54 protein-coding genes, 3 tRNA genes and 1 pseudogene (2 of these 58 running past the window's edge) are annotated in these 55,418 nt (G+C 62.9%); 25 read left to right on the top strand and 33 right to left on the bottom strand.

What is annotated here, in order from left to right; translation table 11 throughout:
• Both LMTR21_RS16635 and LMTR21_RS16630 read right to left on the bottom strand, forming a co-directional pair.
• Positions 1–40, bottom strand: the beginning of a protein-coding gene (locus LMTR21_RS16635) for a diacylglycerol kinase (protein ID WP_057839226.1). The gene continues 314 nt to the left of window position 1, outside the view; the window shows 40 of its 354 coding nt (coding positions 1–40); the start codon lies at positions 38–40; the stop codon falls past the left edge of the window.
• Position 41: 1 nt separating this feature from the next.
• A complete protein-coding gene (locus LMTR21_RS16630) occupies positions 42–1,430 on the bottom strand; it encodes a class II 3-deoxy-7-phosphoheptulonate synthase (protein ID WP_065753652.1) in 1,389 nt (462 codons plus the stop codon).
• 172 nt (positions 1,431–1,602) lie between these two features.
• Between LMTR21_RS16630 and LMTR21_RS16625 the strand changes: the two genes are divergently transcribed.
• The gene (locus tag LMTR21_RS16625) at positions 1,603–2,508 is read left to right on the top strand and encodes an alpha/beta hydrolase family protein (protein ID WP_065753688.1); all 906 of its coding nucleotides are present in this window, start codon (positions 1,603–1,605) and stop codon (positions 2,506–2,508) included.
• 136 nt (positions 2,509–2,644) lie between these two features.
• Positions 2,645–2,971, top strand: coding sequence for an antibiotic biosynthesis monooxygenase family protein (locus tag LMTR21_RS16620; protein ID WP_065753651.1), 327 nt, complete (start codon positions 2,645–2,647; stop codon positions 2,969–2,971).
• An 11-nt stretch (positions 2,972–2,982) separates the two neighbouring features.
• Here the strand turns inward: LMTR21_RS16620 and LMTR21_RS40880 are convergent.
• Both LMTR21_RS40880 and LMTR21_RS16610 read right to left on the bottom strand, forming a co-directional pair.
• Positions 2,983–3,090, bottom strand: a pseudogene (locus LMTR21_RS40880) (RidA family protein); the annotation flags it as partial.
• Positions 3,091–3,115: 25 nt separating this feature from the next.
• The gene (locus LMTR21_RS16610; RefSeq protein ID WP_246175645.1) at positions 3,116–4,021 is read right to left on the bottom strand and encodes a LysR family transcriptional regulator; all 906 of its coding nucleotides are present in this window, start codon (positions 4,019–4,021) and stop codon (positions 3,116–3,118) included.
• A gap of 180 nt (positions 4,022–4,201) precedes the next feature.
• On the opposite strand from LMTR21_RS16610, the gene LMTR21_RS16605 reads away from it, so the two are divergent.
• Positions 4,202–5,365 carry a mandelate racemase/muconate lactonizing enzyme family protein gene (locus LMTR21_RS16605; RefSeq protein ID WP_065753649.1) on the top strand — a complete coding sequence of 388 codons (1,164 nt, stop codon included), beginning with the start codon at positions 4,202–4,204 and terminating at the stop codon, positions 5,363–5,365.
• Positions 5,366–5,492: 127 nt separating this feature from the next.
• On the opposite strand, the gene LMTR21_RS16600 is transcribed toward LMTR21_RS16605, so the two are convergent.
• The 6 genes from LMTR21_RS16600 to LMTR21_RS16575 all read right to left on the bottom strand — a co-directional run bounded on the left by LMTR21_RS16600 (position 5,493) and on the right by LMTR21_RS16575 (position 13,426).
• Positions 5,493–6,719, bottom strand: coding sequence for a CaiB/BaiF CoA transferase family protein (locus LMTR21_RS16600; protein WP_065753648.1), 1,227 nt, complete (start codon positions 6,717–6,719; stop codon positions 5,493–5,495).
• Between the two features lie 262 nt (positions 6,720–6,981).
• Positions 6,982–9,255, bottom strand: coding sequence for an ABC transporter substrate-binding protein (locus LMTR21_RS16595; protein WP_347339177.1), 2,274 nt, complete (start codon positions 9,253–9,255; stop codon positions 6,982–6,984).
• 504 nt (positions 9,256–9,759) lie between these two features.
• On the bottom strand, positions 9,760–12,039 hold the full coding sequence (locus tag LMTR21_RS16590) for an ABC transporter substrate-binding protein (RefSeq protein WP_488225954.1): 2,280 nt from the start codon (positions 12,037–12,039) through the stop codon (positions 9,760–9,762).
• Between the two features lie 283 nt (positions 12,040–12,322).
• Complete coding sequence (locus tag LMTR21_RS16585) at positions 12,323–12,700, bottom strand: YbaN family protein (RefSeq protein WP_065753646.1); 378 nt, start codon at positions 12,698–12,700, stop codon at positions 12,323–12,325.
• Between the two features lie 150 nt (positions 12,701–12,850).
• Positions 12,851–12,924 (bottom strand) — tRNA-Gly (locus LMTR21_RS16580).
• Positions 12,925–13,228: 304 nt separating this feature from the next.
• The gene (locus tag LMTR21_RS16575; protein ID WP_065753645.1) at positions 13,229–13,426 is read right to left on the bottom strand and encodes a hypothetical protein; all 198 of its coding nucleotides are present in this window, start codon (positions 13,424–13,426) and stop codon (positions 13,229–13,231) included.
• 205 nt (positions 13,427–13,631) lie between these two features.
• Here LMTR21_RS16575 and LMTR21_RS16570 point away from each other — a divergent pair, with 205 nt between their 5' ends.
• Positions 13,632–14,027, top strand: a complete 396-nt coding sequence (locus tag LMTR21_RS16570) for a YciI family protein (RefSeq protein ID WP_065753686.1) — start codon at positions 13,632–13,634, stop codon at positions 14,025–14,027.
• A gap of 70 nt (positions 14,028–14,097) precedes the next feature.
• Here LMTR21_RS16570 and LMTR21_RS16565 read toward each other — a convergent pair whose 3' ends face one another.
• Entirely contained in the window at positions 14,098–14,490 is a 393-nt protein-coding gene (locus LMTR21_RS16565; RefSeq protein WP_065753644.1) for a hypothetical protein, read from the bottom strand.
• A 328-nt stretch (positions 14,491–14,818) separates the two neighbouring features.
• Positions 14,819–14,904: transfer RNA gene (locus LMTR21_RS16560), tRNA-Tyr, on the bottom strand.
• A 204-nt stretch (positions 14,905–15,108) separates the two neighbouring features.
• Here LMTR21_RS16560 and rlmB point away from each other — a divergent pair.
• Positions 15,109–15,936, top strand: coding sequence for a 23S rRNA (guanosine(2251)-2'-O)-methyltransferase RlmB (gene rlmB, locus LMTR21_RS16555; RefSeq protein ID WP_065753642.1), 828 nt, complete (start codon positions 15,109–15,111; stop codon positions 15,934–15,936).
• 55 nt (positions 15,937–15,991) lie between these two features.
• Here rlmB and LMTR21_RS16550 read toward each other — a convergent pair whose 3' ends face one another.
• Both LMTR21_RS16550 and LMTR21_RS16545 read right to left on the bottom strand, forming a co-directional pair.
• Positions 15,992–16,354 carry a hypothetical protein gene (locus LMTR21_RS16550; RefSeq protein ID WP_065753641.1) on the bottom strand — a complete coding sequence of 121 codons (363 nt, stop codon included), beginning with the start codon at positions 16,352–16,354 and terminating at the stop codon, positions 15,992–15,994.
• 30 nt (positions 16,355–16,384) lie between these two features.
• Positions 16,385–16,831, bottom strand: coding sequence for a hypothetical protein (locus LMTR21_RS16545; protein ID WP_065753640.1), 447 nt, complete (start codon positions 16,829–16,831; stop codon positions 16,385–16,387).
• Between the two features lie 269 nt (positions 16,832–17,100).
• Between LMTR21_RS16545 and LMTR21_RS16540 the strand changes: the two genes are divergently transcribed.
• The 3 genes from LMTR21_RS16540 to LMTR21_RS16530 all read left to right on the top strand — a co-directional run bounded on the left by LMTR21_RS16540 (position 17,101) and on the right by LMTR21_RS16530 (position 20,756).
• Positions 17,101–18,738, top strand: coding sequence for an alkaline phosphatase family protein (locus LMTR21_RS16540; RefSeq protein WP_065753639.1), 1,638 nt, complete (start codon positions 17,101–17,103; stop codon positions 18,736–18,738).
• 178 nt (positions 18,739–18,916) lie between these two features.
• The gene (locus LMTR21_RS16535; RefSeq protein ID WP_246175635.1) at positions 18,917–19,672 is read left to right on the top strand and encodes a hypothetical protein; all 756 of its coding nucleotides are present in this window, start codon (positions 18,917–18,919) and stop codon (positions 19,670–19,672) included.
• 145 nt (positions 19,673–19,817) lie between these two features.
• The gene (locus LMTR21_RS16530) at positions 19,818–20,756 is read left to right on the top strand and encodes a LysM peptidoglycan-binding domain-containing protein (protein WP_246175632.1); all 939 of its coding nucleotides are present in this window, start codon (positions 19,818–19,820) and stop codon (positions 20,754–20,756) included.
• 9 nt (positions 20,757–20,765) lie between these two features.
• Here LMTR21_RS16530 and LMTR21_RS16525 read toward each other — a convergent pair whose 3' ends face one another.
• The 3 genes from LMTR21_RS16525 to LMTR21_RS16515 are packed head-to-tail and all read right to left on the bottom strand — an operon-like array spanning position 20,766 to position 23,000.
• The gene (locus tag LMTR21_RS16525; RefSeq protein WP_065753638.1) at positions 20,766–21,377 is read right to left on the bottom strand and encodes an isoprenylcysteine carboxylmethyltransferase family protein; all 612 of its coding nucleotides are present in this window, start codon (positions 21,375–21,377) and stop codon (positions 20,766–20,768) included.
• Positions 21,378–21,404: 27 nt separating this feature from the next.
• Positions 21,405–22,454, bottom strand: a complete 1,050-nt coding sequence (locus LMTR21_RS16520) for an NAD-dependent epimerase/dehydratase family protein (protein ID WP_084030659.1) — start codon at positions 22,452–22,454, stop codon at positions 21,405–21,407.
• Between the two features lie 33 nt (positions 22,455–22,487).
• On the bottom strand, positions 22,488–23,000 hold the full coding sequence (locus LMTR21_RS16515; RefSeq protein ID WP_065753636.1) for an Mpo1 family 2-hydroxy fatty acid dioxygenase: 513 nt from the start codon (positions 22,998–23,000) through the stop codon (positions 22,488–22,490).
• 538 nt (positions 23,001–23,538) lie between these two features.
• Here LMTR21_RS16515 and LMTR21_RS16510 point away from each other — a divergent pair.
• Positions 23,539–23,784 carry a hypothetical protein gene (locus tag LMTR21_RS16510; RefSeq protein ID WP_065753635.1) on the top strand — a complete coding sequence of 82 codons (246 nt, stop codon included), beginning with the start codon at positions 23,539–23,541 and terminating at the stop codon, positions 23,782–23,784.
• Between the two features lie 73 nt (positions 23,785–23,857).
• Here the strand turns inward: LMTR21_RS16510 and LMTR21_RS16505 are convergent, their stop codons facing one another.
• Both LMTR21_RS16505 and LMTR21_RS16500 read right to left on the bottom strand, forming a co-directional pair.
• The gene (locus LMTR21_RS16505; protein WP_065753634.1) at positions 23,858–24,832 is read right to left on the bottom strand and encodes a Bug family tripartite tricarboxylate transporter substrate binding protein; all 975 of its coding nucleotides are present in this window, start codon (positions 24,830–24,832) and stop codon (positions 23,858–23,860) included.
• A gap of 60 nt (positions 24,833–24,892) precedes the next feature.
• Positions 24,893–25,588: a sulfite exporter TauE/SafE family protein gene (locus LMTR21_RS16500; RefSeq protein ID WP_065753633.1), complete on the bottom strand. Its 696-nt coding sequence runs from the start codon at positions 25,586–25,588 to the stop codon at positions 24,893–24,895.
• A 470-nt stretch (positions 25,589–26,058) separates the two neighbouring features.
• Here LMTR21_RS16500 and LMTR21_RS16495 point away from each other — a divergent pair.
• Positions 26,059–26,133 (top strand) — tRNA-Thr (locus tag LMTR21_RS16495).
• Between the two features lie 490 nt (positions 26,134–26,623).
• On the opposite strand, the gene LMTR21_RS16490 is transcribed toward LMTR21_RS16495, so the two are convergent.
• The gene (locus LMTR21_RS16490; protein ID WP_065753632.1) at positions 26,624–28,204 is read right to left on the bottom strand and encodes a porin; all 1,581 of its coding nucleotides are present in this window, start codon (positions 28,202–28,204) and stop codon (positions 26,624–26,626) included.
• Positions 28,205–28,581: 377 nt separating this feature from the next.
• Here LMTR21_RS16490 and LMTR21_RS16485 point away from each other — a divergent pair, with 377 nt between their 5' ends.
• The gene (locus tag LMTR21_RS16485) at positions 28,582–29,121 is read left to right on the top strand and encodes a MarR family winged helix-turn-helix transcriptional regulator (protein WP_084030664.1); all 540 of its coding nucleotides are present in this window, start codon (positions 28,582–28,584) and stop codon (positions 29,119–29,121) included.
• 158 nt (positions 29,122–29,279) lie between these two features.
• Here the strand turns inward: LMTR21_RS16485 and LMTR21_RS16480 are convergent, their stop codons facing one another.
• Positions 29,280–30,200 (bottom strand): alpha/beta hydrolase family protein, encoded by a 921-nt coding sequence (locus LMTR21_RS16480; protein ID WP_488225956.1) that lies wholly within the window; start codon positions 30,198–30,200, stop codon positions 29,280–29,282.
• A gap of 514 nt (positions 30,201–30,714) precedes the next feature.
• Here LMTR21_RS16480 and LMTR21_RS16475 point away from each other — a divergent pair.
• From LMTR21_RS16475 to LMTR21_RS16465, 3 genes are all read left to right on the top strand, one after another.
• On the top strand, positions 30,715–30,933 hold the full coding sequence (locus LMTR21_RS16475) for a hypothetical protein (protein WP_246175616.1): 219 nt from the start codon (positions 30,715–30,717) through the stop codon (positions 30,931–30,933).
• Between the two features lie 197 nt (positions 30,934–31,130).
• Positions 31,131–31,607 (top strand): hypothetical protein, encoded by a 477-nt coding sequence (locus LMTR21_RS16470; protein ID WP_065753629.1) that lies wholly within the window; start codon positions 31,131–31,133, stop codon positions 31,605–31,607.
• A 366-nt stretch (positions 31,608–31,973) separates the two neighbouring features.
• Positions 31,974–32,228, top strand: coding sequence for a hypothetical protein (locus tag LMTR21_RS16465; protein WP_065753628.1), 255 nt, complete (start codon positions 31,974–31,976; stop codon positions 32,226–32,228).
• Positions 32,229–32,325: 97 nt separating this feature from the next.
• Here the strand turns inward: LMTR21_RS16465 and LMTR21_RS16460 are convergent, their stop codons facing one another.
• The 4 genes from LMTR21_RS16460 to LMTR21_RS16445 all read right to left on the bottom strand — a co-directional run bounded on the left by LMTR21_RS16460 (position 32,326) and on the right by LMTR21_RS16445 (position 35,472).
• Positions 32,326–32,565 (bottom strand): hypothetical protein, encoded by a 240-nt coding sequence (locus LMTR21_RS16460; protein WP_057857169.1) that lies wholly within the window; start codon positions 32,563–32,565, stop codon positions 32,326–32,328.
• Between the two features lie 213 nt (positions 32,566–32,778).
• Positions 32,779–33,492, bottom strand: coding sequence for an outer membrane protein (locus LMTR21_RS16455; RefSeq protein WP_065753627.1), 714 nt, complete (start codon positions 33,490–33,492; stop codon positions 32,779–32,781).
• A gap of 303 nt (positions 33,493–33,795) precedes the next feature.
• Positions 33,796–34,851, bottom strand: a complete 1,056-nt coding sequence (locus tag LMTR21_RS16450) for an alpha/beta fold hydrolase (RefSeq protein ID WP_065753626.1) — start codon at positions 34,849–34,851, stop codon at positions 33,796–33,798.
• A gap of 198 nt (positions 34,852–35,049) precedes the next feature.
• Positions 35,050–35,472: a hypothetical protein gene (locus LMTR21_RS16445; RefSeq protein WP_141688356.1), complete on the bottom strand. Its 423-nt coding sequence runs from the start codon at positions 35,470–35,472 to the stop codon at positions 35,050–35,052.
• A 470-nt stretch (positions 35,473–35,942) separates the two neighbouring features.
• Here LMTR21_RS16445 and LMTR21_RS16440 point away from each other — a divergent pair, with 470 nt between their 5' ends.
• Positions 35,943–36,476, top strand: coding sequence for a tetratricopeptide repeat protein (locus LMTR21_RS16440; RefSeq protein WP_065753625.1), 534 nt, complete (start codon positions 35,943–35,945; stop codon positions 36,474–36,476).
• 173 nt (positions 36,477–36,649) lie between these two features.
• Here the strand turns inward: LMTR21_RS16440 and LMTR21_RS16435 are convergent, their stop codons facing one another.
• Positions 36,650–38,236, bottom strand: coding sequence for a S10 family peptidase (locus tag LMTR21_RS16435; protein WP_084030658.1), 1,587 nt, complete (start codon positions 38,234–38,236; stop codon positions 36,650–36,652).
• A gap of 295 nt (positions 38,237–38,531) precedes the next feature.
• Between LMTR21_RS16435 and LMTR21_RS16430 the strand changes: the two genes are divergently transcribed.
• The 5 genes from LMTR21_RS16430 (at position 38,532) to LMTR21_RS16410 (ending at position 43,570) form a co-directional block, all read left to right on the top strand.
• Entirely contained in the window at positions 38,532–39,200 is a 669-nt protein-coding gene (locus LMTR21_RS16430; protein ID WP_065753680.1) for a hypothetical protein, read from the top strand.
• A 49-nt stretch (positions 39,201–39,249) separates the two neighbouring features.
• On the top strand, positions 39,250–41,379 hold the full coding sequence (locus tag LMTR21_RS16425; RefSeq protein WP_065753624.1) for an adenylate/guanylate cyclase domain-containing protein: 2,130 nt from the start codon (positions 39,250–39,252) through the stop codon (positions 41,377–41,379).
• A 124-nt stretch (positions 41,380–41,503) separates the two neighbouring features.
• Positions 41,504–42,283: an NAD kinase gene (locus tag LMTR21_RS16420; protein ID WP_065753623.1), complete on the top strand. Its 780-nt coding sequence runs from the start codon at positions 41,504–41,506 to the stop codon at positions 42,281–42,283.
• A 141-nt stretch (positions 42,284–42,424) separates the two neighbouring features.
• Positions 42,425–42,970 (top strand): response regulator, encoded by a 546-nt coding sequence (locus LMTR21_RS16415; RefSeq protein ID WP_057837246.1) that lies wholly within the window; start codon positions 42,425–42,427, stop codon positions 42,968–42,970.
• A 21-nt stretch (positions 42,971–42,991) separates the two neighbouring features.
• Positions 42,992–43,570 carry an Hpt domain-containing protein gene (locus LMTR21_RS16410; RefSeq protein ID WP_065753622.1) on the top strand — a complete coding sequence of 193 codons (579 nt, stop codon included), beginning with the start codon at positions 42,992–42,994 and terminating at the stop codon, positions 43,568–43,570.
• 242 nt (positions 43,571–43,812) lie between these two features.
• Here the strand turns inward: LMTR21_RS16410 and LMTR21_RS16405 are convergent, their stop codons facing one another.
• From LMTR21_RS16405 to LMTR21_RS16395, 3 genes are all read right to left on the bottom strand, one after another.
• A complete protein-coding gene (locus LMTR21_RS16405) occupies positions 43,813–44,793 on the bottom strand; it encodes an IS110 family RNA-guided transposase (RefSeq protein WP_065750579.1) in 981 nt (326 codons plus the stop codon).
• 405 nt (positions 44,794–45,198) lie between these two features.
• Positions 45,199–46,374, bottom strand: a complete 1,176-nt coding sequence (locus LMTR21_RS16400; RefSeq protein WP_065755585.1) for a DUF2336 domain-containing protein — start codon at positions 46,372–46,374, stop codon at positions 45,199–45,201.
• 363 nt (positions 46,375–46,737) lie between these two features.
• Positions 46,738–47,754: a transglycosylase SLT domain-containing protein gene (locus LMTR21_RS16395; RefSeq protein WP_065755584.1), complete on the bottom strand. Its 1,017-nt coding sequence runs from the start codon at positions 47,752–47,754 to the stop codon at positions 46,738–46,740.
• 276 nt (positions 47,755–48,030) lie between these two features.
• Here LMTR21_RS16395 and mddA point away from each other — a divergent pair, with 276 nt between their 5' ends.
• The 3 genes from mddA to LMTR21_RS16380 all read left to right on the top strand — a co-directional run bounded on the left by mddA (position 48,031) and on the right by LMTR21_RS16380 (position 51,677).
• Positions 48,031–48,816 (top strand): methanethiol S-methyltransferase, encoded by a 786-nt coding sequence (gene mddA / locus LMTR21_RS16390; protein ID WP_141688557.1) that lies wholly within the window; start codon positions 48,031–48,033, stop codon positions 48,814–48,816.
• A gap of 123 nt (positions 48,817–48,939) precedes the next feature.
• On the top strand, positions 48,940–49,557 hold the full coding sequence (locus tag LMTR21_RS16385; protein WP_065755583.1) for a TetR/AcrR family transcriptional regulator: 618 nt from the start codon (positions 48,940–48,942) through the stop codon (positions 49,555–49,557).
• A 2-nt stretch (positions 49,558–49,559) separates the two neighbouring features.
• Positions 49,560–51,677: an alpha/beta hydrolase gene (locus LMTR21_RS16380; protein ID WP_065755582.1), complete on the top strand. Its 2,118-nt coding sequence runs from the start codon at positions 49,560–49,562 to the stop codon at positions 51,675–51,677.
• A gap of 21 nt (positions 51,678–51,698) precedes the next feature.
• Here LMTR21_RS16380 and hisI read toward each other — a convergent pair whose 3' ends face one another.
• Both hisI and folE read right to left on the bottom strand, forming a co-directional pair.
• Positions 51,699–52,148 carry a phosphoribosyl-AMP cyclohydrolase gene (gene hisI, locus LMTR21_RS16375; protein WP_065755581.1) on the bottom strand — a complete coding sequence of 150 codons (450 nt, stop codon included), beginning with the start codon at positions 52,146–52,148 and terminating at the stop codon, positions 51,699–51,701.
• A 68-nt stretch (positions 52,149–52,216) separates the two neighbouring features.
• Complete coding sequence (gene folE / locus LMTR21_RS16370; protein WP_065755580.1) at positions 52,217–52,954, bottom strand: GTP cyclohydrolase I FolE; 738 nt, start codon at positions 52,952–52,954, stop codon at positions 52,217–52,219.
• Positions 52,955–53,185: 231 nt separating this feature from the next.
• On the opposite strand from folE, the gene LMTR21_RS16365 reads away from it, so the two are divergent.
• Complete coding sequence (locus tag LMTR21_RS16365; protein WP_065755579.1) at positions 53,186–53,635, top strand: iron-sulfur cluster assembly scaffold protein; 450 nt, start codon at positions 53,186–53,188, stop codon at positions 53,633–53,635.
• A gap of 105 nt (positions 53,636–53,740) precedes the next feature.
• On the opposite strand, the gene LMTR21_RS16360 is transcribed toward LMTR21_RS16365, so the two are convergent.
• A complete protein-coding gene (locus tag LMTR21_RS16360; RefSeq protein ID WP_065755590.1) occupies positions 53,741–54,673 on the bottom strand; it encodes a COG3904 family protein in 933 nt (310 codons plus the stop codon).
• 237 nt (positions 54,674–54,910) lie between these two features.
• Between LMTR21_RS16360 and yidD the strand changes: the two genes are divergently transcribed.
• Positions 54,911–55,264, top strand: a complete 354-nt coding sequence (yidD, locus tag LMTR21_RS16355; RefSeq protein WP_065755578.1) for a membrane protein insertion efficiency factor YidD — start codon at positions 54,911–54,913, stop codon at positions 55,262–55,264.
• 11 nt (positions 55,265–55,275) lie between these two features.
• Here the strand turns inward: yidD and LMTR21_RS16350 are convergent, their stop codons facing one another.
• Positions 55,276–55,418, bottom strand: partial view of a hypothetical protein gene (locus tag LMTR21_RS16350; protein ID WP_141688556.1) — the end only. 1,099 nt of this gene lie beyond the right edge of the window; 143 of the gene's 1,242 nt are visible here — the last part of the coding sequence; the start codon falls outside the window, past its right edge — the gene reads right to left on this strand; it ends in the stop codon at positions 55,276–55,278.

Below are 55,418 nucleotides of genomic sequence, written 5' to 3'. Positions count from 1 at the left end.
CGTTACGCGTGTTGATGGTGGCCCGCCAGAGTCGCAGCAAGTCAGAGACCCGCTGCGGCCGGCATCGGCTTTTCCTTGCCCGCCCGCTCCTGCTTGAGCAGTTCGGCGATCAGGAAGGCCATATCGATCGATTGTTCGGCATTGAGACGGGGATCGCAGACCGTGTGATAGCGGTCGTTGAGGTCCTCGTCGGTGATGGCGCGGGCGCCGCCGATGCATTCGGTGACGTCCTGCCCGGTCATCTCCAGGTGCACGCCGCCGGCATGCGTGCCTTCGGCCGCGTGGATGGCGAAGAACGACTTCACCTCCGACAGCACCCGGTCGAACGGCCGGGTCTTGTAGCCTGTCGTCGAGGTGATGGTGTTGCCGTGCATCGGATCGCACGACCAGACCACGACCCGCCCTTCCCGCTGCACCGCGCGGATCAGCGGCGCGAGATGATCGCCGACCTTGTCGGAGCCGAAGCGGTTGATCAGCGTCAGCCGTCCCGGCTCGTTGTCGGGATTGAGGATGTCGATCAGCTTCAACAGCTCGTCCGGCTTCAGCGACGGACCGCATTTCAGGCCGATCGGGTTCTTGATGCCGCGGAAATATTCTACATGGCCGTGGTCGAGCTGGCGGGTGCGGTCGCCGATCCAGATCATGTGGCCTGATGTCGCGTACCAGTCGCCGGTGGTGGAATCGACCCTCGTCATCGCCTGCTCGTAGCCGAGCAGCAGCGCCTCATGGCTGGTATAGAAATCGGTGGCGCGCAGTTCGGGATGGCTTTCCAGATCGAGGCCGCAGGCGCGCATGAAATTCAGCGCGTCCGAGATGCGGTCGGCCAGTTCCTTGTAGCGCCGCGACTGCGGGGAATCCTTGAGGAAGCCGAGCATCCACTGATGCACGCTGCCGAGATTGGCAAAGCCGCCGGTGGCGAACGCGCGCAGCAGGTTCAGCGTCGCCGCCGATTGCCGATAGGCCATCAACTGGCGCTGCGGATCGGGGATGCGCGCTTCCGGGGTGAACGCGATGTCGTTGATGATGTCGCCGCGATAGCTCGGCAGCTCGACGCCGCCGACCTTCTCGGTGTTCGACGAGCGCGGCTTGGCGAACTGTCCGGCGATGCGGCCGACCTTCACCACCGGCAGCGCGCCGGCATAGGTCAGGACCACGGCCATCTGCAGCAGCACGCGGAAGAAGTCGCGAATGTTGTTGGCGCCATGCTCGGCAAAACTCTCGGCGCAATCGCCGCCCTGCAGCAGGAACGCCTCGCCGGCTGCGACGCGCGCCAGCGCCTTTTTCAGGTTGCGCGCTTCGCCGGCGAACACCAGCGGGGGAAACGTGGCGAGCTGCGCCTCGACATCGGCCAATGCCTTGGCATCGGGATATTCCGGGACCTGCAGCACCGGCCTGGTGCGCCAGCTATCGGGCGTCCACCGCTCGGACATGACCTTAACTCCTGAGCAAAAACCGCTACTTATCAAAGGTTACGAAGGCCGGTTTATACACAGGCCGCGGGCGGACCGCCAGTTAGATTTCCGGTAGTCCTGACAAGCTCTTGCGGCGAAATCCGAATTCGCATTTGCTGTGGCCCGCTCGCAAAGCTGGCAGGAGAACACGGTGGCCGAGCCGGGGCTGGACGACGTATTTAGCGACGACATCACGGTGCCCGCGACGGACGGATACCCCCTCGCCGCGACGCTGTTTCTGCCTCGCGGGGCCAAGCGTCAGGCCGTCCTGATCAATTCCGCGACCGCGGTCCCCCGCAAACTCTACCGGGGCTTTGCCAGCTACCTCGCCAACCGCGGTTGCGCGGTTCTGACCTACGACTACCGCGGCACCGGCGATAGCTGGCAGAAGGCGATGACCGGCACCGTCAGGCCGAAATCGCTGGTCGGCTTCAAGGCCTCGATGTCGGACTGGGCGGCGCAGGACATCACTGCGGCGGTCGCCTGGATGCGCCAGCGTTACAAGGCGCTGCCGTTTGCCTATGTCGGGCATTCGTTCGGCGGCCAGGCGCTCGGCCTGTTGCCGAACAATTCGGAGATTTCGCGCGCGCTGTTCGTCGCGGCACAGGCCGGCTACTGGAAACTGATGGCATCACCCGAGCGCTACCGCGTCTACGCCATGCTGAATTTTGTAGGCTCGCCCCTCACCCGCGTGCTCGGCTACATGCCGGGCAAGGCCGGCCTCGGCATGGACCTGCCCAAGGATGCCTTCCTGCAATGGGTCGGCTGGGTGATGAGCCCGCGCTATCTGTTCGACGATGCCAGGCTCGAAGCCCGGCAGAACTTTCCGAACTACAAAGGCGCGTTGCGCGCGCTCTGCATCTCCGACGATCCCTGGGCGACGCGGCCCGCGGTGGAGCTGTTGTGCTCCGGATTTACCTCGATCAAGCCCGAGATCATCACGGTGAGACCGGCGGATGCCGGCACTGGGAAGATCGGGCATCTCGGCTTTTTCCGGCCGCAGCATCGCTACACGCTGTGGCGCGAGGCAGCGGAATGGATTGAGGCGGGCGAATAGCTGCCATCGCGTGAGGCCGGTTGTTGTCGACATGCTCAACCGTAGGATGAGCTGGCGGGAACACGGCGCCAGCCCCACCGTTGTCGCGCCGGGATCTCCGTCTCAACACCCCTGGACTTTTGGGAAGGAACTGCCGATGCCTACCCAGCCGACCATCGCGCGCATCTGGCGCGGCCGGACGCGGCCCGACGTTGCGGACAGCTATGAAGCCTATATCAAGGCCGAAGGCATGCCCCCGCTGGAGAAGACCGCGCTCGGCGTGCAGCTATTCCGGGAAGATCGCGAGCAGGAAAGCTGGTTCACGACCATTTCCTATTGGCCGGACCTCAAGTCGATGACCGCCTTCACCAAGGGCGAGCCGACCAAGGTTCATCATCTCGCGCGCGATGCGGAGTTCCTGATCGAGTTGCCGGAGTTCATCCAGATCCACCGGATCCTCGTCGACCGCCAGGGCCTGCGCTGAATTGGAAGGCCCTACGTCAGCGCGACGCAGTCGATCTCGATATCGAATGGCGCGAACCATTCGGACACGCAGACGAAGATGCGCGCCGGCGGATCTTCCGGAAAGTAGCGCGCATAGATCAGGGAGCCGCTGAATGGAAGAACGTCAGGTCCGCTCGAAGGCCGACCAGATCGCTTCCACCGCCTGGCTCTGACGCGCCACAGGGCGAAACAGGCGGATTTCGATCGGTATCTGGAATTCAGCATTGCCGGCTGCGACCAGCAGCCCGGCCGAGATGTCCTCTTCCGCCAACGTCCGGGGCAGCCATGCCACGCCATCCCCCGCACGGGCCATCGACAGCAGCGTCGCGGCAAGGTGCGACGTAAAGACCGTCTCTAGCGCGAAGGGACGATCTTTCGCGCCCCATTGGGCTGCGACGATCCGGCCCAACCCCGATTGCGCGCTATAGGCAAGGTATTTCACCGGTTCGCCGCGCCGAAGCCGCCACCGCGCAACGCCGTTTGCAGCAGGCGCGCTCAGCGGAAGCAGCGTGTCGGCGCCGACCACGATGCTCTTGAATTGGCCGGAAGAGATCCGGCTGCTCATGTTCCTGTGGTGATGGCAAAGCAGAAACTGCGCGTCTCCCCGCAACATCATCTGCTCGCATGCCTGCATGCTGTCGGAGATCAAATTGAGATTTCCGAGCGCCAGAACCCTGTCGTTGCGACGGACCCATTTCGGGAAAAACGTGAACGAAAGCGCGTGCGTCGCCGCGATCGACAACGGCCTGACGCGACTGTCGGAAACCTCGAGCGTGTCGCGGCGCAGTTGATGCAGGGCCCGGCTCAGGACCTCCGCCTGATCGTGGAAATGCTCGCCCGCCGGCGTGAGCGCGACACCGTGCGTCGTGCGGGTAAACAGAGCTGCGCCGACCCAGCTCTCAAGCGCGCGAATCCTGCGGCTGAAGGCTGGCTGGGTGACGTGGCGCAGTTCCGCCGCCCTGGAAAAATTCAGGGTTTCCGCGAGCGCCAGATAGTCTTCGAACCAGATCAGCTCCATTGGTAATGCCATATCAACATAACCAATTGCGGGAATAGCATTGGCTTCGGGTGAAATCCATCGCTATTGCAAGCACAAGCCAATGCCCCGTTGTCAGAGCCGCCGCCGACGAGAGTGCCTCGGTATATTCGTTTCCGGCATAAGCTTGACGAGGCGGACCGAACGATCTCAGAGCTACCGGAAGGAAATGCCATGCGTATTGTCGACGTCGTCGAGATCACCAAGCCGATCGCCTCTCCGATCCGAAATGCCTACATCGACTTTTCGAAGATGACGGCGAGCCTCGTTGCCGTCGTGACGGATGTCGTCCGCGACGGCCGCCGCGTGGTCGGATACGGCTTCAATTCGAACGGCCGCTATGGTCAGGGCGGTCTGATCCGGGAACGCTTCCGCAATCGGATCGTCGAAGCCGACCCCAAAAGCCTTCTCGACGACAGCGGCACCAATCTCGATCCACATCGCATCTGGGCGGCGATGATGGTGAACGAGAAGCCCGGTGGGCACGGTGAGCGGTCCGTCGCGGTCGGCACGCTCGACATGGCTATCTGGGACGCCGTCGCGAAGATCGCGGGCAAGCCGCTGTTTCGCCTTCTCGCCGAAAGGAAAGGCCGCGAGGCCAATCCACGCGTCTTCGTGTATGCGGCAGGCGGCTACTACTACCCCGGCAAGGACAATTCCGCACTACGCGCGGAAATGCGCGGCTATCTCAACCGCGGCTACAACGTGGTGAAGATGAAGATCGGCGGAGCTTCGATCGACGAAGATCGTGGACGGATCGAGGCCGTGCTGGCGGAAATCGGTTCGCAAGCGCGGCTCGCCGTCGATGCCAACGGACGTTTCAATCTGGAGACCGCCATCGCCTACGCGAAGATGCTGCGTGACTACCCGCTGTTCTGGTATGAGGAGGCCGGCGATCCCCTCGACTACGCGCTGCAGGCCGCGCTCTCGGAATTCTATCCGGGCCCGATGGCGACAGGCGAGAATCTGTTCTCGCACCAGGATGCGCACAACCTGCTACGCTATGGCGGCATGCGGCCAGACCGCGACTGGCTGCAGTTCGATTGCGCGCTGTCGTACGGGCTTGTCGAATATCTCCGGACGCTCGATGTCCTGGCGCAGCACGGCTGGTCGCCGTCCCGTTGCATCCCCCATGGCGGGCACCAGATGTCGCTGAACATCGCAGCAGGCCTCGGCCTGGGCGGCAACGAGAGCTACCCGGACCTCTTTCAGCCCTACGGCGGCTTCCCCGACGCCGTTCGCGTCGAGGACGGCCACATCGTCATGCCGGATCTGCCGGGCATCGGCTTCGAAGGCAAATCCGATCTGATCAAGGTCATGCGCGAACTGGCCGAGTAAGGGCAGCGTCGCGGCTAGAGCATGATCCGGAAAAGTGTGTAGCGGTTTTCCGAAAAGATCATGCTCAAACAAAAAGGTAAAGCGTGATGACGATTCGAAGAATCGTCATCACGCTTTAGCGCGCAGTCTATACGATCTTCTGCGCCTTCAGCGCTTCCACCTTGGCCGCGTCATAGCCGATCGTCGCCAGCACGTCCTTCGTATCGGCGCCGAGCAGCGGTGGCGCGCGATATTCCTTCACCGGGGTGCCGGAGAAGGTGATGGCATTGCGGATCAGCGACAGGTCGGGCTCGAAGGGGTGGTCGACCTTGACCTGCATGCCGCGCGAGCGGACATGCTCATCGGAAAACACCTGCGAGAAATCGTTGATCGGGCCTGAGGGCACGCCGGCCTTCTCCAGCTCTTCCAGCCAATGAGCGACGGGCTTCTTCAGGAAGTGACCGGCGAAGATCGCCATGATCTCCTTGCCGTGGACGACACGGTCGTTGTTCTTGACGAAGCGCGGATCGGTCGCGAGCTCAGGCGCGCCCAGCACCGCGCAGGTGCGCTGGAACTGGCCGTCATTGCCGACCACCAGCATCAGTTCGCCGTCGGTGCAGCGGAACACGCCGGCCGGCATGCCGCCATTGCCCCAGGTGCCGCGACGCGGCGGGGTCTGGCCGTTGACGAGGAAGATCTGCGCGTAATGCGACAGCGCGGCGATCACGGTGTCGAACAGGCAGACGTCGACATGCTGCCCCTCCCCGCCATTGGCCTTGCGGTGATAGAGCGCGGCCAGAATGCCGATCGAGGAGTTCATGCCGGTCATGTAGTCGACGATGGAGGGGCCGACCTTCATCGGGCCGGCGCCCGGCTCGCCGTCGATATGGCCGGTGACGCTCATCAGCCCGCCCATCGCCTGCAGGATGGCGTCGTAGCCGGCGCGCGGCGCGTAAGGCCCGGTCTGGCCGAAGCCGGTCACCGAGCAATAGATGATGCCGGGATTGATCGCCTTGATCGTTTCATAGTCGAGCTTGTAGCGCTTGAGATCGCCGACCTTGTAGTTCTCCATCATCACGTCGCAGCTCTTGGCGAGCTCGCGGATGATCTCCTGCCCTTCCGGGCTCGCGATATTGACGGTGACGGATTTCTTGTTGCGGTTGGCGCAGAGGTAGAACGAGTTGTTGTTGTTCTGCTTGCCCTCGGGATCCCTGAGGTACGGCGGTCCGAAGGCGCGCGCGTCGTCACCGCCGCCGGGACGCTCGATCTTGATCACCTCGGCGCCGAGATCGGCCAGCATCTGCGCCGACAAGGGCCCCGCGAGCACCCGCGTCAGGTCGAGAATTTTGATGCCCGAAAGTGGCAGAGCCGACATGAACTTCCTCCGAAGATTTTTGGCGTGGTGGCGCGGGACCATGTCCGGCGCTTTGATGCTTGCCGATACACTATTTTATACGGCTGAGCCCTGCGTTGTCAGCATGACGCCATCCGTTCGCCACACTCGCCGGCGCGCAAGGCAGCCGGACTGACCGCAGCGTCAATGCGGCATGACAGGCAAAGGAACAGCCTGGACGTTGCTGAAAACAGAACGGCCCGCCAAGGCGAGCCGTTCCATTGTCAAACCGTGATTACCGTAATTACCGGTTGCTGCTGGCCTTGGCGCGGTTCGCGCGCCACTCTAGGAATTCGCGGTACAGCGGATCGCGATCCTGCGGGGCAAGTGCCGTGGGGGCAGCCACCGGGGCCGGCGCCGGAACGGCGCCCGATGCCGCCGACACAGCCGAGCCCGGAGGCAGCGGCATGTTGCGGTCGAGCCATTCCTGCGCCGCCTTGAAGCGCGTCCATCCCGATACCGTCGCGCGTGGCGCCATTTCCTTCCACTTCGGATGGAACGGCGGACGCTGCAACTGCGACACCTTGTCGAACATGGTGTCGACCAGCAGCGCCAGGCGGCGGTAGCGGTCGCTGTTCGGCGCCCAGTTATACGAGGCCAGCACCGCCTCGGCCGCGATCGTCTCGACGAAGCCGCCTTCCGGCACAAGGCCCGGGTAGTCCGCCGACGAAAGCTTGGACGGCAGATACTCCTCCTGGACCTGCTTGGCGTACTCGACCGGCACCAGATGCAGGTTGCGGTCGTTGATCTGGTTCAGCCATTGCAACGGCTTGCCTTCGATCGCGACGATGGCGTCGACCTCGCCCTTGCGCAGCATGTCCAGCGCCAGCCGCGGCTCCTGATAGATCAGATGCGGCCTGATACCGAGACGCTCGAACACGTTGATCGCGGTCACGAAGGTCGAGCTGTCGGGCAGATCGACCACCACGGTCTTGCCGTCGAGATCGCGCATGCTGGTGATCGTCCTGGGCGCGAGGACGTGCATCTCCTCGTTGAACATCTTGGCGACGTAGACGAACTGGTTGCGGATATCCTTGGCGAAGTCCTTGCGGTCGAGATAGGACAGCGTGTCCTTGCGAACGATGCCGGCGTCGACGCCGCGCAGCAGCAGGATGTCCGACACCGCCTGCACCGATCCACGGCCCATCACCGGCAGGATCCGCAGGCTGGTGCCGCTGTCGAGCACGGACGCGAGGTCCGCGCCGACCTGGGCATAGGTCGAGCCGAACGAACCCGTCATCAAGCTCACGGTGTTGGCATTGAGCTGGTTGGCCAAATCGCGCTTGGTGGCGGTGCCATACTTGAAGATGGTCTTGAAGGAATCGCTGACCGCGCCCGGATCGATGCCGCTGCGCACCGGGCCGAAGTGCTGCCACTGGCCGTTGGTGAAGCGCATCATCCGCATCTGCTCGATCGGCGCGTGGTCGGACGGGCTGGTATTGATCAGGATGCCCTGCACCATCATCGGAAGCTGGATGCCCTTGAGCAAGCGGGCCTGCTTCATGATGTTTTCGCGCGACAGGTCGTCGCCGCAGTTCTTCAGCACCTCGACCGTCAACCTGCCGACCAGATAGCCGAGGACGGCCTGGCCGTTGGTCTTGCTCACGCTCGGGACGTAGCGCTGCATGAAGGCGCTCCACTCGCGGAACACCGCATCGCCCGCCGCAGCCGAGTCTTCGCCCTCGAGTCTGTACGCCGCAGACAACAGGCCTTCCGCATTTTGCGGGCCCGCCGGCTGAATCACGGCCGAGTACGAATTGGAGATCGAGGCGGCGAACTGCAGCGGCTTCCAACCGAGTTCGGCGGATCGACGGATCGCCATGACCGCGAATTTCGGCGTGGTGAACTCGATGAGGACGTCGGCGCCGGAGGCCTTCATCTTGGCCATCTGCGCATCGATATTGGTGTCGGTCACCTTGTAGGGCGCCTCGGACACGATCGGCATCTTGCCGCCCAGGCCGTCCTTCAGGCCTTTCAGGTATTCCTTGCCCATTCCGTCGTCCTGATAGAGGACGGCGATCCGGCTGCGGGGATGGTTCTCCAGCAGGTACTGCGCAAAGATCTGAGCTTCAGCGGTGTAGGTCGGCAGAAAACCGATGGTCCAGGGAAACTCGCGCGGCTGGTCCCAGGCCGCAGCGCCCGACAACGCAAAAAGCTGCGGAACCTTCTTTGAGTTCAGATAGGGCTGGATCGCGGCGTTCGTGTTCGTACCGATGGTGCCCAAGGTCAAGAGAACCTGATCGTCCTCGACGAGCTTGCGGGTCATCTCCATCGTCTTGGTGGGCTCGTAGGCGTCGTCATAGGTGATCATGCTCACCTTGCGGCCATTGATCCCGCCTTCGGCGTTGATCTTGTCCAGATAGGCCGCGATGACCTTGGCGATGACGCCATAGGCCGAGGCCGGACCGGTATAGGGAGCGGTGTTACCGATGCGGATTTCGTTGGGGCCCGGAGGCGCCGCGTGCGCCTGATTGCTGATCGCCGAACCAGCCATCGCGGCCACGACCAAGGCGGCCACTGCATTGCGCCGCGGCGCGCTGAAAAGCCGGCGCAAGCTGCCACGGGCCGCTGACCCGGACAATTGCACCGCCGCCCTACTAGTGTCGATCAAAGCCCACATTTTCACCTGTCCCCCAATACAAACTGTGCCATTTTTCGAGCAGCGAGACGGGCAGCGTTTCAGTCCTACTCGCTGACATTGTGTCTCAACTGGATTGATTTTGTGTCAAGACCTGTCGCGGCGCGCAGTTAGTCGACCGTGTGTTCCGCCGCGACAATGCCGACATTAGTGTTACCAAAAGCGTTACCAAAACCGGGATCGGCCGCCCCGCGAACATCGATTCGCGGCATGGTTGCGCCGATACAACCTATCATTGGATTCCCGAGCACCCGCTGCCGACATACCGACCAAAATACGGCATGCGTAGGGCAATGGATTCCAGAAACAAGAACGGCCCGCCGAAGCGGGCCGTCCTGTGGTCAAACCGTGCTGACCGGCCTGATTATCTGTTGGCGCTGGCCTTTACCTGTTGGCACTGGCCTTGGCGCGGTTGGCACGCCATTCCAGGAACTCACGATACAGGGGATCCTGCGGCGCAGCACCCGGCGTCGGTGCAGCACCCGATGCCGACGACACGGCTGAACCCGCAGCCAGCGGCATGTTGCGGTCGAGCCATTCCTGCGCTGCCTTGAAGCGGGTCCAGCCGGATATGGTTGCGCGCGGCGCCATTTCCTTCCACTTCGGATGGAACGGCGGACGCTGCAATTGCCCGACCTTGTCGAACATGGTGTCGACCAGCAGCGACAGGCGCCGGTAGCGGTCGCTGTTCGGCGCCCAGTTATACGAGGCCAGCACCGCTTCTGCCGCAACCGTCTCGACCGAGCCGCCTTCCGGCACCAGGTTCGGATAGTCCGCCGACGAAAGCTTGGACGGCAGATACTCCTCCTGCAGAGTCTTGGCGTATTCGACCGGCACCAGATGCAGGTTGCGGTCGTTGATCTGGTTCAGCCATTGCAACGGCTTGCCTTCGATCGCGACGATGGCGTCGACCTCGCCCTTGCGCAGCATGTCCAGCGCCAGTCGCGGTTCCTGATAGATCAGATGCGGCCTGATCCCGAGACGCTCGAACACGTTGATCGCGGTCACGAAGGTGGAGCTGTCGGGCAGATCGACCACCACGGTCTTGCCGTCGAGATCTTTCATGCTGGCGATCGTCCGCGGCGCGAGGACGTGCATTTCCTCATTGAACATCTTGGCGACGTAGACGAACTGGTTGCGGATGTCCTTGGCGAAATCCTTGCGGTCGAGATAGGCCAGCGTGTCCTTGCGGACGATGCCGACGTCGACGCCGCGCAGCAGCAGGATATCCGCCACCGCCTGAACCGATCCGCGGCCCATCACCGGCAGGATCCGCAGATGGGTGCCGTTGTCGAGCACGGACGCGAGATCCGCGCCGACCTGGGCATAGGTCGAACCGAACGAACCCGTCATCAAGCTCACGGTGTTGGCATTGAGCTGGTTGGCCAGATCGCGCTTGGTGGCGGTGCCGTACTTGAAGATGGTCTTGAAGGATTCGCTGACGGTGCCCGGGTCGATGCCGCTGCGCACCGGGCCAAAGAACTGCCAGTGTCCACCGGTGAATCGCATCATCCGCATCTGTTCGATCGTCGCATGATCGGACGCGCTGGTGTTGATCAGGATGCCCGGCACCATCATCGGAATCTGCAAGCCCTTGATCGAACGGGCCTGCTTCATGATGTTTTCGCGCGAGAAGTCGTCGCCGCAGTTCTTCAGTACCTCGATAACGAGCCTGGAGTTCAGATAGGCGTAGACGGCCTGGCCGTTCGACTTGCTGATGCTCGGAACATAGCGCTCCATGAAGGCGCTCCATTCGCGGAACACCGCGGGCCCGGCGGCCTGCGCATCCTCACCCTCCAAGCGGTACATCGCCGACATGATTCCTTCGGCGTTTTCCACGCCCGCCGGCACCATCACCGACGATACCGATTCGGACACCGAGGCGAGGAAATGGATCGGCTTCCAGCCGAGTTCGGCATTTCGCTTGATCGCCATGGTGGCGAATTTCGGCGTCGTGAATTGCATGAAGACGTCGGCGCCCGAAGCCTTGAGCTTGGCGATCTGGGCGTCGATATTGACGTCCGTCACCTTGTAGGGAGCCTCGGCCACGATCGGAATCTTGCCGCCGAGACCGTCCTTCAGGCCCTTGAGGTAGTCCTTGCCGAAACCGTCGTCCTGATAGAGCACCGCGACCTTGCTGCGCGGATGGTTCTCCAGCAGATACTGCGAATAGATGTGGGCTTCGGTCTGGTAGCTGGGCAGGAAGCCCATGGTCCAAGGAAAGTCGCGTGGCTGGTCCCACATCGTCGCGCCCGAGGCGACGAAGAGCTGGGGAATCTTCTTGGCGTTCAAATAGGGATGAACGGCCTGGCTGGTATTGGTGCCGAGGCTCGCCAGGATAAAGAGAACGTTGTCTTCCTCGACGAGCTTGCGGGTCGCCTCCATCGTCTTGGTCGGATTGTAGGCGTCATCATAGGAAATGAAATTGATCTTGCGGCCCCTGATGCCACCCTCGGCGTTGACCTTCTCGAAATAGGCCGCCATCACCTTGCCGATCACGCCATAGGCGGAAGCCGGACCGGTATAGGGCATGGTATTGCCGATCCGGATCTCGTTGGCGCCCGGGCTCGCCGGTAGGCCCTGCCCGAAAGCCGGCGTCGCCATCGCGGCCAGCATCAGCGCCGCAGCCGCCCCGCCCAAAGGCGCGGCGAAAAGCCGGCGCACGGCCCCGCCTGCCGGAGACCAGGATATTTGCTCGAATTGTCCACGTGAATCGATACTAGCCCGCATAGCGGCGCCCCCCCTTTTGTATCCCCACAATGTATTTTTATTGTTTTTGTTTTTACGCGCTTCGCGTCGCGCGAACGGGCAGCGTTTCAACCCTACTCGCCGACATTGTGTCTCAATCGGACTGATTTTGTGGCGAGTCTAGGCATTCCCAGCGGCATGGTTACCACGCGCGTATCTCGACCGGGAAATGCATGGGATCGCCGTTAACCCCAATCAGCTAGATCGAGGAATCCTGATCGGCCATCGCCGGACGCGACACGACGTAGGCGGCACAGGCAAGGAACAGGACTGCCACCCCCGCGGCAAGGGGCAGCGATGGATCGACGCTGTACCAGAACACGACAAACCCGATCGTCATTCCCGCGCAAGCCATGGCCTTGGCCGGCCGTGGGATCGCTCCCGCGGCGCGCCAGTCCCGCAACGGTTTGCCAAGTGTCGGATGATCGAGCAGCCACGCCTCGACCCGCGGCGACGAGCGCGCAAAGCACCAAGCTGCCACGATCAGGAAAACCACCCCCGGCATCAGCGGCATTACAAGGCCAATCACGCCGAGCGCGACCATCACCCAACCGAGGCTGAAGTAGATGATCCGCATCAGCCCTGCCGCCTGTCCTTCCCGTCAAACAAAGACTGCTCGCTTCCCGCTCATGCCACGGCTTGCCCTAGCCGTAGCTCGCGGCCACGAGCCCGCCTTCGCCCGTTGGGCTTCGGCGCGGCAGCCTTCCCTCGCTTTGCGAGCGAAGGCTGGAGCGGGTGAAGGGAATCGAACCCTCGTATTCAGCTTGGAAGGCTGCTGCTCTACCATTGAGCTACACCCGCGCTGGCGTTGACCTAACACGCCGTGCCGGCGGCCTCAACCCGCCCCGCCGGCGCCTCTCCGGGCCCCTGTGCAGGCCGGTTCGACTCGGTTTGGCCCCTTAACAGGGGCCGATTCGCTGCCTATATTGATGTTTCCATCAACAATGAAAGGAGGTGATCCAGTGTCTTATACCAAGCGCTGTCACCTCGCTGGGATCGCCCGCTAGGCCCGTTTGACGGTCTGGCTCCGGGCGCTCTCAGGCCTGGACCAGCGAGCACAAGAGTTGGGCGCGGCGGGAGCCATCCCGCCGCGCTTTTTATTTGATCAGAAGCCGCAGAGATTGACGAAGCGCGGGCGCGGACCGCGGCGGTCTTCGGCGATGCGCTCGCCGCCATTGATGGCCGAACTGCCGTAGTAGCGGTGATGGCCGGTGACGTCGTGCCAATCGCCTGACAGCGACGATGACGGCGAGGCGCAGGACCTTGCAGCATCGCATATGATCGTGGCTGGCTTGCTTCGCATGACCGTCTCCGTGAATGGTGCGCGTTGGCTCGCGTTCTGCTCATCAGTCGTGGGCTTGCCAAGGCACGTTCAAGGGGCAACGGGTATATCGTGTTTCCGGACTGTTTCTTGGGGCCACCCGTTTGTCGGCATCGGCGGCGGCGAAACGTCCTCGGAAGGGCGGCCGATCCGGCCCACCAGATTCCGCCATGTGAAGGAGAAAGCGATGCTCTACGCCATGCTGGCCTATCATGTCGAAGCCGAGGTCACGTCCTGGACCCCGCAGGAGGACGCGGCCCTGATGACCGAGCTGCTGGCGGTGCATGAGCGGTTGAACGCAAGGAAGCTGCTCGGACCGGCGGCACGGCTCGGCGGCACGGCGGAAGCCCGCACCTTGCGAGGGGCAGGCGCGGGAATGGTCATCGACGGGCCGTTTGCCGAGACCAAGGAGCAGTTGCTGGGACTCTACGTGCTGAATTGCGCCGATGAGGACGAAGCGATCGCGATTGCACGCGACCTTCGGTGCGCCAATCCGTCCGCGGTCTACGAGATCCGTCCGATCAGGCTTTATCTCCCCGGCGAAGCGTTGCCTGAGACGTCGAACGAACCTGGTCAGAACTGACGCGTTCGAGCCGGATGAAGAAGCCAACGCAGGACGGCGGCAACAGGCGCCGTCCTGCTCGTTGCCTGCATCAATATCGATACTGATACTGCCCCGGGCAAATATACTGTCCGTAGCTGTCGTAGTAGCAGCTGTTGTAGGCGCCGTACGCGCCGTAAGCCGCAGCCGCGCCGACGGCGGCAGCACCGACGCCCCAACCCGGGCGATAATAGCGGCCATAGCCCGGATAACCCGCGATTGGACGGCCGGCTATCGGACGACCCGCGATCGGCCGTCCAACACGTCCGGCATTAATGGCGCCGCCGCGGAAGCCGCCGGCCGCCATTCCGCCGCCGTGAAATCCGCCCCCACCGCCACGGAAACCGCCGCCGCCTCTTCCGCCGCGGGCGTAAGCATCATCGGGAATGAGGGTTGCGGTGACCAGAACGAGTGCTGCAAGGGCAACGAAAATAGATCGGAGCATGACGTTCCCTCCCTGAGGTTGCCGAGCCCGGGAGCCTGTGCCGTTTGCAGCGTATGAGGTTGATGTAAATCAACGGATGGGGGCGAGAGGGTGATCGGACACAATTGGGCGATCATGCATCACCGAACTCGAATGATGTTCTTGCCGAGCGTCGAGGCTCGCTCACATGCAAGCAGGCCGAGGTGATCGAGAGTTCAGATCGGCAGCGGGACCGCGATCAGGGTCACAAGTCCGTCTACGCTTTCGCTGCGCTCAAGCTACGCCGGACACGCTTCAGCCTGACGGGCTACCCGTGGCTGCGCCACGCGTAGCCCGTCAGGGCGAAGCGTGGTGGGGAAGGAAGGACTCGAACCTTCGAAGCCATACGGCGGCTGATTTACAGTCAGCTCCCTTTGCCACTCGGGACACTTCCCCGTCCGTCAGCGTCAGGAACCAGCCGCCCGAGTGGCGGAGGACCGGACCATGGATGACGCTGAGGCCGAAAGCGCGGATCGAACCGGCTGCGGCCGGCGCGTTTATGGGCGAAGGGGGGTGGCAAAGTCAACCAACGCGGACCACCAAAAACGCGCTTCGGAGGGCCAAATTGCCATATTCGGGGCTCCGTGACACAAGCGTCGCATGAGCGATCGCGACCGAAAGCCCCCGTTCCGCCGTGGCGGCGGCAAACCCTTCGAAAAAGGGCGGAAATTCGCCCGTCCGCCGGGCCGGCGCGACCGGGAATCGAACCCGGACGGCCCGGTGATTCTCTATGGCTGGCACACCGTCTCGGCCGCCCTCGCCAATCCGGAACGGCGGATCCGAAAGCTGTTCCTGACTGAAAACGCCGCCCGGCGGCTGGCCGACGAAAATATCGACACCCGCGTTCCCCCTGAAATCGTCCGGCCGAGCGTGATCGACCAGCGGCTCGGCCCCGACGCGGTGCATCAGGGCATGCTGGCGGAGACCGCGCCCCTGCCCTCGCCCGATATCGATACGCTGCCGCAGGAAGGCATCGTGCTGGTGCTCGACCAGATCACCGATCCGCACAATGTCGGCGCGATCATGCGTTCGGCGGCGGCGTTTGCGGTGAAAGCGATCGTCACCACCGCCCGGCACAGCCCGGAGGCCACCGGCGTGCTGGCAAAATCCGCCTCCGGCGCGCTCGAACTGGTGCCGCTGGTGACGGTGCAAAATCTTGCTCGCGCGCTGAACGAGCTGAACGACCGCGGCTTCATGACGGTCGGGCTGGACAGCGAGGGGACCGAGGACCTCGGCGCCGTGGCGCTACAGCAACCGCTGGCGCTGGTGCTGGGCGCCGAAGGCAAGGGATTGCGACAACTGACCCGCGAGACCTGCCGCGTGGTGGCACGGCTCGATATGCCCGGCGAGATCAAGAGCCTGAACGTGTCGAACGCGGCGGTGCTGGCGCTCTATATCGGCGCCAGCCGGTTGGGCCTGATGAAATGAAGAACGCCCGCTCGCGGAAGCGAACGGGCGCCGAAGCCTTCAAGCTACGATTGGATCAGTAGTAGCGGCGCAGCACGCGCTGACCGCGATAATAGCCGTAGCGGTGGGCGCGATAGTACGGCCGGTTGTAGCCATAGCCGTAGCCGGAGACCGAACCTTCACGATAGACGGGATACGGCGCGAAATTGCCGGGACCGCTATAGGTCGGGCCCTGGTTGATCCAATAATACTGCTGCTCCGGATCGGGCAGGCGCTCACGGACCCCGCAGGGGCTGCAGCCGCCATAGCCATAGCCATAGGCAGCAACCGGGGCGACATAAACCGGCGCTGCGCAAGGGGCGTAATAACCACAGGCCATCGCGGGTGCGGCGGCCATGACGGCCGCCGCCGCCACCAATCCTTTAAGTATCTGACGCATTACTCTCTCCTGTAATTTTCCTTGGTCTTCTTAGTGTGGAACGTGACGCGGCCTGCGCCGGTCATAGTCCGGCGCGTAGATGATTTCAGGCGGATTGACCGGCACGTTGGACTGCGCCGGCAGCGGCGCCGACTGCACCGACCAGGACTGATGATAGCTTTCGGCCGGCTGCGGCAACCGACGGTTGGCCGGCGGCTCGATTTCGAGGCGCCCGTAACCGGGCATGCGGCCGGCGCTGGGGTAATAACGACCGACCTGTGGGACCGGATCGATATAGCGACCGCCATAGATGGTCGGCTGGACCTGGTTGCCCTGACCCAGACCCCACTCGCCCTCGACCACCGCGTAGGAGGCATCGATGCCGTTAATGATGACGGGAACCCCGGGACGGCCCGGAATCACGAACTCGAAGGCGCCGTTGGCAACGGCGGACGACGTGGTCGCGATCAAAAGTGCCAGTGTGACGCCAATACGCATCGCTTGGGACCCGGTTCTCCTCACGTCCCAATTTAATCCAACCCGTGATTTCAAGGGTTAAGGCAGCCGGCCAAACTGCCGGTAAGGTGAACGCGCCAGCATGGATCGACGTTCAATTGCGAGAAATGACGCTATCCAACGTTAACGCCTGCGGGATCGGAAGGCCGACCCGGTGGCCCCCACCAGCCCACTCGATTGTCATTTGCGCTGACATATCGCACCATCCAGCCCTCTCCTACTTCCTCCGGACTCCAGCCGAAATGCCTGAGATGACGACCAAAACGCCTGCGAAGAACGTGCTCTGGATCATGTGCGACCAGCTTCGTTACGACTATCTCGGCTGTACCGGGCACCCTGTGCTGAAGACGCCGAACATCGATGCGATGGCCAGGCGCGGCGTGTTGTTCTCCAACGCCTATGTGCAGTCGCCGATCTGCGGTCCGTCGCGGATGTCGTTCTATACCGGCCGCTACATGCGCTCGCACGGCTCGCACTGGAACGGCTGGCCGCTGCGCGTCGGCGAACCCACGCTCGGCGATCACTTGAAGAAGATCGGCGTGCGCAACGTGCTGGTCGGCAAGACGCACATGGCGCCGGACCTCGAAGGCTTGAAGAGCCTCGGCATTCCCGCCGACTCCATCATCGGCGTGCACGTATCCGAATGCGGGTTCGAGCCCTATGAACGCGACGATGGCCTGCACCCGACAGGGCGGCCGCGCCCGGCCTACGACAATTATCTGCGCCAGCACGGCTATGACGCACCCAACCCGTGGGAGCACTGGGCCAATTCCGGCGCCGCCGATGACGGGACCTTGCAGAACGGATGGCTGCTGGTTCACGCCGACAAGGCCGCGCGCGTGCCCGACGAGCATTCCGAGACGCCCTACATGACGCGCCGCGCGATGGAGTTCATCGCGGAAGCCGAGGACGACGGCCGGCCATGGTGCCTGCATTTGTCCTACATCAAGCCGCACTGGCCCTATATCGCGCCGGAGCCCTACGCCAGCATGTACGGACCTGAGGACGTGCAGCCGGTGATCCGCTCGCAGGAGGAACGCGCCAACGCGCATCCGGTGTTCGCCGCCTATATGGACATGCGCTACTCCCGCAACATGTCGCGCAACGAGGCGCGCGAAAAAGTCATTCCGACCTATATGGGCCTGATCAAGCAGATCGACGACCAGATGGGCGTGTTGATGCAATTCCTGGAAGCGCGCGGCCTGCTCGACAGCACCATGATCGTATTCACGTCCGACCATGGCGACTATCTCGGCGATCACTGGATGGGCGAGAAGGATCTGTTCCATGAGCAGTCGGCCAAAATCCCGCTGATCGTGATCGATCCTTCAAGCGCTGCCGACGCTACGCGTGGCACGGTCAGCGACGCGCTGGTCGAGGCGATCGACCTGGCGCCGACCTTTCTCGACTATTTTGGCGGCACGCCGCCGGATCACATCCTGGAAGGGCGATCGCTGGTGCCGCTTCTGCACGGCGACAAGCCTGCCGATTGGCGCAAGGTGGTGTTCTCCGAATATGACTACGCCATGCAGGACGTCCGCGTGATGCTGAACCAGCCGATCGATCGCTGCCGCCTGTTCATGGTGTTCGACGGCCGCTGGAAATTCATCCACGCCTCCGGCTTCCGGCCGATGCTGTACGATCTCGAAACCGATCCGCAGGAATTTGTCGACCGCGGCGCCGATCCCGCCTGCGCCGATATCGTGGCGCGGCTGCAAGGCGAACTGTTCGACTGGGCGCTGCATCCGAAGATGCACGTCACCACGCCGAACGCGAAAATCGCGGCCTATGCGGCGCAGCAATTGCAGGTCAAGAACGGCGTGCTGATCGGCATCTGGGATGAAGCCGAACTCGGCGCGATCAGGGAGAGGATCGGGATGAAATCTTGAGCGACCGGTCCCGCACGCGCCAATTATTAATTCTGGCAAAACCATCGAGGAACCTCGGTGTTGCGGCGGCGACACGTCGTGTTGGTAAATTGCGGCCGCTCACGCCACGTTTATTGCGGTTCCGAGCGCGCGGGCGCTACGGTCGCCCGGAACACCTTGCAGCCCTTCGAGGAGCGCAATGAAGCCCTATCGCGGCAATATCGGATCTGTCGGCTGGTCATCCTTTTCCGGCCGGACATCGTGTCGGCGACTGCACGCGATCGCCATTGCGGCCTTGCTGCTTCTGCCGATCGGCGCGACTTCCGCGCTTGCCGCGCCGAATTCTGCATCGGCGGCTTCAACTGCCCACGTCTATCTGCTCCGCGGCGTGCTCAATATCTTTTCGCTGGGGCTCGATGACATCGCGGCGCAATTGCGGGCGCAGGGTATCCCGGTCACCGTTGCGAACTTCGCCTCGTGGTCGTCGCTCGCCGACGAAGCCGCGATCGCGTACAGGAGCGGCCGGATCAAGACCATCATTCTGGTCGGCCATTCCTCGGGTGCGACCGCGCTGCCCGACATGGTCGCCAAGCTGGATCAGCTTGGCGCTCCCGTGAAGCTGGCCATCGGCTTGGATTCGGTGTTCCGCACCAAGCTCTCGGGGCGCGTGGGACGCTACGTCAACTTCTACATCGCCAACGGCAATGGCGAGCCGGTTGCGAAGACCGCGCAGTTCCAGGGCAAGCTCGAGAATATCAATGTCCAGAACGTGCCTGGCGTCGGGCACATGTCCATCGAAAAGAACCGGATCATGCAGCGGAAGGTGATCAGCGAGATCGACGCCGTCGTTTTCGGCCGATCTGCACCTGCTTCGAGGGCGCCGAAGCCGCGGCAGCCTGGAGCGGCAGACGCGGCAGGATCGGGCACGGCACGCGCCGCAGCGGTACGCCAGTAGTGTGGACATCGTCGCTTAAGCGACGAGTGCCGCAAATTCTACGGATTCCTCGACGATAGATCAGCCCCGAGAGCGTCGGGTGGCGCGGCCCGCCAGCATTCAGGGTCAGGCGTAGCTTTACGCCTAAATCGCGAGCGGAATGTACATGGGAAGTCCGACGCAGGTTGCGGCGGTGATGATCCGTACGGCCCTTGCCGCCTGCATCTTGTCGGCTGCCTGCAATCTTGCGGTCGCCGATCCGGTCGCACGCACGGCCACGGCTGTCGCAACCGTCGCTCCTGACGCGCCCCCGGCCGCGATCCAGCCGCAAGCACGCGTCTACCTGTTCCGCGGCGCGCTCGGTCCGATCTTTTCGCGCGGGATGGACCGCCTGACCAAGCGCCTGCAGGAAGCCGGCATCCGGGCCGACGTCTACGAATTCACCATTTGCCGGCTGATCGCGGATCAGGCTATCCGCGATTACCGTGACAATGCTGTTCCGATCGTCCTGATCGGTCATTCGATGGGCGGGCTGTGCGCCTTGACATTCGCCGGGATTCTGAAGTCCGAAAATATCTCGGTAAGCCTCGTGGTCACCATCGATCCAGCCCACGCAAGCCCGAAGGTGCCGCTGAACGTCGAGCGTTTCATCAACATTTTCCTGTCCGACAGCGTATTGGGCGGTGGCGATGTGGTGGCGGAGCAAGGTTATCAGGGCCACTACGCGAGCTTCGATTTGAAGCAGCACGAGGAAGTCACCCACATCAACATCGACAAGATGGATTCCGTCCACGAGCAATTGGTGACGGCAATTGCACAGCTTCCGGCGACGCCTTTGCCGGCCAAGGGAGAGGCGCTGCCGCTGCGCTACGTCGTTCCTCCCGATGCCCCGCTGGAGCTGTGGGACAGCGGGACGCAGCAACTCGCCCGTTCGGGCGACACCTTGCAGCGGCTTGCGGCACTCAACCACGTGCCGCTGTGGTCGCTTACCCAGGCCAATCAATATTCCGACAGTGCACCGCTGGCAGTCGGTCAGCGCGTGCTGATTCCGCGCCGTCTCACGCCGCCTGCCGCGACACCGGCCGCGCCGCGACCGAAACGATAGATTGCAGCGTCAGGTGGGCCGCAGGAACGGAATCAGCATCGGTACGCGACGGCAATACGATCCATAGGCATCCGCGCCGAGTTCGGCCGTGAGGAAGCCCTCCTCCATCCGGGCCTTCAACCCCATTCCGAGCGAGATCAGCGCCGCACCGAGCATCGCCGTCACCGTTCCGACCGCGATCCCCGTCACCAGCATCCCCGCAATCAGCCCCGTGTAAATCGGGTGGCGCACCATACCGTAGGGGCCTGTGTCGATGACCTGATGGCCCTCCTTGTGGGTGATCGCGTTCGACCAGAATCGTCCGAGATGAATTCTCCCCCACCAGGTGAACGATATTCCCGCAAGGACAAGGCACGCCAGCAGATAGATGCCGAAATTGCCGAACTGCCAGAGCGGCTTTTCTCCCAGAACCTTGCCGGTCAATGGCAGGAAAAGAATGGCGCCTGCGAGAATGGGCAAGCGGTATCTAAGCGAGTCCAGGGTCATGACGTGTTTCTTGGTTTGACCGGACCAGAACGACGCCACGACCCAGCTGATGACCCAGAGAATCCAGATGATGGCGAGCAATTGTGTGGGCCAGGTTGTGGTCCAGCCACTCAAGGCGAAAGTGAACCATTGCATGTTTGCGGACCGTCTTAAGCGAAGGGATCAACCGCCGAACCGGCGCTCGACGTGAAACGGTCGAGAGCGAGCACTCGGCGCTGAGTCCCATTCAGGTTGATTGTTGCCGGCATCGAGCAGATGGGCAATGGTTTCACGCAATACGGGCTCTACGGGCCCCGGCGCGTAGCCCAGCTCTCGCTGCGCTCGTTCGATCGACAAGGCTCCTGCCCGTAATGCGATACGAACGCCTTCAGCCGTGCCGGACGGAGGCCGGCGCGTCACGTGATCGGCGATGAACTCCAGCGTTGCAGTGACCATTTCGGCGACTTTGCCGTTCACGTGAATGCACCGGACGCGACGACCGCTGACCTCAGCCATGAGTTCGAGAACGCGTCGTAGCGGTATGCTTTCGCCGCCGAGCACGTAGCGGTGTCCGGCGCGTCCGCGCTCCATGGCCAGGATCAGCCCTTCGGCGGCGTCGCGCACGTCGACGAGGTTCACGACAAAATCAAGATGCAGTTGAAGGCGGCGGGTGAGGAAATAGCGGAGCATCGCCGTCGGCGGGGTAACGTTGTGGTCGTAAGGCCCGACGGGCATGGTGGGACAGCCGATGACGACCGGATATCCGGATGCGGCGGCCTGCATTGCGAACCGGTCGGCGAGCATTTTTGAGCGCGTATACGGACCCGGCATGTCGTCCGGCAGGAACGCATCGTCGTCGACGGGAGCCATCGATGGCGAGGCACGGAAGAGAATGGATTCCGTCGAGCAGTGCAGGAAGCGCTCGATGCCGCGCTTGCGCGCCGTCTCAATTACGACCTCGGTGCCGCCGAAATTGACGGTATGAAAATCGGCCTTCCGCGGCAGCCACATCCCCGGTAGGCCGGCCAGGTGATAGACCTCGTCGACCCCGTCCATCGCGCGGTCTACCAGGTCCCGATCAAGCACCGATCCCCTGACATGCTCAACCTGCGCCAACGCACGAGGAAGCGGCTGAAGATCGAGCACCCTCACCTGCCGCCCCCGCGCGACAAGCGCCGAGACGAGATGCTTCCCGATGAATCCACTACCGCCTGTGACCAGTATGCGCGTCATGCTACGGGTGCACTCAAGCTGAACGATTCGAAATCAAGATGCAGCACCTTGCGGCTGCCCTTGGATAATGATGGCGAGATCGCGACGAAAGCCCAACGCGATAAACAGCTTCGCCATGACGAACATTGGGCCCAGCAACAGGTGAGTCGGATTGTCGACCAGCGCCGGCTGCCGCCCCTCGAACACGCGGTGTCCAATAATCTGCGATGCGACGCCGATGACAATCAGGATGGCCGTAAGTGACCACATGCCGACAGTCGTCGTTTGACCAACGATTACGGCAGCGGCCGAGAGCAACGCGACCGCAGCCGCAAGGATCCCTGCGCCAAGCGCGAAGTCGAGCAAGAACCAATAGATGAGCACCGGTATGACAGCAATGCTTGCCGCGCTGGTCTGGATCCCGAATACCGTGATCGGCCACAGGCTGAGCGGAAGGATTGCGGCCAGAAACAGGAACACGATGCCGAAGACATGCATCGCGCAATTCCAGGGGTCACGATGATATTCAACGTAATCCGCAAGCTGCCGCCGAAAATATGAACCCATGCGGTGCTTATCCTTTGCGCTCGGTAGATGCGCTAGATGGGGTCAACCGAAACCCCGGCGCACCTGCCTCGATGGCCAACTCCCATCGGAGGAATAATGGTAGCTAAACTCGGGAATCATCATCAAGTCAAAGCGCGCGGCAGGTTTCGCGGCCCATCGCGTGCACGAAAACCAGCATTGACAAATCATACGGTAATTCAGGCGATTAGCACCCACATGGCCTCGGGAACCGGCACCCACTGCGATAATTTCCCGCAGGTGTTGCCGTTCAGCCGGAGCTGCCCTGACCGCCTCGCTATTCCACGCGACGCGCCGCAATCCGATTACGCGCGTTGGCGCCGCGACGAGCTAAGGCAACCGATGCTGGCTCACTGCGCGGAGCCGGATCTCGCTGCGATCCGCGCCCATCGCAGCACCATCGGTGCAATGAAGATTGCCATGATGGTGAACATGCATTCAAGAAAGTTTCTCGGTGTTCCCTTCAACAGGCCAAGGCGGCATTCGTTTTACTCGCGGCAACAACGAGTGGAGAGGAACAATGAGAAAGCTCTCATACGTGCTGGCCGCGTTGGCAACCCTCGCCATCGGTGCGCCCACGGCAGCAAGCGCAGGCGGATTCGGCGTCTATGTGGGCGGCGATCGGGACTATTACGGCGATCGCTATTACGGCGGTCCCCGCTTCGGGTTCTATGAACGCGATCGCGGCGCGCATCGCGGATGGTATCACCGCAACTATTATGGCGACCGAGGCGTCGTCATCCGGCGTCATTACTGGGACGACTAGTGGAGACGCCGACCAGTAAAAATGGTCCCTTGAAGGGGCCATTTTTTCGTCTGCTCGGCCGAGTACCTATCTCCTAGTTCGTAATCTTGTAGCCCGTCTCTTTCACGATCGGCTGCCAGAAGGCGGTGTTGGCGGCGAGCTCCTTGGTCAGGCCTTCCGGCGTCGAGCCGACAGGGATCAGGCCGATGGTGGAGAGCTTTTCCTTGACCTCTCCCTTGGCGAGCGCGGCGGCGGCTGCCTCGCTCAGCCTTTTCGCGAAATCCGGCGAAGCGCCCGCCGGCAGCCACATGCCGTACCAGGCATCCGCCACCAGATCGACGCCGCTCTCCCGCAGCGTCGGCGCCTCCGGCAGGAACGGCGAACGGGCCGCGCTGCCAACCGCGAGAATGCGGACGTTGCCGGCGCGATGCTGCGGGATGGCATCGGTCAGCGTGGAAATCGCGAACGGCATGTGGCCGCCGACGAGGTCGTTGATGATCGGCGCGCTGCCGCGATAGGCCACGCGGGTCAGCTTGATGCCGAGCGCCTGCTCGAGCCGCGAGCCGGTAAAGTGCGGAATGGTGCCGTTGCTGGGCACGCCGAACGTCGCCTTGTCCGGATTGGCTTTCAGCCAGGCGACGAATCGCTTGAAGTCCTTCACTTCGGCAGGCACCGCCGTGCCGACGAACACACAGAACTCGAAACGGGTGAGCTGGCTGACCGGAACGAAATCCTTGGCCGTATCGAAGCTCGGCGTGGTCTCGACCATCGGCAGCAAATACATCGTCGGCCCCGTGGTCACGAGGATGGTGCTGCCGTCGGGAGGAGCCCCCTTCACCGCCTTGATGCCGATCAGCCCGTCGCCACCGGTGCGGTTCTCGACGATGATGTTGCGATCGAGCAATGGCGCGATGTGCTGCGCCAGCAGCCGGCAAAGCGCGTCTCCGCCGCCGCCGGCTGCAAACGGAAAGATGATCTTGGTCAGCGGCCCGGTCTGCGCGAACGCCTTGCCCGTCATCGCGGCAAACGAACATGCGGCGCTTCCAGCCAGAAAATCTCGGCGCTTCATCCTGTGTCCTCCCAACACTTTATAATTGTTCACCGGCCTGCACGCCGACACGGGCTGGCCTCAGGCCAGCACCGTCTCGACCACCGTCATTATTCCGATCGCGATCGTGGCAAGGCCTACCGCCCCCTGCAGGCCGCGGTTAGCCCAGGTAAGCGAGCGCGCGGAGACCGCAAGCGGCACCGCAATCACCGCCGACAGCGCGCCCATGCCGATCATCGAGCCGACCCCGAACAGCGCGATGTAGCCGAGGCCTGCGGCGGGGCTGGAGGCCTGCGTGACCGCGAGCACCAGAAGCGCAGCCGAGCCCGCCATGCCGTGCATCAAGCCGACCACCAGGGTGCGCCAGCGGAAGCCATGGTCATGCGCGTGGGCCGCGCGGGCATGCGGCGCGGTTTCGCCGGCATGGCTATGGGCATGGAAATGCACCGTGCCGTCGTCATGGCCATGGCGGTGGAAGTGCACGCGGTCGCGCCACAGACGCCACAGCACATGCGCCCCGAGGCCGATCAGCATCACGCCGACGGCGGTCTCCAACGGCTGGGCCACGTCGTCCGGGATCGCGCGGCCGAGCAGGATGGCAATCCCGGCAAAGACGGACAGAGTGAGCGTGTGACCGAGCCCCCAGGTCAGCCCGTGCTTGACGATATCGGTGACATGGCTGCGGCGTGCGGCGATGCTGGAGACGGCGGCGATATGATCGGCTTCGAGCGCATGCTGCATGCCCAGCAAAAACCCCAGCCCCAGAATTCCGAACATACGCCCCCTGCTCGCTGTATCAGTTGAAGCCCGGCTCAAAGCCGAACTTCTCGTTTTGAATTTGCGCTCGAAAACGCCATGAAATACCAGCCGGAAGTCTTTGTCAGGTCAAGACTTCATCAAGCAGGCCTTTCATCGACACAAAGGAGCGGCGGTCAGCCCGCTCATCGTAGGGCGCGCGACGGAACTTCGCACAACCGAAATCACAAGGTCTCGCGCCATCCACGCAAGACATCACGCTGGTTTGACGCGGCGCGCGCGCCTGCGCGGCGACGACGGCCGCAGGCACATCTGCCAGTAAGACCAGCCGAATCGAGCACCAAAGGCGGCCGAAGGGCCGCCTTTTTCATGCGTGGGCCAGCGGCGAGTGAATGCGGGGTTCTAGCCCTTTGCGGACAAGTCTGGTATTCGAGCCGCGAAGATCGGACCCGGGCGGTGAACGTTTCACACTCGCCCATCGCTTCAAATTCGCCGGCTTAGCTCAGCGGTAGAGCAGCGGTTTTGTAAACCGAAGGTCGGGGGTTCAATCCCCTCAGCCGGCACCACAACCCGAGTCTCAAGGCCCAAATCTCAAGGCCCAAGTCTCAGGCCCAGGTCTCAAGGCACGCAGCACTCCGCTTTCTTGTGCCCACTTCCGACAGCACAGCTTTTCTTGCCGAGAAGAAGCTGCCGCTCGCGCGCTACGCGCCGAATCATCGAATGCGCGTGCCCTGAAAAAGTAAAAACCTCCGGCAGGGCATTGCCGGAGGTTTCGGAGGTTTATCATGAAGGAGTTTTGGCCCCTTCAGGATCAACAGGCGACCAGCTAGCGACCGGTTACCTTGCGACCATATTAGATTATATAATTACATGAGTAAATCACATTTTTCCATTTTTTATCGTTTCCAGACTTTGTCGGCAGACCGCCGATCCCCTCCCCCCGTCTACGCGTTCAACTGATGCCGGGCCGGCACTTGCGAAGATGACCATCATACAAAGAAAAATCCCCGGCAGTTGCCTGCCGGGGATTCTCCGAGTGTTTCAAGTCTTTCGGGATCAGAAGTTACGCTGAGCGCGAACGTTCAGGTACACAGTGCTCTGGTCCTTGAACTCGTACAGAGCGTTCGGCTTCGGAGCAGTCGGCGTGAACGTCGAGCTACCAGCCATCTTCTGGTCGAGGAAGAACGCGCCGACTTCAGCCGAGAACGTCAGGTTCTTGACGGGAGTCCAGCGGGTGACCACACCAACCTGGGCAATGTTGAAGTCCGGGTTGCAGCTGTAGGTACCGTTACCAGCAACACCGGTCTGACCGGCGTGAGTTGCCGCGAAGGCAGCGCAGTAGACGCCCTTGGCGGACGCGATGCCAGCCAGGTTGTCGTTGGCGCCACCGTCATAACGGACGGAAGCGTAGCTGCCCCAGAGGCTGGTCGACCAGTAGGGATCCCAGTTGTGGTTGAACGCACCACGGATACCCCAAGCGGAGGTCAGGATGATGCCGTTCGTGACGCCCGGCAGGTAGAGACCGTCAGCCGAGTTGCCCAAACCAACGCTCTGGTAGCCGCCGGCAATACCGGTGCTGCCGAACATCGCGAAGTTCGGCGAGCCGCCGCTGGTCGAGATCACGGCCTTGGTGGCACCCTTGGCGTAGGTGGCGTCGATCTTGATGTCGTCGCCCGCACCGGTCGGGAGGTTCTTGATCTGCAACGCAGCCGTCACCGCACCGCCCCACTTGTCTTCGGGGTGACCGGAGATTTCCGATCCGGCGACCGGAGCGCCGCCGGCGCCGAGCGTGTTGTAGGTAGCGCTCACGAGGTGGGCCATACCTGAAATCTGGAACAGACCCCAAGCCTGGTCGACGCGGATGTTACCGACGATGTCGGGAGCGCGGATGCCGCTGTAGGCGTTGGTGCCGGTACCGTTAACATTGACGCCGTTGGCAATGTTCCAGACCGCCGTGCGGTTGAAGACGGACGGATCATCGAGACCGATGGTGCCCGACACGCCGTTACCGAACTGAGCGGTGTACTGGATGTTGTTGACGCCGGTGACGTAGTCCGGACCGCCCATTAGGAACGAGTTGTTGTTGCCCGGATAGCCGTTCCAGGGCGTCGCGTAGGCCGAAGCCGACTTACCGAAGGTGAAACCAGCGAACTGGATGAACACCATTTCAACCGCGACGTAACCGCCGCCAGCCGTCGAAAGCAGGGCGTTGTTGAGCGGCATGCCCGTGGTCGCGGCAGTGCCCGGGTTGGTCGTTCCGAAGTTCTGGAACTGGAAGTCGCCCTGACCGAAGGTGCGGACGACGCCGTATTCGGTGGCGGTACGGGTATCAATCGTCAGCGCCATACGCGAACGAGAGTTGAAGGCGTCGCGGTAGCGATTGCCCTGGCCGTTGTCGCCATTATAGAACGGCTGACCGTAGACGCCGCCGTTGAACGTGGTGTCAACGCGCAGATAACCACCCAGCTTGATGCAGGTGTCGGTGCCCGGGATGTAGAAGAAACCCGCACCATACAGGGAGCAGATCCTCACGTACTCGACCGCTTTGGCCTTGACCGGAAGATCCGCCGCCTGTGCCCCGCTCATGGCGATCAGACCCGCCGCTGAGCCGAGAACAAGGCTCTTGATCATATTCATGTTAAACCTCCAAGTTGCTCTCTGCAGAACGAGGGCGGACCTCCGACTGATCCCCCAGAGGACAGCCCGCCCTTCGTCCTTAAAAACCGCTCCAGTCGCTTCGCGCCTTCGGACACACCCGCATGAACGCGAGGGACTTAAGCGAACCACCAAAACGGAACGATCGAGGACCCCCCTGACCGTCTCAAGAACTATGCATGCGCAACTTACGTAATCAAAATACTTTATGAACTCAGTTATCTCTATCCAATCCGACTGTGTCGCGACGGCAACACCGCCGAACGCACGAAATTGTGCGCGCAGACCGCTCCAATTGGATGATTTCGTTATTAAATCGGCTAAGCTGCTTGGCGCAGACCTTGGGACGGGACGCAGCCATGAGACAGGACCCACGCAAGGGATCGGACACCTCGAACCGCGCCAAACGCGGAGAATCGAATGAGGCCGGCGGGAAGAATCACGACATCGCCCGGCAATTCGCCTGGGAAATCGCCGCCATCAACGTGCACCTCCAGGAGATTCGCTATTTCTGGGCAAAAGCCCTCGGCATCAGCGGCCCGCAATGGATGATCCTGATGGCCCTGGCCGATCTGGATCAGGGAGAGGGCGTACCTGTGAAGGTGGTGTCAAAAATGCTCCACGTGGACCCGTCCTTCGTAACGACCCAGTCGAAAATGCTCGAGAAGAAGGGCTTCATGCGCCGGAAGGCATCGGAGGAAGATGCCAGGGTCGTGCAGATGTCCCTGACTGACAAGACCTATAAGCACATCGCAAGCCTGGCTGCTCAACAGGAGGAGCTCAACAACTTCATCTTTGCGGAGTTCAGCGACCGTGAACTCAGCGAGTTTACCAGCAAGCTCGCGGCACTGAAGAACCGCCTTGAGAAGGCCAGTCTGAGGGTTGCCATAGGCATATGAATAGCTGCCGCCTCACCAGCGCGGGATGACTTTCTTCGAAACGTCATCCCGTTTTATCTTGTTTGAGCATGATCTCCGCACAAACGCGTTCGCGTTTGTCACAAGGGAAAACCGCTACACACTTTGCGCCAACGCGGCCCTGCGGGTCCGGACCCGCTCTAGTTCATCGCCAACTTGAGGCGATCGGCCATCCAGTCGAAAATGAACTCGTTGGCGAGCGTGGGATTGTCGCTATGCCCCTGCGCGGAGGCGGTTTCGGAGCCTTCGAAGATCCTTAGTGAAACGTCGGGCTGATCGACCTTCAACCGTTCGAACAGATTGGTCGCGTGGTCGCTTTCGAGCCAGCCCTCCGCGCCCAGGGTAATCAGGATCGGGCAGCGGAATTTTCGCCCGAACCTAACGCCGTCAGTTCCTGCATTCCCGGAGTTGCCCGACGGAAGACGGTCCATCAAAAAAGCCTGCTCCTGCATATCCCAGATCCCGCCGTCGCAAACCGCCGCGGCGAAACGATTGTCGAGAGCGACGCCGCGCGCCACGAAGGAGGATCCGGCCCCGTCGCCCAGAATTCCTATCCGGTGCTCGTCGATATCATCCCTCGTCGTGAGGTAGTCCATGACGCAGCTGATCGACGTTTCCAGGTCGGGGCGGCCGACGACGTCTTCGAATTTGGCTCTCGCGTCCGAGCCAAACAGGTCCACCGCCAGCAGCGACATTCCCCGCTCGCGGGCGTAGCGCGCGACCTTGAAGAGATATTCCTCCTTGCGATGCCCTGGATCGCCCATGCATATGACGGCAGGGCTTCGACCAATTGCGGGCGCCGGCAAAAAATAGCCTTCGAACGTGTGACCTTCCAGCCAGGGAATCTCCACGACCTCGCCGGCGGGCGTCAAATGCGAGATGTAGCGGCGGGCGCAGGCCCGCATGGCCTCGATTGCACCCTGCTGCCTTTTGTCGGCAATATCGAATGCGAACGCTGACGCCTGATAGTAATTGATGGCGCGGAGCCAGTTGCTTTGCGCGGTCAGCACATGGCCCCGCTCCAGCGAAGCGTTGGCGCGCGCATTGTTGGCTTCCGCCATCCTCGTCCATTCCCGATACCAGGACTCGCCGCCATCGCTTGGATCAATTCGGCCAGCCGCAAGGAAGCATTCCGATATCAACGAGCCGCCTTCCTGAGCCATGCCGAGCAGCTTCATGAACTCGATCGAGAACTCTTCGTAGTCAGGCCATTGAATCCAGCCTCCGGCCCCAAAATGAATTTTCATGTCAGTAACAGAATCCACAGCGACAGCCCCACTGCCGGGTTATTCTGTTGTATAAATGCAACCACCATATGTCTGCAAGCATACATATGGATAGTCGTGAGCTGTCATCCGACGCTTGTGCCGGCAATTTTTGTTTGGGCAACTCATAATCGGAACCAGGCGCGCAACCGGTAAAAGCTCGCGACCTACCCGCTCGTTAAAAGTGCAATTCCAGCATGGTTCTCGGATCGCGTACCCTGCACTGCTCCGCGCAACGCTGACGCGCCAGGAACCGCGGCCGGCCCCATTACGTTTTCTTCCCATGAGAATTCGCGAAGAAAACTGCAACATGGTTCTACTGGCCGCCGTCACATTGGTCAGCGTGGCAATTGCTGGCGGCGTGACGCTGCTTGGGTTGGACGACAAGCCGGTTCGGCTCGCCGATCGGATAGCCCGCGTCGAGCAAGCTCCGGCGGCCGACAATCGGATCATCTATGTCAGCGACCAGCCGCCGGTCCGCGTGATCGGCGCGCCCTTCGTCCCCAACACGAATCCCCGCGAACGCTAGCGCCGGCTTCAAACGACCCGCGCTTGCGGCGAGTAACGTCGTCACTCAGCGTGATGCGCATATGCACGCCAGCGCACCAAACTGTCACCGTTTTGTCACCTTGCGCGCAAAAGCAAAGGTGTTATCCACCGTTACCTCCGCCGCCGCTTGATTCCACAAAAGCCGTTTGGTGGAGTGCCTTGGGCCGAGGTGTTTCCATGAAATGGATGAAGGAACGCGATCTCCTGATCGCGCAGACGATGGCGTTTGTGCAATCGGTAACCGGCAAGATGCCGGAGGCCGGGAAGACGATCACGGCGCCAGTTGCCCTGCCCATTGTTGTCTTGCCCGCCGTCGAGACATCCGAACCAGCCCGCGTGGCCGCGCCATTGCCCGACGTGCGGTTGCCCGACTTGTCGTTGCCTGCCATCGAGACCGTGTCGGCGGAGACGATGCCCGCCGCCGCGCCAATGGACATGCCGAAAGAGTTATCAAGGCCCGCCCCGCTTGCGCGTCTCGACCTGCGGGACGATTTCCGAGTCGATTTTCAGGCCGAGATCAGGGCGCGGGTCGCGAATTTCCGCGCGCATCAGGAGCGGTTCAACCGCGAGCGGGAGGCCTATTGCAGCGCGACCATGGCCAAGGTGCACGCTTCTCTCCGGGAAGGCGAACCGCCGACGCGACCGGCGAAGTAGACTTTAAAGCGCTGCTCTCCGATATCAGCGCGATCTTCAGAGCCAGGCATAGACCAGCGCCATGTTGGCCGCGCAGGCGACCAGCAGGCAGACAGTCAGCGTGAGTTGAACACGCTGGCAGGAGGTCTGGAGGCTCATTCTCATGGCCGGAACCATCCGGCGATTCTGGCCGGGGAGTCTCGGGGATTCTTTTTTCGGGGATTTACGGCTCGTTAAAGACTCAGAGACTCCACGAAAATGGGCCGAAGCGAGCCAATTTGCTCCCGAAACAGTCTGTGGAATGGCGGCATGGCAGCCAAGATCCTGGCAGCCAAGCCTGAAACCCGGACCCCGCTTCCGCGTTGACCGTTTTTATCGGAGCCGACAATGCCCTACGCGCTGTTCTCAAACGATGCCAAGCTCAGCAAGGCCTATCCCACCGCGGCCGATGTCTGGAAGATTGCCCAGAAGAGCGGCCTCGTGGTCGATGTCGTCTCCGAGCAAGGCAGCGCCCGTCCCCGTCCAGTGCTGGACCATGACTACGAGATCAAGCCGTGCCAGCTCGAGCCGTACGAAGACCCGGCCCGAAACAAGGCCGACGCCGAGCGCGATGCGCAGACGGAATTGCAGTTGGCGTCATAGGAAAGTTGGCGTCGTAAGGACGGACGCCAGACAAGCGGCCGGCCTCGGCCTGTGAGTCCCGCTCGCCGGGACGACATCCGAGGCGGCAAATCGGCGCTTACGGCGTCGCCGAGACCAGCGATGCCTGCTCCGCAGACAGGGGCACACAGGCCTTGCGCCGCTGCAGTCCCCTGATCGCGCCGGTTACCTTGCGCACCTTGCCGGCCCCGCATGAGGGGTCCTGCACGAAGGCGATTTCATAAGGGGCAAGGATAAGCGGTTCGGATTTCAGGACCGTTTGGGCAAGGCACGGAAACGCCGCTGCGGAAATGATCAGCCCTAACGCAAAAGCACGCATGTTCGTTGTCCCACCAGCCGGCCGGAACCATAATATCGGATCGTGACGAAAAGTTGCATGCAGCGCGAATTTTTTTTCGCGCCCCGCCAAAACCTGCGTCGCGCACTCGCCTCGGCGCTTCTCAAACGACGCCCGGCATGAAGCCGGCCCTTGCCCCAAACAAAAAGGCCGGCGTGAAGCCGGCCTTTGCGCATGTCGATACCTCGGTCGCTATCAATATCTGGAAGCGGCAGGGCCACCCCAACCGAACCGGTAGTTCACACCGACCTTGGCGGTGTGCTCGTCGTCGCGGAAGCTGCGGCCGGTGATGTCGGCGGGGCCCGAGGTGAAGGTGGTGCTGCCGAAATTGTAGTACTGGTACTCGGCCTTGGCCGACCAGTTCGGGGCGAACATGTATTCGAGGCCGCCGCCGACGGTATAGCCGTCCTTGCGGTTGCCGTTGGTGGTGAAGCCCGCCGGCACGCCGGCCACCGATACCCCGAGATTGTTACCGTCGCGCCAACCGTAACCGCCCTTGGCGTAGAGCAGCGCCGGGCCCCAAGTGTAGCCGATCCGGCCGGTCACCGAGCCGAGCTGGTCGGTATTGGAGGTCACGACCGTGCCGCCCGGAAATACCGTGCCATTATTATTGCCGTTGGACAGCCAGCTATATTGGGCCTCGGCGCCCAGCACCCAGTTCGGCGCGAATTGGTAGTCGAAGCCACCCTGCACGCCGCCAAGGAAGCGGGCGTCGCTGCCCTGCAGGGAGTTGCTACCAGCGAAGGCGCCGCCGACATGGCCGCCGACATAGAATCCGGTCCAGTTGTAGACCACCTGCGGCGCGGTATAGGCCGGCGCCTTGGTGTAGGGGCGCGGCGGCATGTCGGCCGCAAAGGCTGGAGCCGCCATGGCGGCCAGCGCGGCAGCGCCGAGCAGTATCTTCTTCATCGACTATCCCCGTTACAGACGTTGCGGATACCAATCCAAACAACGTGACCTCATTTAGGTTGCTTTGCGGCATTCGCCTGCGACCCGACGGCACGCCGCTGTGACGGCAGTGCAACAAAGCGTTCCAGTTCCCTCGCATGTAAGGATTTTTTCGAGGTTAACCGGGGGATTTCCCGCTTAGGTGAAGTCGGGGATGAATAAGGCGAGGTTCAAGCATCGCCGAAAAGTGATCGGAATTCGTTCACGGTTCCGTCCCGGGAAAGCCGTCGGGAGCCGGGTGGCCGCCGGCGGCTGTATCTTCCCTCACCCTCGGTAGCCCGCCACCTCGATGACGGCATCGGCAAAGGCCCGCGGGGCTTCCTGCGGCGGGTTGTGCCCGATCCCGCCGGTGAGCAGCCGGTGGACATATTTGCCGGAAAACTTCTTGGCATAGACGCTGGGGTCCGGATGGGGCGCGCCGTTGGCGTCACCTTCGAGGGTGATGGTCGGGACCGAGATGACCGGAAACTCGGCGAGCCGCTTTTCCAATTCGTCGTATTTGGCCTCGCCCGGGGCGAGACCGAGCCGCCAGCGGTAATTGTGGATCACGATGGCGACGTGGTCGGGGTTGTCGAAGGACGCCGCGCTCCGCTCGAAGGTGGCGTCATCGAAATTCCACTTCGGCGAGGCGAGCTGCCAGATCAATTTGGAAAACTCGCGACGGTATTTCTCGTAGCCAAGCCGACCGCGCTCGGTCGCAAAATAATACTGGTACCACCATTGCAACTCGGCCGACGGCGGCAGCGGCCTGGCATTGGCCTGCTGGCTGCCGATCAGGTAGCCGCTGACCGAGACCAGCGCCTTGACGCGCTCTGGCCAGATCGCGGCGACGATGTCAGCGGTCCGCGCGCCCCAGTCGAAGCCGGCCACCACCGCTTTCTCGATTCTGAGCGCGTCCATCAGCGCGATCACGTCATTGGCGAGCGCGCCCTGCTGGCCGTTGCGCGGCGTATCGGCCGAGAGGAAGCGTGTCGTGCCATAGCCGCGCAGATACGGCACGATCACCCGGAAGCCTGCCGATGCCAGCACCGGGGCCACGTCGACGAAGGCGTGGATGTCGTAAGGCCAGCCGTGGAGCAGGATGACGGCGGGGCCATTGGCGGGCCCGGCTTCGGCGTAACCGACATTAAGGACGCCGGCATCGATCTGCTTCAGCGCGGCAAAGGAAGTATGGGCGCTCGGCTTGACCGCACTCGCGCCGGATTTGGCGTCGCCGGACTGGGCGAACAGGGCTCCGCTCATGGCGAAGGGTGCAGCGGCAAGGGTTACGGCAGCGGCGCCGAGGAAGCGGCGGCGGTCAGGCGTGACGGGCCGGGACATGGGGTCTTACTCCTTCTATATCTTATACGATTAGATCGGATGCGATATAAATAGCCGACCCGCTTCATGTCAATCATTGCGATCTAACGGATGCGATACAGGCCATCACACTCTCGTGTGGACCGGGAGACGCGGAGGAGCTGGCAGCACAGATCCGGCCTGCGCGAGTTCTGCGCCTTCAACGCAGCGCGCGAGAACCTAGCGCGTCATTTTCTCCAGTTCCGCGAACGGCGCGTAGGCTGCGCCCGCGCAAGGCTCGGCAGCGTTTTCAATAATGCGATCGAGCCGGCCGTCGACAAAGAGGACGGCGCGTACGCGCGGCTCGCGGTAGCCGCCCTCGGATTCGCGGGCGCTGAACCTGACGCAGGCGAGATAGCGCTGGCGCCCACCGATGACGCGTTCGACCGGCTCGGCCATGGCGGCATCGCGCACACCGACGGGATTGTTGAGATAGGTCTTCAGAAACGCCAGCACTTCGGCGCGGTAATTTTTTGGAAATGGCTGGCTAGAGATGCCGCGATCCTCGGTAAACGTAATCGGCTTGCCCTCGTCGCTGGCCGCGCAGGCCGAAAGCGCGATCGGCAACAACATCATCGCCGCGATTTTGACTGAACGCCCCAAGCAAACCTTCAAGTGACTCTTCCCCTGCCCGATCGCCGTCTCTTAGACCGATCGGCAGCGGAAGGGAATTCGCAACTCGGTTATCCCCTTGCATGGCTCCCGAAAAATTGAGTGCGCACCAGCCCACGGCCATCAGCAAAGCAAATGGCGCGTGGGCTGGCCTGACATTCGCAGGCGCGGGGGCAATGGGGGGCGAAGCGCGCGCCGGCGAATCGGATTCAGCTACGATGGAACGGCCGGGCTCGCCGACCTGCAAGCGAAGCTAGCGACCGCGCACTGAACTTCTCCTGAATCGAACTTTCGGACGCCGTTCATCTGAATGACATCTTCGTCATGTCCGTTGACGCCGGGCCGCCGGTGAAAATTGGCGGAATCGCGGTGAAAGGCACCCGGGAATGTTCTCAACCGCCAGGTGTTCACATCAACGGGCTTCGGTGTAGGATCGCCGGGCCGGCCATCAGGAGAAATGCATGAATAAGTTAGCGATCAGGCTTTTGACTCTCGCAATGTTGTCGCTCACGCTTGCGGCAGCCCCTGTCGTTACCGTCGTTTACGCCGCGCCCGACAACGATCCACCGCCGCCGCCGAAGAAGAAGAAATCCAGCGAAGCCCGTCCCGGCAGCGAACAGACTGCTTTTGCCGACGGCTATCGCGCCGCTTACGCCACGATCTATGAGCGCCACGACTATGCTGCGGCGATCGCGCAATTGAAGGCGCTCGGCCGTGACGACAGCGCCGCCGTCGCCAATCTGATCGGCTACTCCTATCGTCAGCTTGGCGACTACAAGGTCTCGCAGATCTGGTACGAGCGCGCGCTGAAGGCCGATCCGAACCACGTCAAGACCTGGCAATATTACGGCCTGTGGCAGGTCGAACAGGGCAATCGCGATCAGGCGCAGTTTCACCTGAACAAGATCGCTCAGCTCACCGGCACCTCGAGCGAGGAATATCGCTCGCTCGCCGCCGCGCTGGAAAAAGCACCGGGCACGGGACTGGTTTACTGAGGCGTTAGTCTCTCCGCGTCATTGCGAGCGAAGCAATCCATAGCGCGGCATAACGGAAAGATGGATTGCTTCGTCGCTTCAGCGCAAAATTGCTTTGCAATTTTGTCGCGAGCTCCTCGCAATGACGAAGAAATCGCCGGCGCAGCTCAAACTGCGCCGGTTTTATTTTGCGCTCACTGCATCACCCTCTCGACTTCCGCACGAAACGCCTGACGTGCGCCGTCGCGCGAATAGAACATGTGGCCGCCGGGATAGACGACGAGCTTCACCCGGTCCGATCGCGCATAGGCGGGCAACTGGTCGAGAATGACCTTCGACGCAAAGTAAGGCGTGGCGAGATCGAACAGCCCGTGGCTGACCAGCAGTTTCATTTTCGGATCGAGTGCCAGAATCTGGCGCACCTGTGAGACCGACTCGGCCGGTCCGCGGCCGAAATCCCAGGCCCTGTACACGGCCTCGTTGAGCAGGTGATACGAACCATCCGGGCGCCAGTTGAGCTTGCGCGTGGTGAGGTCGACGGCTGCACTCGTCAGCGGCGCCATCAGGGAATCGCCGGACGGATCGCCGAAATGCGAGTAGTTCGAATCCGGATAGGGATCGATGCCCGAAACCGAGGCGTCATAGCGTCCTGTCACGCGGCCGTTGCTGCGGTCGAACTCCCGGCGGAATTCGCCGACTTCAAAACGGCCGGCCAGCCTGCGGCTGACGGCCTGATCGACGCCGGTCAATGACGCCACCTTGTCGGCAAGCCGCGTCGTCGCCTCCTTGTCGGCTTGTCCCTTGACGAGATCGGTCAGAAATTCGCCCTGCGCGTAGCGCTCGACGTCGGCAAGATCGGCGCGCGTCACCGGCCTCTTGCCTTCGCCTTTGGCCTCGCGCGCCACCGCCGCCATGCTCGGCAGCGTGTTCATGTATTGCAGGAGGCTCGAGCCGGAGAAGTCGCGGTAGTCGAACAAGGGTGAAACCAGGATCAGCCCGCGCACGCCGACGCCCTGCTGGGTCTGCAAATTGCGCACGATCTTCGGCCCGCGGATGCCGCCATAGCTTTCGCCGACGACGAATTTCGGCGATTGCAGACGGTCGTATTTTTCCAGCCAGCGCCGGATCACGAGCGCGACGGCGCTGACGTCGCCGTCGACGGAGTAGAACCGCTTGCGCGCATCCTCGCCGGTCGCGACGAAGCGGCTGTAGCCGGTGCCGACCGGATCGATGAAGACGAGATCGGTGAAGTCGAGCCAGGTCTCGGCGTTGGGCAACAGATCGGGCGTCGCCGATGACACCGCGCCCTCGCCCGTGATCGACACCCGCCAGGGACCGGCGGCGCCGAACTGCAGCCAGGCCGACGACGCGCCCGGGCCGCCGTTGAACAGGAATGTCACCGGGCGGCCGGCGCGATCGGCGCCGTCGAGCTGGTAGGAGGTGTAGGCGATATCGGCCTGCGGCTCGCCCTTGTCGTCGAACAGCCGGATCGAGCCGGCGGTGGCGGTGAAATTGAGTGTGCGTCCCGGCAGCGCCAGCGTTTGCCTGGTGGTCGAATCCGGCGGCAGGCGGTGCTGCTCGGCCGCAGACGGCGGCGGCGCGGCGGGACCTCGCCCGGCTCCCCCCTTCTGGCCCGATGGCGACGGTGACGGCGTGGCGGCGCCCGGCTGCTGCGAGGTTGGCGAACTCGCCTCCTCGGCGCGCGCGCTGCCGACGCAACACACGACCAGAAGGATGGCGGCAAGACGCATGGGACGCGCCGCCGTGAAACGAAAAGCCATGCCGTTTGCTCCTGCGCGCGTGCCCCGCGATCCCGCCGCTTCCTTGCAGATTCTGCCGCAAGACTGCGACAATGGAGCGGTGGTGCACAACACGGAGAAACCTCCCCGAAAATCACAATCCCGACAGCATCCCGTGAGAAACTGGTCGTTACGTCCGCTGGTTGTCCCCGCCGGCCGTTAGGTGCTATCGGTCGGTTCCCCCGGCGTATTTGCGGGGTATTTTCGATCCATCCATGAAACCATTCTGGCGCTGGCGCGACTAATGAACCTGCGCTTTTCAATGGGGTCCCAAAAGATGAAACCTACGATCGCTGTCTGTCTCGGCCTGCTGGCGCTGGCTTCTCCGGCGGTGGCCCAATCGCCGGTCGCAGTCGTCGAAGACGTTCAGGGCAAGGTTACCGGTGCCGAGTTCATGGATTACGTGACGCCCAAGGCCGTGATCAAGATCGGCGACGGCGGCTCCGTCATTCTCAGCTACCTGAAATCATGCCGGCGCGAGACGATCACCGGCACCGGGACCGTCGTCGTCGGCACCGAGGAGAGCGCCGTCCACCTCGCCGACGTCAAGGCCGAGAAGACCAATTGCGATGCCAACCAGGCGAACGTGACGACGCGGGAGACCAGCGGCGTCGCCGCCACCGTGCTGCGCAGCGTCGACGCCAACAAGGCGTCCTTGCCGCAGCCGCAGCTCACGCTTTACGGCGCCTCGCCATTGGTGGAGGCCAAGGGACGCGGCAAGCTGGTCATCCGGCGCCTCGACGTGCCGGATGAGCGTCAGGAAATCAGCCTGGGCGGCACCCAGCTCAAGGGACGGTTCGTCGACTTCGCCAGCGAGAACGTCGCGCTGGCGCCCGGTGGGCTCTACGCCGCCTCGTTCAAGTCGTCGAAGATCGTGTTCCGCGTCGATGAGCAGGCCAAGCCCGGCGCGACGCCGATCGTCGGCCGTCTGCTGCGGATGGAATAGGCGTGCCGGACCTTCCAGCTTGAGAGTAAGGCGCAGCACGCGCAACAGGATGGCGATCGCTGCCATCGCGCTGATTTGCGCCGCCGCGTCGGTTTCGCCGGCGGCCCGGCCGATCCGCGGGCTCTCCATCGATATCCTCACGGCGCTGCGCTGGGATGTGTTCGGCCGACGGCAGGATCCCGCCACCTCGCCGGCGGTCGTCGTCGCGATGGACGAGGAGAGCCTGCGCACCGCGCCGTTCAAGGACGCGCCGATGCTGACCTGGACCGGCGAGATCGGTCGCGTGCTGTCGGCGACGCTCGAAGGCGGCGCCAAGGTCGCAGGCTTCGACATGGTGATTCCGAAATCGATCGAGCAGTCGGAGATACCATTCGGCGAAGGCACGCTCGGCGAGAAGGTCCGCGGATTCGACCGCGACTTTCTTCGCGCGCTTGCCGGTGCGTCGGCGAACGGCAAGGTGGTGCTGGGAGAAGTCCTCGGCGGCAACCAGCCGGTCCGGCCGTCGCCGGGACAGCGGGTCGCGGTTCGCCAGCAGCAGAACATCCGCCCGCTCAATGTCCACGTCGACAGCGACGATATCCTGCGGCGCATGCCGCTGAGTTTTACCGTCAACAGCACGAGGGTGCCCACGATGGCGGTCGAGCTGGCCTCGCGGGCGCTGGGCGCGGCACCCGAATTCGACGAGCGTGGCAGACTGACGCTGGCCGGTTACCAGGTTCCGGGCCGCGTGCCGAACACGATGACGCTGAATTTCGAAGGCGGCGGCGACGATATTCCAACCTTCACCTTTGCCGATCTGCGCGCCTGTGCCGTCAAGAACGACAAGGATTATTTCCGGCGCTGGTTCGCCGGCAAGGTCGTGATCTTCGGCACCGTGCTCGATATCGAGGACCGCCGCTTCACGTCCAAGCGCTTTGCCACCGGCATTGAAGGCGCGCGCGTCCCGCGCTGCACAGCTGAGAGCACGCCGGTCGCAGCCAGCTTCAAGAAGAGCACGATCGCAGGCGTCTACATCCACGCCACCGCCGTCAACAACCTGATCGCGCGCAATGGCGTGGTTGAACCGGGGCCGATTCCCCGTCTGCTGATCGCAACGCTCGTTGCCGCGCTCGCCGCGGCCGCTGCCTGGCTGTTCCGGCCTGTCATCGCCTTCGCGGCCTGGACAGGCATGATGGTGCTAGGCGTGGCGGTTGCGACCATCGCCTTCAACCACGCTCTGGCACTGCCGGTGGTCGAGCCGTTCCTGGCCAGCCTTGCCGCGTTGTCCGCCACGATCGGCTTCCGCTTCGTCGTCGCCGACAAGGACCGCCGCCTCTTGCAAAAGAGCTTTGCGCTCTATCTCGCCCCGCACGTCATCAACCGCATGCTGTCGTCGAGCAAACTGCCGGAACTCGGCGGCGAGACCCGCAACGTGACGGTGTTCTTCTCCGACATCGAAGGATTTTCGCTGATCGCGGAGAAGATGTCGCCCGACGGCCTGATGGAGCTGATGAACGAATATTTGTCGGCGATGACCGACGTCATCGAGAGCCATGGCGGATATGTCGACAAATATATCGGCGACTCCGTCGTGGCGGTGTTCGGCGCGCCGGCCGACGATCCTGATCACGCCGCCAATGCGGCGCACGCTGCGCTGGATTGCTGCAAGCAGCTTGCCGAGCTCAACACGTCTTCCCCCCTCTTCCAGGGATACAAACTGGCGCAGCGGATCGGCATCAATTCCGGCGAGGCGCTGGTCGGCAATTTCGGATCGCGGCGGCGCTTCAACTACTCCGTGATGAGCGACGCTGTAAACCTGGCATCGCGGCTGGAGGGCGCCAACAAATTCTACGGCACCACCGTGATCGCTTCGGAGACCACGGTTGCGCTTTGCGGCGAGGCCTTCGCCTGGCGCGAACTCGATGCCATCAGGGTCAAGGGACGAACCCAGGCGTTGAAAATCTACCAGTTGCTGGCGCTGGCGGCCGGGCTGACGCCCGCGCAGCAGACATTGATCGCCGACTACGCCGAGGGGCTGGCGCACTGGCGGGGCCGCGAATTCGAACGCGCCGCCGAATGTTTCGGCCGGTCGGCCGATATCGACCGCCCGGCGGCGCTGTTTGCCGCGCGGGCCCGGGAATTGGCCCAAAACCCGCCCGGCCCGGACTGGGACCCGATCCGGACATTGCAGGAAAAATGACGTTCCGATGACCGCCGGTTTACGTTACCGGCGCGAAAGGGCGTTCCGGCCATCTCGACAAGCCTGCCCATGGTGTATAGACGAGCGCGGCGCAATCCGGCGCCAGCTATGAGTTCGTCGTCCGATGGCCACTTCCAAGCGATACGACCGGATCGCCTTCGTCGCGAGCCCAAGCGCCGAGGCGCAGGCCGCGCTGGCGCAACTGACCAAGCTCTACGGCAACCATGCTGCCGCCGATGCCGACGTCGTGGTGGCGCTCGGCGGCGACGGATTGATGCTGCAGACGCTGCACGCCCATATGCGCTCCGGCAAGCCGATCTATGGCATGCATCGCGGCACCGTCGGCTTCCTGATGAACGAATTCACCACGCATGATTTGCACACGCGGCTGGCTGCGGCGAAGGAATCGCTGATTAATCCGCTGCTGATGCGCGCCACCGACGTGCACGGCGCGGTGCATCTGCATCATGCCATCAATGAGGTCGCGCTGTTCCGTCAGACCAACCAGGCCGCGCATTTGCGTATCCTGATCGACGAACACGAGCGGATGGCGGAATTGATCGCCGACGGCATCCTGGTGGCGACGCCGGCCGGCTCGACCGCCTACAATCTTTCCGCACAAGGACCGATCCTGCCGATCAATGCCGCGCTGCTGGCGCTGACCCCGATCAGCGCGTTCCGCCCCCGCCGCTGGCGCGGCGCCCTGCTCCCGAACTCCGCCTTCGTGGTGATCGAGGTGCTCGAGGGCGAAAAGCGCCCGGTCGCCGCCGCCGCCGACCATGACGACGTGCGCGATGTCCGCCGCGTCGAAGTTTTGTCCGACAAGACGATCTCGATGCGGATGCTGTTCGACCCCGGTCACAGCCTCGAGGAACGCATTTTGCGCGAGCAGTTCGGGTCCTGATTCAGGCGCCGGCGTGGAACGGCCTCATCGTCCCGAAAATGGCGCCACGCGAGCCCAATACGCCCGCTTCGCAACCATTCCTTAACGGGCGCCGCGATATGGTTAACGCCAGTATACCGTTTCGCTGGGCCGGGCCGGACCATGTATCGCATCGACTTCAACAAGCTGCGATTTCTGATTTGCGACGACAATCCGCATATGCGCCGCATCCTGCGGACGCTGTTGCATTCGTTCGGCGCGCGCGAGGTCTATGAGGCCGAGGACGGCGCGACTGCGCTCGAAATGTACAGCCACTATGTGCCCGATATCGTCATCACCGACTGGGCGATGCCGATCTTCGACGGCCTCGAACTGGCACAGATGATCCGGCAGCCGGAATCCAAGGGCAATCCCTACGCCCCGATCATCATGCTGACCGGGCATTCGGAAAAGCGGCGCGTGACGGTCGCGCGCGACGCCGGCGTCACCGAATTTCTGGCCAAGCCGATCTCGGCCAAGGGCCTCTACCAGCGCATCCTCAACGTCGTCGCCAGCCCGCGCCCCTTCATCAAGACCAAGACCTATTTCGGTCCGGACCGCCGGCGCAACACCACCAACACCTATATCGGCCCCGAGCGCCGCGTCGGCGGCGAGGTCGAAGTGATGCAGCAGCCGTCGCTGCTCGACAAAGCGCGTTCGAACGTCTAGCGCGAGCCTGGAGAGACTATCATGGCGAAAGAAAAGCCAGGCACGATACAGGTCAAATCGTTCGCCGATCACCACGTGATCACGCAGCCCAATCCATTGCGCAAGGTGCTGCTGCGCGTACCCGAATCCGATCTCGACGACCCGGTGGGCCGCGCCGAAAAGGCGCTCGCGGGACTGTCCGGCGAATTCAAGACCTGGATGGCGATCGAGGCCGACCGGCTCTCGGCCGCGCATGCGGTCATCATCCGCGACGGATTCACCGTCGACAACCGCGAAGAACTGTTTCGCGCCGCCCACGACATCAAGGGCGACGCCGCCACCTTCGGCTTCCCTTCCGCGGGTGCTGCCGCCGAAAGCCTGTGCCGCATCATCGAGCATGCGCCCGACCTCGACCAGGTCCCGCCCGAGCTGATCACCCACCACATCAACGCCATTCAGGCGATCGTGCGCGAACGCACCAAGCTCGACACCGCCGTGATGGCGAGCAAGCTGAGCAAGCAGCTCCGCGGCGTTGCCGACGAATTTTTGCTGAAGGTCAATCGCGACCGCCCCGAACATCTCGAGGCGATCCTGGCGCCGAGCATCGTGCCGGCGGAGTAAGCGGCTCGTTATTGCGAGCGCAGAATGTAGCAACCATTAAACGGATTGATTGTGCGCGATTGATTGTCCGTTTCCGCTGAGCATGACGCCGTGCTCGCCACCGTCAAGGCGTGGCCTGGCGGCGGCTGTGGGTGGCGAGAGATTGGAGCGACGGCCATCCTTGACGACGGCTGCGCGCGACGTCGTTGGGATGGCAGGTCGGGACGAAGAAACGGTGCTGCGGTCGAACCAAGAAACTTGGATTAGCTTGCTGGCGAGGCGCCCATCGTTGCAGCCAAGGGGGGCTGGTCTTGCCAAGGCGTGCCACGTGCCACGACAGTGTTGATGAAGATGAGCAGCTTCCTGGCGCAGGCGATGAGCGCTTGCTTGTGCTCTTTTCCAGCGGCCCTCAGCCGGCTGTAAAGGGCGATAAGCTGCGGATTCCAGCGAAAGGATGCCGGCAGCGCCGCCGTATAGAGCGCCCGACGCAGCCTCTTGCGTCCGCCGTCGACGTGACGGGCGCCGCTGTGCTCGCCGCTGTCATCGTCATAGGGCGCAAGGCCGGCGAGAGCGGCGGCTTGCTCGCGGCTGAGCTGGCCGATCTCGGGCATGCGTATCAGGACCGCGACTGCGGTCGGCATCCCGGCGCCGCCCACGCTGTAGATCAGATCGAGCCGCTGGGCGAGGTCGCGATGCTCGCGGATCGCGGCCACCAAGGCCTTGAGTTCGACCCTCTCGCGCTTGGCCAGGCGGGCGATCTCGTCCTTCCAGACCTTCTGGATGCGCGGATCGCGGCAGGCCTCGAGCCGGTTTTTGTACAGCGTAATGTCCTCTCCGATCTGTTCGATCAGCGTCAGATGTTCGGCAAACGGCTGCAGCCGGGGATCGGGGGCGGCGTGGATCTTCTTGACCGCAGCAGTGCAGGCGGCAATCAGCGCGGCATCGATCTTGTCGTTCTTGGCGCGCTGCAAGTGGAACTTGGCATAGGCCCGCACTTGTGCCGGCTGAAACACCACCACAACGAACCGCTTGCGCCGCAGCTCGCTGACGACTGGGAGTTCATAGCCGCCACTCGCCTCGATCCCAATGCGCTTGACCTTGTGGCGCCGCAACCACTCCAACAGCGCCTTGTGGCCTTCAGCCGTGTTCTCGACTTGCAGCTGCAAGGAGTTGCCATCGATCGCCACGTCTAGCTTCCGTTTGCCGGTATCGATCCCGGCGCAGATTGTGGTACGCTTGGCCATCTTCGTCGACCCTCCCTTGTGATGCGAACCTGAAGTTCCTTCAACCATCCGGGTCCCGATGAAGTGCCGATTGCGATCTTGCTACGTAAGACAGCCCTCTAGGCTTCGGTGGGCATCGATCCGATCAATCGGCGGCCCAGCCAGGGTGGCCACCCCGGCTGGGCCATTCCTCACGGAACGAGACCACTTTAATCCTTCGCGCTAATACAAGGGTGGGCAAAGCGAAGCGTGCCCACCATCCCGAGTGAAGCAACACCTAAACCCTTATGGTGAGAAGGCGCGCGTAAGCGCCGTCTCGAGCCATGCGGCCCGGCTGGTGCCATTCATCCTTCGAGACGCGCGCCGGCAGGCGTGAGAAGAATGGTGGGCACGCTTCGCTTTGCCCACCCTACGAAATCTCGAACCTTACGCCGCGATCAGATCGCGCACGGGGGGCACGAACGCTTCGTCGGCGACCAGTTCCTCGCAGAACGCGCGGGCTTCCTCGCGCGCGGACTCGGTCGCAAAGCGCCGCAGCAGGATCAGAAGCGGCTCGGCGGCCTTGCGGTCGGTCTCGCAATAGGTCAGCACACGCTCGACCATGCGGCGGCGCAATCTGGCGGCGCCGCCGACCGTATCGACAAAGCCGGTCTCATGGCTGACCTCTAGCGCGATGCGGAAGGCGCCGAACGTCGATTCGGGGAAGCCGGCGCGGATCAGCAGCGCCTGCAGGCTGGCGCCGCCGCGGTCGTGCAGCAGCGCGGTGACGCGGGACAGCGGCAGATCGGCGAGTTCGGCCAGCGAAGCATCGAACAGGTCGAGATTGCCCGACAACAGCGCGCGCAGGATCAGGCCAGCGGTCAATTGCCCGGTGGCGCGCAAGTGCCGTATCAGCCCGGCCATGTCCTCGCCGCGCGAACGAGCCGCGATGTTCACGGCCGAGCGCTCGCGCGCTTCGCTTGCGAGCCGCCCTGCCCGGTCGGCGCTCAGCCAGTTCCGGGCGACGACGAATTGCGCCAATGTCTCGGAGAGTTTGGCGACCAGCGCCGCGCGGGTCGCGGCAGGCAATCCTTCCAGCACCAGCATCGATTCCCTGATCGCGGCGAGATGGCCGTGACGTTCGACGATGCGGTCCCAGGAAAACGGCGCCAGCTCGGCGTAAGCGTTTTCGATCAGTTCGAGCGCTGCGGCCGCCGAGCCGACTTCGGCAATCGCGGCGGAAACCGACGGCGGCAAATGGAGCCGGCGCGCGATGGCGCATTGCATATCGCTGTTGCCGGTGGCGACGATATCGACGAGGTCGGCATCGATCAAAAGCGGCGAATGTTCGAGGACGGGAAGCGCGATCGAGGGCTGATCAAGCGCCAGCGCCTGCACGATTGCGGCCGGCGCATCCGAACTGCGTGCGAAGACTTCCGCCATCGCCTGTCGGACCAGCGGCGACGGATCATCGAGCAGCATCAGAAGCGCGCCTTCGGCGGCGATGCGATCGTCGTCGCTGAGATCTGAAATCAACCAGGCCCGCGCCAACGCCCGCGTCGCCTCTGCCCGCTCGCCTGCCGGAGCGGTACGAATCCAACTGATGAACTGCCGAACAATCATGGTCCTGGCTACGCAACCTCAATCGACACCGGAACGCGATGCCACTATTAGAAAAAATAAACCATGACGCTTAACAAAGGGTTCACCATAAACGGCTGGTTTCATTGACGTTTTGTTAAGGGCGAGGCAACGCCTCGTTAATGTTTTGATACCGCGCCGCGATAATGGATCCTTTCCTCTGCCGGCACATCCGGCGGGGAATCCCGCGAAGGAGCCCTGCTCCATCACCAAACGGCTTCGTATTTTCCGGTGAACAACTCAGGCTTGACGCGAGCGGACGAAGAAATCCAGCAGTCCTATCGTGACAGGCACGTCCGAAAGCCTTCGTATGGAGGATTTCGTCCGGACACCGTCCTCTGCCGGCTAGCTTGAGAACGTGCCGTTGCGGTCGCTGAACAGATCGAGCCTTCCGGGTGCGCGGACCTCGGGCTTGTGGCCCGACAGGACCGTGCTCGCTGACGCAACTGACGAATTGCTGCCCCACAATTCCTGCACCGCCGCCGAGATCGGCTGCGTGCGTTCGCCGGCCTGGAACAGCGAGCGGAAGATCGGCTCCGTCGACGCCGAGGCAGTCTGCGACGCTGCTACGACCGGCGTCACCGCGCGTTGATCCGGGAAACTCGAGAGATACGCGGCGTTGTCGATCGCCGTGGTGGCAGGTGTGGCGCTCGCGACGGTGATGCGCCTGGGCAAGTCGCCGCCGGCGGCGGCCATCGCGGTGCGCGTCACCGGCGAGTTGGCTGCGGCGGCGTAGCGCGTGCTCAGCACCGAATAGACCTGGGAGACACTGCGCGGCTGCCCGGAGCGGTCATAGAAGATCGATTGGTTGGCCGCCGCGGCGTTCGGAAACATCCGCACGGCGGAGGCGTTCGGATTGTCCTCGGCGCTCTGGATCAATTTGCCGGCGCCGCCGACGCCCATGAAATGCGCCATATAGAGTTCGGCGTCGGTCGGCCGGCGGCCGATCTTGCCGGTCAGCTTAAAACTGTTGGATTGCGTCAGCACCCCCGCCATCGCCGAAGCAGCTTCGGGATCGTCGCGCAGCCGCATGATGGCGGCGCGTGCGGTGGGATCGTCGACCGAATAGCGGCCGTCGGAATTCTTGGTGATGGCGTCGGCATATTTGTCGTAGCCGAGATGAGGTCCCGCCTCCTTCACCGTGCCGAGCCAGGTCTGGTCGATGAACTGAAACAGCCCGCGCGCCGACGAGGTGGTGGCGGCGGCCTTCGGATTGAAATTGGATTCCATCTTCGCGGTGGCGAGCAGGTATTCGAAGCTGGCGCCGGTGGTCGAGGCCGCCTGCTTGATCGAGCCCGCGATCCTCGCGCGCGTGGGATCGACACCTGCCGCAGCCGTGGCGCTTGTTGTGTCGACCGCCATGTCTCCGCTGCCCCGCTCCTCGCGAAACCTCGCGCGGGCTCATAAGGCCCTGACAATCAGGGCCTATACGCGGTCGAGACTGCCGCAATTATGGTTAATGACGGGTTAAGGGCCGCATTTCCAACATAAAACGGTGTGAACTTTTCGGTCGTTCGACCGACTGATATATTGGGGCGGCATTTTTGCCGGCGCGAAGGCGGAGAGGTTCCGCCCACCGCAACCGTCACCACCGAAAGCGCATGAGGTTCCGCAATCTTCCCAGAGAGGATCAAGACCATGACAGACCATGCCCTGCACTCCCCTCCCGCAAAGACCATCACCGGCGGCCTGGCGGCGATGCTGTACGGCACGCTCACTTACGTGTTGTTTCTCGGCACCTTTCTTTATGCGATCGCCTTCGTCGGCAACTTGCCGGTCCCGAAGACCATTGACAGCGGCGCCGCCGGGCCACTCCTCCCTTCGCTGCTCATCAACGCCCTCCTGCTTGGCGTATTTGCCATCCAGCACAGCGTCATGGCGCGGCCCGCCTTCAAGCGCTGGTGGACCAGAATCGTACCGCCATCCGTCGAGCGCACGACCTTTGTGCTGCTGGCCAGCCTCGCTTTGCTTCTGCTCTACTGGCAGTGGCGGCCGATGACCGGGATCGTCTGGTCCGCCACCGATCCGCTTGCGGCAGTTTTCCTCGAGACGATTTCCTGGATCGGCTGGGCGGTGGTGCTCGCCAGCACCTTCATGATCAACCATTTCGAGCTGTTCGGCCTGCGTCAGGTGCTGGCGCGCCTGCTCGGCCGCGAATTGCCGCCGCCTGAGTTCAAGACGCCGATGTTCTACAAGGCCGTGCGGCACCCGATCTATCTCGGCTTCCTGCTTGCGTTCTGGGCGACGCCGACAATGACGGTCGGTCACCTGGTCTTTGCTATCGCGACCACCGGTTACATCCTGATCGGCATATGGCTCGAGGAGCGCGACCTGATCGCACTGTTCGGCGACCAGTACCGCCGCTACCGGCAGCAAGTGTCCATGCTGATCCCGCTGCCGCGACACAGGGCGAAGGTAGGATGACATGCATTGGTTGCCCGGCTAAATGCCGGGCGCCCGACAGTCAGAGCCGAAACGGCGAAGCTGGCCATTTCGGCCGGATTTCATGTAGCGTTCTGGCGCACATCGATCACATCACGAGGCATCATGGCGCGCGCGGCAGTGAAGAAGATTGAGACCAGCACCAGCCTGCTGGAAGCTGCCAAGAAAGTGTTGCGCCGCGCCGGCTACGCCGGACTGTCGACCCGCGAAGTCGCGGCGGAAGCGGGCGTGCCGCTGAGCCAGATCCATTATCACTTCGGCTCCAAGCAGAACCTCGTTCTGGAGCTGTTTGAATATCTCAATGCACAGTTGCTCGATCGGCAGAACAGGTTGTTCGAAGACCCGTCGCTGAAACTGTCCGAGCAGTGGGACCGCGCCTGTGACTATCTGGATGAGGACATTGCCTCGGGCTACGTGCGGGTGCTGCAGGAACTGATTGCCGTGAGCTGGCATGATGCGGAAGTAGCCAAGGTGATCCGGGCCGGCATCATGGGTTGGGTCGACCTGATCGTGGGCCTGGCACGGAAGACCGAACAGGCGATCGGCCCGCTCGGCCCGTTTTCGGCAGAGGAAGTCGGCGCAATCGCCGCCGCCAGCTTCATCGGCGGCGAAAGCCTGTTCCTGCTGGGGCTGGAGAAAAAGGGCTCGCCGATACGGGCATCGCTTCGTCGCGTCGGCGATCTCATCCGAATTGCGGAAGGATCCTCGTCAGACAAGAGGTAAGCATGCGCGCAAAATTACCGGACGGTAGCGGTCTGGTTACCCGCGACGGCGTGAACCTCGCCTACGAAATCTACGGCGATGCGCCTGACACCATCCTGTTCATCCCGCCCTGGAGCATCGTTCACTCGCGAATCTACAAGGCGCAGCTGCCCTACTTCAGCGAACGCTTCCGCTGCATCACCTATGATGGCCGCGGCAACGGCAAATCCGACCGGCCGCGCGATGTCGCCGCCTACACGCTCGACAATTACCTGGCCGACGCCCTCGCCGTGATGGATGCCCTCGACGTGGGACAAGCTATCCTGGTCGGGCTTTCGTTTGGCGGTTTGCTCGCTTCCATCCTCGCTGCCTATCATCCCGAACGCGTGCGGGCAGCCATCCTCGCAGGCACTGTCTCGGCCATCGGGCCTACGCAGCACGAAAGGCTTGCGGCCTCTCATTTTCTCGCTGATCGAGACCGTTATGAAGGCTGGGACAAGTTCAACCGCGCATACTGGCTGAAGAACTATCCTGACTTCGCTGAGTTCTTCATTCGCAACATCTGCAGCGAACCGCATTCGACCAAGCAGATCGAGGACGGCGTCGGCTGGGCTGCCGAAACAGACGGGCCGACCCTGATCAAGACGGTGGAAGCGCGAAACGCTCTTCCCGGGTTCGATGTGAGCGCGGAAATGTATCGCGGCATCCGCTACCCGGTCCTGTTCATCCACGGCGACAACGACCAGATCCAGCCTTGCGCACGCGCAAAGGCCGCACATGCCGAAGTCAGCGGCGCGGAGTTCGCAACGATCGCAGGCGGCGGCCACAACCCTCTCGGGCGGTATCCGGCAAAATCAAACGCGCTGATCAACGACTTTATCGAGCGCCGGCTTGCGATACGCCAGCCGACGCGTGAAACCTTGCGGCGCAGCACGGGGCAGAAGCGCGCGCTCTATCTCTCCTCGCCGATCGGCCTCGGTCATGGCCGCCGCGACATCGCCATCGCGCGCGAATTGCGCAAGCTGCATCCCGACCTCAGGGTGGACTGGCTGGCGCAAGATCCGGTTACGCGCCTGCTCGAGGCCGGCAACGAGCATGTCCATCCGCTCAGTGCACGACTGGCGAGCGAGACGCGACATATCGAGCTGGAAAGCGGCGAACACGAATTGCACTGCTTCCAGGCACTCCGCCGCATGGACGAGGTGCTGATCAAGAACTTCATGATCTTCCAGGACGCGGTCGAGCAAGGCGCCTACGACATCGTGATTGCCGACGAGGCCTGGGACATCGATCACTACTGGCACGAACACCCCGAGCTGAAAAAAGCAAAACTCGCCTGGTTGACCGACTTCGTCGGCTACGTGCCGATGCCGTCCGGCGGCAAGCATGAGGCCCTGCTGACCGCCGACTACAATTCCGAGATGATTGAACATATCGAGCGGCACCCCGCCGTGCGCGATCGGGCGATTTTCGTCGGCAGCCCTGAAGACATCGCGCCGCTATCGTTCGGCGCGGATTTGCCGCTGATGCGCGAATGGGTACCGAGGCACTTCGATTTCGCCGGCTACGTCATCGGCGAGCATCCCCAAAGCTTCGGCAGCCGCCAATCTCTTCGCGAAGCGCTCGGCTATCGGGACGGCGAGCAGGTTTGCATCGTCACCGTCGGCGGCTCGGGGATCGGCGCCCACCTGATCAAACGCGTCCTGCAGGCCTATCCAATTGTCAAGGCCAGGCTTCCGGCATTACGCATGGTGGTGGTCGCAGGTCCGCGCATCGATGCAGCGTCGCTGGGTGCGCCGGAGGGTGTCGAGATCAGGTCGTTCGTCGCCAATCTCAACCAACATCTTGCCGCGTGTGATCTGGCGCTGGTGCAGGGTGGGCTTACGACATGCATGGAACTCGCGGCCGCCGGGACGCCATTCATCTACTTTCCGCTGCGAAACCATTTCGAGCAGAACTTTCACGTCGCCCACCGCCTGCGCCGCTATGGCGCGGGCATTCAAATGGATTTTGCTTCGTCCACCCCCGACATGATTGCCGATGCCATGATGTCGGCTGTGTCGAGGCCGGATCAACCGAAACCGGTTGAAGCCGACGGTGCGAGACGTGCAGCCGCTATGATCGGTGAATTGCTGGCATGACCAGCCCGGAACAGGCGCCAGCTATTTGCGGTAGATTTTGCTCGGATCGAACTGCCGGTCCGCATCGACGAACAACAGCCGCGTACCGCCATCGGCCGCATCGACCTTGCGGTAGAAGCACGAAAGCCGTCCGGTGTGGCAGGCGGCGCCGGTTTGCTCGACGCGGATCCAGACCGCGTCCTGATCGCAATCGGTGCGCATCTCGACCACGCGCTGGGTCTGACCCGACGTCTCGCCTTTTCGCCACAACGCGTTGCGCGAACGGCTGAAGTACCAGGCTTCGCCGGTTGCGATCGTCTTGCGCAGCGCCTCGTCGTTCATGTGCGCGACCATCAGCACGTTGCCGGTGGCGGCATCGGTTGCCACGCAGGTGACGAGACCGGACGCGTCGAACTTGGGCTGAAAGGTCAGCCCCTCTTCGCGCTCATTGATCGTTGCGGATGTGGACACGGTAGCCTCGCGGAAATCCATAGCGTTTTCGAGCGAAGTGGGTGTCCGGTTCGCGTGAAGAAAACGCGTCAAACCAATCGAAGGCGAGGTTACCGGTTCGGGCCTCGCACCAGGGACAGGAAACGCTGCTGCTCCGCCGGATTGTCGCGGAACATGCCGGTGAACCGGCTGGTGAACGTCATCGCGCCATGCTTGGCGACGCCGCGCACCGACATGCAGGTATGCTCCGCCTCGATCAGCACGGCAACGCCGCGGGGCTTCAGGACCTCGTCGATCGCGGCCGCGATCTGGGCGGTCAGGTGCTCCTGGGTCTGCAGGCGGCGGGCGAAGATATCGGTCAGGCGCGCCAGCTTCGACAGGCCGACCACCCGCTCCACCGGCGTATAGGCGATATGCGCCCTGCCGTAGAACGGCATCATGTGATGCTCGCACTGCGAGGTGAATTCGATGTCGCGGACGAGGACGAAATCGTCATAGCCGGCAGTCTCGCCAAAAGTGCGGTCCAGCACTTCGGCCGGGCACTGGTGGTAGCCCTGGTAAAGTTCGTCGAAGGCTTCGACCACCCGGCGCGGCGTATCCAGAAGTCCCTCGCGGCCAGGATTCTCGCCGATATAGCTGAGCAACGTGTGCACGGCATGTTCGGCCTCGGCGCGCGACGGGCGCGGCAGGTCGGCGCGGACGGCGGCGGCCAGGAATTCGGCGGGATCGAGCTCCGCGGGGCGGGCTTCCGGCGCCACATCGGGCGATTTCACTTCGGAAGGCTTGACGTCCGAAGGCTTGACTTCAGAAGGCTTGCCAGGGCGGAGGGATTTGATCAGTGCGTCCATGTCTTCTCCGTTCGACCGGCCCGCAAAGACCGGAGTGTCACCGGGCAGACGGGGCAGTTTTACCCGCCGGGCGCCTGAGTCCCATTAAAACGCCGGCGACCGGACAGGTTTCCATGTCGGGCCGCCCTCGGCAAACGGCCGGGCTGTTTTTCCGCCGTTCCTGTCCATATATAGGACGGTGAAACCCAGCCGCCAAGGGCGCTCGCATGGCCGAGCCCGGGACCCGGATCTATGCTGAACGACATCTACAACAAGCGGATTATCGAGCTTGCGGGCAATATTCCGCGTCTCGGACGCCTCCCCGACCCCCACGCCAGCGCCACCGCCCACTCCAAACTGTGCGGATCGACCGTCAAGGTCGACCTCAAGATGGAAGGCCCCGTGGTCACCGACTTCGCCCATGACGTGAAGGCCTGCGCGCTGGGACAGGCCTCCTCCTCGATCATGGCAAGCCATGTGGTCGGCTCGACCGCTGACGAGTTACGTGAGTTGCGAGAAACCGTGCGCAAGATGTTGAAGGAAAACGGCGGACCGCCGCAGGGCAAATGGGCCGACATCGCGCTGCTCGAGCCGGTGCGCGACTACAAGGCCCGCCACGCCTCGACCCTGCTGACCTTCGACGCCGTGGTCGACGCCATCGGCCAGATCGAAGCGCGGAACAAGCAGCCGGCGCAGGCGTAAGGCTGGATCGTCATTCCGGGGCGATGCGCAGCATCGAACCCGGAATCTCAAGATTCCGGGTTCGCGCTTTCGCGCGCCCCGGAATGACAGCTTCAATTTGAAACCTTACTTCTGCGGCTGAGCCTGGGCCGGTTGCGCCGGCGCGGTCGCATTGCCGCCGGTTGGAACCGCGGCTTCGGCGGTCTTGGTGGACTTGCCCTGCTGCGGTTGCGCTTCGCCCTCCACAGCGGAGCTGACGAAACGATCCTGCGGCTTGGCCGGCTTCGCCTCGGCCATCGGCACCGACGAATTGTCCTGCGGGAACACGTCGGCAAGCGCATCTGTCGTGACCAGATTGCTCAGGCGCAATTCGCTGCGCGACAATTCGTGCAGATCTTCCCAGGGCGGCACGCTAAGGGCGAGCGACAGCAAATCGCCGCTGCCCCCCATGTCGAAGGTGTATTTGGTGAGCCGGCCGATGTCGCGCTGCACGATCATCAGATCCTGCGCGGTATAGCTTGAGGCCTTGGCGTCGTCGGCGCGGTCACCCATCCAGATCTGATGGACGCGGACATGCGCGGTCGGCGGCACGTAACGGGTCTTGCCCGACAGCAGCAGGAACACGCACATCGACTCGCAATAGGCTTCCGGCGTCACGCTGGTGCGCTCGCCGTTCGGGGTTCGCGTGCGCACGGTGGCGCCGACGGTGGTCAGCGCGCCGAGACTACGGAACCGCCGGCCGAGGGTGATGGAATCGTTGACCGAGCCGCCGCTGGAATCCAGCACGATGGTCGCGCCGGCGAGTTGACGATTTTTTGCAAACTCGTCGAACTCCCGCGGACTATCCGATGTAACGATGCCGACGGCCGAGACCCAGCCTCTGCAGTCGGGCTGGCAGGCGTTCCACTTGAAGTGCATCGGCTGCTTGCGTTCTTCGAGGACACCGCCGGCATGCGCCGAATTGCCCAGCGTCGTGATCGCGCCCGGCAAAGCGAGACAGAAGGCGGTGGCGCCGAGAAGCGCCCAGCCGCGAAATTTCAGCGACCTTGCAAACTTCAATTTGGTTCCTTCCCCCAAGCCGCCGTCAACGGGCGATGGCAATGGCCCCTTTTCAACGCGGGATGATTCTGTCATCGGCGCGTCGTCAAAACGGTAACTGTCCTGCCCTGTGTCGTCCATAATACCTTGGCTTGCTCCGGCATCTTGCGGTGCGATAGTTGCGAACTGTGGCGTAAATATCTGCACGTTCTAGGTTCCTTGCTTGGGAACTCCCGCAAAACTACGTAAATAGTCCACATGGCGCCCGCAGATCAGTCATCGTCATCACACAAGCACTGCACGGATTGTGCCAACGCAGTATCCCGCTTGCCGCGCAACGCCGGGCGCGCGCTGATCTGGATCTACCGGCACACGCTGTCGCTACTGGTCGGCTACAACTGCCGGCACCTGCCGACATGTTCGGTGTATGGCGACGAAGCGATCGAGCGTTTTGGCTTGTGGGGCGGCGGCTGGATGACGCTGGCGCGGCTACTGCGCTGCCACCCCTGGGGCACATCGGGCATCGACAACGTGCCGCTCACAACACCGCCGGGCGCGCGATGGTATCTGCCGTGGCGCTACGGACGCTGGCGCGGCGTCAATCCTTCGTGAGTGCAACGCGCTTAGCGCCAGAAGAAAAATCCGCCCCGCGGCTGCTGCGACCAGAAATCCGTCGACGGCCGCGGCCCTATATCCGCCGGCGGCCGTGGCCTGCGCGGGCGCGATGGCGGCGGCGCCGCCTCAGCCGACGCTGTGGCGTCGATGG

This window comes from Bradyrhizobium paxllaeri (assembly GCF_001693515.2).
In the GTDB taxonomy this organism is placed as follows: domain Bacteria; phylum Pseudomonadota; class Alphaproteobacteria; order Rhizobiales; family Xanthobacteraceae; genus Bradyrhizobium; species Bradyrhizobium paxllaeri.
This window is presented reverse-complemented; position numbering and strand designations above follow the sequence as displayed.

Bases quoted from the DNA above. Each gene is read 5' to 3' on its own strand.
- LMTR21_RS16380 (WP_065755582.1), top strand. From the start codon at position 49,560: ATGCGCGCAAAATTACCGGACGGTAGCGGTCTGGTTACCCGCGACGGC.
- LMTR21_RS16480 (WP_488225956.1), bottom strand. From the start codon at position 30,200: ATGGCGGAAGCCAACAATGCGCGCGCCAACGCTTCGCTGGAGCGGGGC.
- LMTR21_RS16490 (WP_065753632.1), bottom strand. From the start codon at position 28,204: ATGAATATGATCAAGAGCCTTGTTCTCGGCTCAGCGGCGGGTCTGATC.
- LMTR21_RS16605 (WP_065753649.1), top strand. From the start codon at position 4,202: ATGCGTATTGTCGACGTCGTCGAGATCACCAAGCCGATCGCCTCTCCG.
- LMTR21_RS16450 (WP_065753626.1), bottom strand. From the start codon at position 34,851: ATGTCCCGGCCCGTCACGCCTGACCGCCGCCGCTTCCTCGGCGCCGCT.
- LMTR21_RS16520 (WP_084030659.1), bottom strand. From the start codon at position 22,454: ATGACGCGCATACTGGTCACAGGCGGTAGTGGATTCATCGGGAAGCAT.
- LMTR21_RS16365 (WP_065755579.1), top strand. From the start codon at position 53,186: ATGCTGAACGACATCTACAACAAGCGGATTATCGAGCTTGCGGGCAAT.
- LMTR21_RS16435 (WP_084030658.1), bottom strand. From the start codon at position 38,236: ATGGCTTTTCGTTTCACGGCGGCGCGTCCCATGCGTCTTGCCGCCATC.
- LMTR21_RS16400 (WP_065755585.1), bottom strand. From the start codon at position 46,374: ATGATTGTTCGGCAGTTCATCAGTTGGATTCGTACCGCTCCGGCAGGC.
- LMTR21_RS16565 (WP_065753644.1), bottom strand. From the start codon at position 14,490: ATGCTCCGATCTATTTTCGTTGCCCTTGCAGCACTCGTTCTGGTCACC.
- LMTR21_RS16550 (WP_065753641.1), bottom strand. From the start codon at position 16,354: ATGCGTCAGATACTTAAAGGATTGGTGGCGGCGGCGGCCGTCATGGCC.
- LMTR21_RS16420 (WP_065753623.1), top strand. From the start codon at position 41,504: ATGGCCACTTCCAAGCGATACGACCGGATCGCCTTCGTCGCGAGCCCA.
- LMTR21_RS16620 (WP_065753651.1), top strand. From the start codon at position 2,645: ATGCCTACCCAGCCGACCATCGCGCGCATCTGGCGCGGCCGGACGCGG.
- LMTR21_RS16515 (WP_065753636.1), bottom strand. From the start codon at position 23,000: ATGGGTTCATATTTTCGGCGGCAGCTTGCGGATTACGTTGAATATCAT.
- LMTR21_RS16415 (WP_057837246.1), top strand. From the start codon at position 42,425: ATGTATCGCATCGACTTCAACAAGCTGCGATTTCTGATTTGCGACGAC.
- LMTR21_RS16530 (WP_246175632.1), top strand. From the start codon at position 19,818: ATGGGAAGTCCGACGCAGGTTGCGGCGGTGATGATCCGTACGGCCCTT.
- LMTR21_RS16425 (WP_065753624.1), top strand. From the start codon at position 39,250: ATGGCGATCGCTGCCATCGCGCTGATTTGCGCCGCCGCGTCGGTTTCG.
- LMTR21_RS16405 (WP_065750579.1), bottom strand. From the start codon at position 44,793: ATGGCCAAGCGTACCACAATCTGCGCCGGGATCGATACCGGCAAACGG.
- LMTR21_RS16540 (WP_065753639.1), top strand. From the start codon at position 17,101: ATGACGACCAAAACGCCTGCGAAGAACGTGCTCTGGATCATGTGCGAC.
- LMTR21_RS16440 (WP_065753625.1), top strand. From the start codon at position 35,943: ATGAATAAGTTAGCGATCAGGCTTTTGACTCTCGCAATGTTGTCGCTC.
- LMTR21_RS16385 (WP_065755583.1), top strand. From the start codon at position 48,940: ATGGCGCGCGCGGCAGTGAAGAAGATTGAGACCAGCACCAGCCTGCTG.
- mddA (WP_141688557.1), top strand. From the start codon at position 48,031: ATGACAGACCATGCCCTGCACTCCCCTCCCGCAAAGACCATCACCGGC.
- LMTR21_RS16465 (WP_065753628.1), top strand. From the start codon at position 31,974: ATGCCCTACGCGCTGTTCTCAAACGATGCCAAGCTCAGCAAGGCCTAT.
- LMTR21_RS16455 (WP_065753627.1), bottom strand. From the start codon at position 33,492: ATGAAGAAGATACTGCTCGGCGCTGCCGCGCTGGCCGCCATGGCGGCT.
- LMTR21_RS16505 (WP_065753634.1), bottom strand. From the start codon at position 24,832: ATGAAGCGCCGAGATTTTCTGGCTGGAAGCGCCGCATGTTCGTTTGCC.
- LMTR21_RS16500 (WP_065753633.1), bottom strand. From the start codon at position 25,588: ATGTTCGGAATTCTGGGGCTGGGGTTTTTGCTGGGCATGCAGCATGCG.
- LMTR21_RS16525 (WP_065753638.1), bottom strand. From the start codon at position 21,377: ATGCAATGGTTCACTTTCGCCTTGAGTGGCTGGACCACAACCTGGCCC.
- LMTR21_RS16600 (WP_065753648.1), bottom strand. From the start codon at position 6,719: ATGTCGGCTCTGCCACTTTCGGGCATCAAAATTCTCGACCTGACGCGG.
- LMTR21_RS16395 (WP_065755584.1), bottom strand. From the start codon at position 47,754: ATGGCGGTCGACACAACAAGCGCCACGGCTGCGGCAGGTGTCGATCCC.
- LMTR21_RS16630 (WP_065753652.1), bottom strand. From the start codon at position 1,430: ATGTCCGAGCGGTGGACGCCCGATAGCTGGCGCACCAGGCCGGTGCTG.
- LMTR21_RS16470 (WP_065753629.1), top strand. From the start codon at position 31,131: ATGAAATGGATGAAGGAACGCGATCTCCTGATCGCGCAGACGATGGCG.
- folE (WP_065755580.1), bottom strand. From the start codon at position 52,954: ATGGACGCACTGATCAAATCCCTCCGCCCTGGCAAGCCTTCTGAAGTC.
- yidD (WP_065755578.1), top strand. From the start codon at position 54,911: ATGGCGCCCGCAGATCAGTCATCGTCATCACACAAGCACTGCACGGAT.
- LMTR21_RS16570 (WP_065753686.1), top strand. From the start codon at position 13,632: ATGCTCTACGCCATGCTGGCCTATCATGTCGAAGCCGAGGTCACGTCC.
- LMTR21_RS16430 (WP_065753680.1), top strand. From the start codon at position 38,532: ATGAAACCTACGATCGCTGTCTGTCTCGGCCTGCTGGCGCTGGCTTCT.
- LMTR21_RS16410 (WP_065753622.1), top strand. From the start codon at position 42,992: ATGGCGAAAGAAAAGCCAGGCACGATACAGGTCAAATCGTTCGCCGAT.
- LMTR21_RS16545 (WP_065753640.1), bottom strand. From the start codon at position 16,831: ATGCGTATTGGCGTCACACTGGCACTTTTGATCGCGACCACGTCGTCC.
- LMTR21_RS16535 (WP_246175635.1), top strand. From the start codon at position 18,917: ATGAAGCCCTATCGCGGCAATATCGGATCTGTCGGCTGGTCATCCTTT.
- LMTR21_RS16460 (WP_057857169.1), bottom strand. From the start codon at position 32,565: ATGCGTGCTTTTGCGTTAGGGCTGATCATTTCCGCAGCGGCGTTTCCG.
- LMTR21_RS16585 (WP_065753646.1), bottom strand. From the start codon at position 12,700: ATGCGGATCATCTACTTCAGCCTCGGTTGGGTGATGGTCGCGCTCGGC.
- LMTR21_RS16510 (WP_065753635.1), top strand. From the start codon at position 23,539: ATGAGAAAGCTCTCATACGTGCTGGCCGCGTTGGCAACCCTCGCCATC.
- LMTR21_RS16575 (WP_065753645.1), bottom strand. From the start codon at position 13,426: ATGCGAAGCAAGCCAGCCACGATCATATGCGATGCTGCAAGGTCCTGC.
- LMTR21_RS16475 (WP_246175616.1), top strand. From the start codon at position 30,715: ATGGTTCTACTGGCCGCCGTCACATTGGTCAGCGTGGCAATTGCTGGC.
- rlmB (WP_065753642.1), top strand. From the start codon at position 15,109: ATGAGCGATCGCGACCGAAAGCCCCCGTTCCGCCGTGGCGGCGGCAAA.
- LMTR21_RS16610 (WP_246175645.1), bottom strand. From the start codon at position 4,021: ATGGCATTACCAATGGAGCTGATCTGGTTCGAAGACTATCTGGCGCTC.
- LMTR21_RS16485 (WP_084030664.1), top strand. From the start codon at position 28,582: ATGAGACAGGACCCACGCAAGGGATCGGACACCTCGAACCGCGCCAAA.
- hisI (WP_065755581.1), bottom strand. From the start codon at position 52,148: ATGGATTTCCGCGAGGCTACCGTGTCCACATCCGCAACGATCAATGAG.